This is a genomic window from Kribbella sp. VKM Ac-2571, from assembly GCF_004362255.1.
In the GTDB taxonomy this organism is placed as follows: domain Bacteria; phylum Actinomycetota; class Actinomycetes; order Propionibacteriales; family Kribbellaceae; genus Kribbella; species Kribbella pratensis.
Window position 1 is genome coordinate 107,944 of sequence record NZ_SNWS01000009.1, and the last position, 57,226, is coordinate 165,169.

Sequence of the window (57,226 nt, forward strand, 5' to 3'; positions counted from 1 at the left end):
ATCGACCGCCAGGGTCCATCCGGGCATCGGGAACGACAACGGTCCAGCACTGCCCGGGCCGAAATTCTTCAGGGTCGTCAGCGCTGGGGTCAGCCCGTGATCAGTGAGAAACGTGAGCACTTCGTGGATCGTCCCGACCGCGTCGCGGGGTACGGCGAACTGGTACTGGACCACGCCCCGCCGGCCGAAGGCCGCCGGCCAGGACTCCGCTCGGTCCAGTGGGCACAGGGCGGAACGCAACGCGACGAGTTGCGAATTCGACGATCTGCTGAAATGCCATCGCCCTGCGGAGGCGGCCGCGATCGTCGCCGTCGAGACCACACCGGGCCCGGGCAGTGACCGCCGTTGCCGGGTGCCGCCGACCCGCCGCTGCGGAAACGGCGCCACGGCACCGGGGAGGTCCGAGGTCGACGCACCGTAGAACTCGTCGACGATGCCGCGACCCAGGCTCGGACCCCGCGCATGCGCGTCCAGCCACGCGATCGCGTGTCGCCGCGGATCGAGTTCCTGCCGTACCGCCAGGGCCTGCATCGCCTCGATGGTCCGGTCCAGCGAATGGGTCCGCAGCCGGTTCCGGATCACCCAGCCGGTGTCCACTCGCTGCAGCTGGATCGCCGCCCGCAGGATCACACCGGTCAGTCCCATTCCGCCGATCGTCGCCCAGAACCCGTCGGCATCATGGCCCGCGGACAGTTGCGTGATCGTCCCGTCCGACTTCAGCAGAGCGATCCACAGAACCTGTCTGCCGAACGATCCGGCGCCAGGATGGTTCTTTCCGTGCACATCGCCGGCCACCGCGCCGCCGACGGTGATGCGTTCGGTGCCGGGCACGACCGGGAGCGTCCATCCCACGGGAAGTGTCTGGTCGATGACGCCCTTCAGCAGCGCGCCGGCCTCCACGACGACCACACCGCTGCCCTGATCGAACGACACGATCCGATCGAACGACGTCAGGTCGAGCACGATCCCGTCGCTCGGCAAGGCCGCGTCACCGTAGCTCTTGCCGGCTCCACGCACGGTGATCCGCGGCTCCGCCAGCACCGTGCCGATCAGACCGCCCTCGAAGGCCGGCCGCCGGACCTGGGCGGTGCGCTGGATCGTCCGGCCCCATCCGGACAAAGACTGTGTGCTGGGTTCATCGGGGGTCATGATGCCGACGTTAGGTACTGACCACTGAGAGCGTGCTGAGTCCGGTAGACCGCAAGATGCTGCCTGACCACGTGCTGCCAGGTCATCGCCGGAGCCGTGTCTGCGTTGAACCTCTGGATTCGGTACCGCAACGCGTCGTCGATCAGGAGATTCGCGACGGTCGCCACCATCTCGGAGTCGCCGTTCACGAGAAATCCCTCGACTCCCGGCCGAACGAACTCTCCGACGCCACCGGACGCCATGGCCACGACCGGCAGGCCGGCGCATCGCGCCTCCAGGGCCGCGACACCGAACGACTCGAGCTCCGCCGGCGCAACATAGACGTCCGCCGACGCGTAGAGCTGCTGGATGTCGGGTCGCGTCAGGCGCCCCGGGAGGTCGACCCACTCATCGAGCCCGCGGCGGCGGACCGCGGCGGCCGCTGCCCGTGCCCGAGGCCCGTCGCCCACAACTACGGCGCGGAGGCGAACAGTGGAAGGCACTGCCGCGCGGATCTCCTCCAGGATGCGAAGCAACGCCATCGGCCGCTTGCGGCGCGTCAGCCGCATCGTGCTCACGATGGTCAGCGGATGGTCCGTACGTCGGCTGTGCCGCCACAACACCGGGTCAACCCCGTTGTGCAGTATGCCGATCGGTCGATCGGGCAGCAGTCTTCGCAGTTCGCCCGCAACCGCTTCGCTGACGGCGGTCCAGTGCACGTTGCCGACGTACCGGGCTATGCCTGCTGCCGGCCAGGGCACTGACGCATCGGGTAAGGAGTGCAGGGTCAGGACCGCCCGGTCTGTCAGGCGCGCGGCCTTCCAGGCCAACGGTGACACCAGCGACGAGTGGCAGTGCACGACATCGAAGCTCGGCAATGCCGATCGCAGCCGGTCGACGGCCACAGCGAGCGGTACACCGGCGACCGCCGGCAACCGCAGGACCGGGACATCGCCCGCGGATGCCGGTCCGTCGGTGATCGTGAAGACCGTGACGTGATGGCCGGCGCGGATCAGGTGCCCGGCGAGATCGTGCACCTGGAGCTCGATCCCGCCGAGCCGTGGGAGATAGCAGTCACTGACCAGTGCGATCCTCACCCGGCCACCACCTCGAGCGGCTGCGTCCCGGGGGCCTTCCGGTGCTGCCGCCACGACCAGACGGCGAGCAGGAGCCCGCCGACCGGGATCTCCATCAGATAGGTGAATCCACGGAACAGCAGCAAACTGGCGGCGACGCCGGCTGGATCGCCACCGAGGGCGATCAGGGCGGCCGTCGTTCCGACCTCGACGACGCCGGCGCTGCCAGGCGTGATCGGCACCAAGGTCAGGAGTCGTTCGACCGCCAAGGCCGTGAACAAGACGGGGAGGCCGAGCGGCACGTGCAGAACCCGGAAGCACAGCCACAGGAGGGCCAACTGCAGCGCAAGATACGAGATCATCCCCGCGGTCATCTGTTGCCAGCCGTAGCGCATCACTGTCAGGATCCGGCGTCGCAACTCGGGCAACTGGTCCTTGAGACGAGTACGCCCGAGTGCGCCGGCAGCCTTGTCGAGCGCACCGCCGACGGCCGCGGCCACCCGCTCGTCCGCGAGGATCCAGATGCCGAAAGCCACTGCGACAGGTACTGGCAGAAGCAGGAGACTCGCCGAGCCGAACGCCGGAGCACTGTGCAGAAGCGGAACGAGGCCGAGCGCCAGGGCAATCACACCGAGCTTGGAGACGACGTTCAGCAACGTGGTGACCGCAAGGAACCCGCTGAACTGGCCGGGGCTGAATCCCCAACGGCGAACCATCGCGAAGTTCAGCGCAGTACCCACGGCCCCGCCCAGCGGGAGGACATTCGCCACGGCGCTGCCGGTGAGACTGAGCGTCAGTCCGCGCCGCCTGGTCAAGCCCGGCAACGACGCTGCCAGGACGAACGAGTGCGACCACAGCCCGGCCACCCACACCATCGTCAACAGGGCCAGAGATGCGGGCGAGACTCGAATCAGAACGGCGCCGACCCCGTCCCAAGTGGCGCCAACCGCACGCGGTAGCAAGACCACCAGGGCGACGGTCGCCAACCCACTGATGCCGGAGATCACCAGACGCCGTCGTCGTCTGCGGTCCATCCTCGCTCCTGGCCGCTGCTCGTTGTGACTCATCGGCCCAAGCGTGGATTCCGGGGCCTGAGAGCGTGCTGAGAGCAACTAGGCCGGGTGACGGTGCCCGTGCGATTCTCGAACCATGGCCTTCACTCTCGTGGCCTTTCACGCACACCCGGACGACGAGGCACTGCTGATGGGCGGTTCGCTCGCGCGGCTGGCCGCCGAAGGGCATCGCATCGTCCTGGCGGTGGCCACGGACGGCGAAGCCGGGGCGGCCGCTTCGGGGTACCGCGCGGGTGGCGGGCTGGCGGCTTGCCGAAGGAGCGAGCTCGACCGGTCGGCGGCGTCGCTGGGATGTGCGCGGGTCGTCCGGTTCGGTTTCAAGGACTCCGGGTCGTCCGGGTCACCCGCCGAGGGCGGCTTCAGCACCCTTCCGGTCGCGGAGGCCGCGGCGCCGCTGATCGAGCTCCTGCGCACGGAACGCGCCGACGCACTGACCATTTACGACCCGGCCGGTGGCTATGGGCATCCTGATCATCGGCAGGTGCACGCCGCCGGGACCTACGCGGCGGCCCAGGCGGGTACGTCGCTGGTGCTCGAGGCAACGATTGATCGGCGGCTGATCCGTCGGCTGATCCGGATCGTCGCCGCGATTCCGGCCGGCCTGCAGGTGTCACCGGCCGACTACGATCACGCCTACTCCGCCACGGCGGCGCTCACCCACCGCGTCGACGTACGGGCTCATGTGGACGCGAAACGTCGTGCTTTCGAGGCGCATGCCAGTCAGGCGAGCGCCGACGCGGGGGCGCGCACTCTGGGGTTGCTGCTCAAACTGCCGCGCTGGCTGTTCCGGTTGCTGCTCGGCCACGAGTGGTACGTCGAACACGGCCGGACACCGGGGGCTCCGCTCGACGACGTGTTCGCGACCCTCCGCTGACACCGGCCGGGATGATGGCGAGCAACGCGATCTTGAGACTGCGCCGCGCCAGCGTGCGGAGCAGGTCGACCGGCGCAGCGGTTCTCGTCGTCGCGCTGGCGATGGCGTTGGGCGCCGGCGTACTCCTGCTCCTGCTCCAGAGGGCGCTCATCACGACGGTCTCCGATGCCGCGGACGGACGCGCGGCGGACGTCGCCGGCCAGGTGGCCGAGGAGGGCGTCGACGTACTCGGCATCGATCTGGCCATGTCGACGAGAGCGAGCCAGATCGTCCAAGTTCTCGACAACACCGGCAGGATCGTCGCCGCGTCGTCAGCCCGAGCCGAGACGACGCCCCTGACCCACCTGCGACCGGCCGTCGGCACGGTGGAGCGGGCGGAGGTGGGCGAGATGCCACTGCTCGACGACGATCACGACTATCTGATCGTCGCGCGCGGCGTCGAGTACGGCGGCCAGACGTACACCGTGGTGGTCGCGTCGTCGGTGGAAACTCAGCGGTCCACCGTCGCCACTGTGGCGGAGTACCTGGCGATCGGCTTTCCGGTGCTCCTGTTCGTGGTCGGCGCCGCCGGCTGGATGCTGGCCGGCCGTGCGCTCCGTCCCGTCGAGCGGATCCGGACGCGGGTGCAGGGCATCGAGTCGAGCGACCTGACCGAACGCGTACCGGTGCCACAGACCGACGACGAGATCGCCCGGCTGGCCGCAACCATGAACGAGATGCTCGACCGCTTGCAGGCCGGCCAGGCCACCCAACGCCGGTTTGTCGCGGACGCGAGCCACGAGCTCAGGTCTCCCCTGGCGACACTCACCGCGGGCCTGGAGGTCATCGAGCCCTCGGCGCGTGGTCAGGCGTGGCAGGACCTGTACCGGTCGATGAGAGGCGAGGCCGAGCGGATGCGTCGGCTGATCGAGAACTTGTTGCTGCTCGCGAAAGCCGACGATGCCGCCCTGCCGATGCATCGCCACGAGGTCGACCTCGACGATCTGGTCGACGCGGAGGTCCTCCGGCTCCGCGAAGGCAACATCCGGCTCAAGGTGCTGGCGGACGTGCGCCCGGTGCGCATCCATGGCGACCCGCTGCGGCTGAGTCAGCTGGTCCGCAATCTCGTCGAGAACGCCACCTTCGCCGCGCACAGCGCCGTACGCCTCAGCACGTTCCAGCGTGACGGCCAGGCGATCCTGATGGTCGAGGACGACGGCGACGGCATCCCCGAGGAGGATCGGCTGCGCGTCTTCGAACGCTTTGTCCGCCTTGACGCCAGCCGGGCCCGCTCCAGCGGCGGCTCCGGCCTCGGCCTGTCGATCGTCCAGGAGATCGTCAAGGCCCACAACGGGACGGTGACCCTGGCCGCAGCCGCCACCGGCGGTACCACCGCCACGGTCGTCCTGCCGTTGCCCTCCACTGCGGCTTGAAACCGCACGCCGCCCCGACTCAGTTCCCTCTCAGCAGAGGTGACGGACACTGAACGAGTGCGGGTATTGATTGTCGAGGACGAACTCCCCCTGGCCGAGACGGTGCGGCACGGTCTGACCGCGGACGGGTTCGTCGTCGAGGTGGTCCACAACGGCGAGGACGGCGTCTGGGCCGCGACCGAGCACACCTTCGACGTCATCGTGCTCGACATCATGTTGCCCAAGCTCAACGGGTACAAGGTGCTCGAGCAGATCCGCGAGCGCGGCGTGTGGACGCCGGTGCTGATGCTGACCGCGAAGGACGGCGACTACGACCAGACCGACGCCTTTGACCTCGGCGCAGACGACTATCTGACCAAGCCGTTCAGCTTCATGATTCTCGTCGCCAGGCTGCGCGCCCTCGTCCGGCGCGGTGCACCGGAACGTCCGGTCGTGATGCGCGCAGGAGATCTCGTTCTGGATCCCGTCCGGCAACGGGTCGAGCGCGGCGGGCGGGAGATCACCCTGACCCGTCGCGAGTACGGCCTTCTCGGATACCTGATCCGGCATCGCGGCCAGACAGTGAGCAAGATCGAGATCCTGGAGAACGTCTGGGATCCCGCCTTCGACGGCGACGCGAATGTCGTCGAGGTCTACATCAGGTACCTGCGACTCAAGCTGGACGTCCCGTTCGGCCGTCACGCCATCGAGACCGTCCGGGGCCTCGGCTACCGCCTCGATCCCACCGGTGGCTGATATTTCCGGAAGTCACCAGTTCCTGCCTGGCAGGACGCTCACCCAGGTAGCTGCGGGAAGCAGGCGGCGACGGCGAGGCTGTCCACGAAGTCGTTCATTTCGTGGCCGGAGTGGCCCTTGACCCACTGGAAGGCGACGTCTCCGCGCTGGCTCACCAACTCGACCAGGGGCTCCCACAGGTCTCGGTTGGCGACCGGCTTCTTTGCCGAGGTGAGCCAGCCGCGCTCGAGCCAGCCCGTGTGCCACGCGTCGCGGAAGCAGTTGACGACGTACGTCGAATCCGACACGACCAACAGCGGGCCGTCGTTCGCCCGCACGGCCTCGAGCGCGGCCCGGATCTCCATGCGCTGGTTCGTGGAGACAGCCTCGTGGCCGGAGGCATGCACAGTCTTCGACAGCGCCCAGGCCCAACCTCCCGGCCCAGGATTGCGCGAGCAGGCACCATCGGTGAACACGGTGCGCGCCCCGGCGGGGACGGTCATATCAGCCGGACGAGGACGACGAGTACGAGTAGGAGACATCAGAGCGAAACCCTATCCCCCTGACGCATTCCGGCATACAGCCGCTGCCAGGCCGGTTATCCACAGATTGCGAAGACCGGCCGTTCCGGTGCCCGAAAGTCCATATGTTCTTGGGTAAAGGAGGTGCTCGATGAGCGCTGGCAAGGGCAGAAACGGCCGCCGGAGCGACCGCGGAGGTAGCAAGCGACACTACGGCGTCGACGAGGATCGGCTGCACCCGGTGCTGACGCCGCTGACCATGCGCCAGGCCGACCGCTTGGTCCGTCTGGCCGAGGCTGCGGTCGCGGAACGCGGGTTTTCGATGCGGTACGACGGCGCGGGTGCACTGGTACCGATCCGAGACGACGATGATCCGGTGGGCGCCGCTCCGACCGTCGGACTCGCGAACCTCGCGCGCACCCTCGGCGGGTTGCCACGACAGCTTTGGCGCTCGGCCGTGGCTTCGCATTTCGACCAGATGCTTCCTTCGGGCGAGAGGCCGATGGTCCCCGAAGACCTGGAGAACGAGCTCTACCTTCGGCTGGTCTGCGCGGCCACGATCGAGCGCAGCTGGACCGATCGGGTTCCGGAGTTCGTCCCAGGTGTAGTCACTGCGCCGGCAACCTACAGTGGGCGAGCCGTCGCGATGCATTTCGATGTCGACAGCCTTGGCGTGCCGTGGGAAGAAATCACCCGGATGGGCCTGGCGAACCTGCGCCACCTCAAGGACAACGTCGAGTTGGTGGAAGAGCCCGGCGAGAACGGCGCCCAGGTCGCCATGCTCACCGGAGGCATGTTCACCGCCTCCCGGGCGCTGGTCCTGGACACCGTGCTGCGCGAATCCCTGCGCGTCGAGAATCCCCCGTTCGGCTGCCTCGTGGCCATGCCGGCGCGAGACATGCTGCTCCTACATGTGGTGCGAGATCGGACGGTGATTCCCGCGTTCGGAATGCTCACCGAACTCGCCAACTGCTTCTTCGCGGACTCGCCTGGACCTGTGAGCCCGCACGTCTACTACGTGATTGGCAACGAGTGGGAACAGGTGACTGACTACAGCACCGGCACCGCGCGACTTCACTCCGGCGGCCGCTTCTCAGAAGCCCTCCGCCGCCTCGACGGCGAACCAAGCGGTCTACCGCATGTCAGCTGACGAGGCGGCTTGGAGGGCGGCGGTGGCGGTTACTACGTCGCACCAGGCTTCGCCGACGCTTTTGAAGAGGCGGGGTGCGCCGGGGGTGATGTCGAGGCGGCCGGTGGCGAGTTCGTGAAGGTCGGCTGTGATCGCGTCGGTTTCGGGTACGCCGTCCGCGATGGCGAGGATGATGTCGCCGGCCTGGCTCAGTGCTGAGGCTCGTGACTCGACCACGACGGTGGCGCGGCGGACGAGGTTCGTATCGACCTCGCGGACGGCTGGTTCGTGTGACCCGACGGCGACCACGGTCGCGTCCGGCTGGAGCAGCTCGGAGTCGAACAGCGGCTCGGTCGCCGTCGTACAGCAGGCGACCAGGCCGACGTCCGCGACGTCGTCGGGGACCCCGGGCCGAGCTCGGAGGCCCTGCGCTTCAAGCGAGCCGACGAGTGAGGCGACCGCCTCGGCCCGGCGGCCCACAACGACGACCTGGCCCAGCGGACGGATCGCGTTGATCGCCAGGGCATGGCTCAACGCCTGCGGCCCGGTCCCGAACACCAGCAACGAGTTGGAGTCCGGGGTCGCCAGCCGACGTACGGCGAGCGCCGAGAGACTCGCCGTACGTCGCAATGTGAGCGACTCGGCGTCGATGACGGCGACCGGCCGCAGCGTCGGACCGTCGAAGGCGATGTGGACACCCTGGATCCGGGGCAGGCCGCGGGCGGCGTTGCCGGGGCTGACCGACACGACCTTCACGCCGACCTGCGGGCCGACCTCGCCAGGCATCAGGATGAGCTGGCCGCCGGACACCTCCACGAACGTCCGCGGCGGCGTGTTCCCGGTCCCGGTGATCAGCGCGGCCTCGAGTGCGTCGATCGCCTGCGTCCAGCCGAGCGTGCGCTCGAGAGCCGCTTTGTCGATGAACCTGATGCTGTCCGGCATGGATCTCCTAAACCACGCGTCCGCCCTGGATGACGACCCGTTGCGCGGCCGGATCCCACAGGCATTCGGGCTGCTCCAACGGGTTGCCCGAGACTACGAGAAGGTCCGCGATCGCCCTCGGTCGCACCACGCCGAGGTCCTCCAAGCCCAGCAGGCGGGCGTTCACCGAGGTCGCGCAGCGCAGGGTGTCGAGGATGCCGAGCACCTCGCTCTGCAGCCGCAACCCGTTGAGCTGTTCTTCCTCCAACTCCCCCATCAGGTCGGTGCCGAACCCGACCGGCACCCCTGCGGCGACGGCGAGCTCGATCGCCTGCCGCCCGGCGTCGAGCACCTCACGGTTCTTGGCCCGCGACACCGCAGCCATCCCGAGGTCCACGCCGCGCCGGTCGATCGCGTCGTACGCCGCCAATGTCGGAATCAAGAACGCCCCGTACTCGGCCATTGCCGCAGCGGACGCGCTGTCGAGGAGGTTGCCGTGCTCGATCGACCGTACGCCGTTCCGCACCGAGTGCACGATCGCTTCCGGCGAGTACGAGTGCGCCGCGACGTAACTCCCCCGCCGGGCCGCTTCGGCCGTGACGGCGCGGATCTCGTCCTCGGAGTACTGCGGGATCCGGATCGGGTCCGTCAGCGAGACGACGCCGCCCGACGTCATGATCTTGATCGCGTGCGCGCCCTGCCGGAAACGCTCACGGACGGCGCGACGCAGCGGGTCCACCCCGTCAACGACCTCGGTCGTGTGACTGTGACAAGGACACGTGTCCCAGTGCGCCGGGCGCGCGTCGCCGTGTCCACCGGTCTGGCTCAGCGCCGGTCCGGTGAACAGGTATCGCGGCGCCTCCAGCCGGCCCTCGGCGATCGCCTTCGCCAGCCCGGCCTCGCCACCGGCGACATCGCGGATCGTCGTGAAGCCGCGCCGCAACGCGTTGCGCAACCGGCCGGCCGCGACGATCGCTATGTAGCTCAGCGGGCTCGCTTCGATGTCGACCATGTCGAGACTGATGCCGTACGGATGACAGTGCGCGTCGATCAGCCCAGGCAGCACGGTGCCGCCCTCGGCGTCGACGACAACGGCGTCGTCCCCGAGGTCCGCGGTGTCCCCGACCGCGACGATCCGTCCGTCCCGGACAGCAACTGGCCCGTCGACGAGCTCAGCGCTCTCACCGTCGAAGACCGTCACATTGGTCACGATGAGCGTGTCTTGCCCGGACCTGCCGTCATTGACGAGCACGTCGTCCTCCTTGAACTGGTTCGTTGGTTTCGGTGAGCAGTGGTGCCATTGTGAGGGCGAGGTGGAGAGTGAGGCGGTCCTCGCCGCGGTGCAGGTCGAAGCCGGTGATGGTCTCAATGCGGCGGAGCCGGTAGTACGCCGTCTGGCGGTGGATGGCGAGCTCCGTGGCCAGCTCCTGGATGTTGCCGGCCCGGTCCAGGAAGACCTGCGCAGTCCGAACCAGCTCACCGCCAGCGTCGAGCAGCCGCTGCGCCCGCGGATCGAGTACGGCGTCCACCAGGGCCGACCGCGGACCGCAGGAGATCAACCGGTGTACGCCGAGTTGTGACCAATGAGCGACTGTGCCGAGACGCGGCACAGCTCCCAGGATCTTGGTGGCGCGCATGGCCTGTTCATGGCTGGTCCGCGCGTGAGCGAGGCCGCGCTGCGGCTCGCCGACACCGACAAGCAGCCGCGCCGCGGCCTGGTCGCCCAAGCGTTGGGCGTGCAACTGCCGAAGGCGGTCGATCGCCTGATCGATCAAGGACATCCGCTCGTTCGCCAGGTCGACAAGCAAAGTCGTGAAGCCCTCCCCCGAAGTGGCGAGCACATGGCGCGGCAGCGACCAGAGATTCAGCGGCACGACCTCACGCGAGGGCTGTTCGGCATGGACAACCACGACGTACGCCGCCCGCTGGACGAGCCCCCTGCTGTCGAGCTCCTCGACCGCCCGCGCCGACACCGCGTCGTCAGGTGCCAGCAGGTTGGCGAGTAGCAGCGACGCGTCACGACTGCCGCGGGCCCGCTGCGCGAGCAGAGCACCCGCGTCGCGCGCGATCGCGGCGGTCGCCTCGAGCTGCTCCGGCGTACCCAGTCCGCCTTCGGGATCGAGCAGCCAGAAGTATCCGTAGGTCACGCCGTTCCATCGCACCGGCAGGCACAGCCGCGGGAGGATGCCGAGGCTCGGCTCGGACGGCGTACGGACCGGTCCGGTCGCGGTGGCGATGCCGAACTGCTCGAACCAGCTCCGGACGTCGGCGGTCGAACGCCGCCGCAGGATCGACCCGGCCCGGACCGCGTCGATCTCGTCGGCCTGCGTGTTGAACGCGATCAGGTTGAAGTCGCGGTCCTCGAGCACTGCCGGCGTACCGAACGCGTCCGAGATCGCGCCGACCAGGTCATCGAGGTCCATCCGACCAGCTTAGACATCTGTATGACGATCTGCCGCAGAGCATCTGCCAACTGCATAACGCCCGCCGAGCGTGATGGTCCTTACAGTGCACTCACATCCTGACCAGGAGGAGTCCGCCGTGCTTGGTACCGCTCTGCTCGCCGCATCCCGCAGTCGTCGTGTCCGGGCCGCCGTCACCAAGTCCCCGGTGACGCGCAAGGTCGTCAGGCGGTTCATCGCGGGCGACGACGTCAACGCCGCCGTCGACACCACCCGTCGGCTGACCTCCGGCGGCTTCGCCGTGACCCTCGACCACCTCGGCGAGGACACGCTCGATCGAGCCCAGGCCGAGGCCACCAGGGACGCGTACCTCACGCTGATCGAACTGCTGGCGGACCAGGGGCTCGCGTCCAGGTCCGAGGCTTCGCTCAAACTTTCCGCGATGGGTCAGGCGCTGCCCGGCGAGGGGGAGGCGCTGGCCGCCGACAACGCACACGCGATCTGCGCCGCCGCCTCCGAGGCCGGGATGACCGTCACGCTCGACATGGAGGACCACACCACGGTCGACTCCACGCTCGGCATCCTGGCCGAGCTCCGCAAGGACCACCCGTCGGTCGGCGTCGCGCTGCAGGCGATGCTGTACCGCACCGAGGCCGACTGCCGCGACCTCGCCACCACCGGGTCGCGGGTCCGCCTGGTCAAGGGCGCGTACGCCGAGCCGAAGTCCGTCGCGCACCCCGCGAAGAGCGACGTCGACCGCGCGTACGCCCGCTGCCTCGGCATCCTGATGGGCGGACTCGGCTACCCGATGATCGCCAGTCACGACCCGCGCATGATCTCCATCGCCCAGGCACTCGCCACGCAGCACGGCAAGGGTCAGGACGACTTCGAGTTCCAGATGCTCTACGGCATCCGGCCGAGCGCGCAGGAGCAGCTCCGCTCGCAGGGGTCCCGGGTGCGCATCTACGTGCCGTACGGCGACGACTGGTACGGATACTTCATGCGCCGCCTCGCCGAACGCCCCGCCAACGTCGGCTTTCTGCTCCGCTCGCTGGTCACCAAGTAGCGCGGATGTCGTATTTCGTGGTGCGCTGATCGTCATACACCTGAGGGCGGACAGCCGAGTTCGCCGAGGAGGTGGCACCACAGTGCTGGAAGACGACACCAAACGGGCGGCACAGCGCGCGCTCGTGGACCGGATCCTGACGGGCGACGGCAGGGCATCCGCCGAGCAGCGCGCGCGTGCGTTCAACGCCGAAGGCCTCGTCCCGCCGCTGAGCACGCTGATCAGCAAGATCACCCGTACGCCGGTACGCGTCAGCCAGGCTGACCTGGCCGTAGCGGGATACACCGAGGACGAGGTGTTCGAGTTGGTGGTCTGCGCGGCCGTCGGGCACTCGACCCGCTTGTACGAAGCCGGGCTGGCGGCGCTGGCCGAGGCGGTCTCCGAGGAGGCGCCCGGTCATGCATCTTGACATCCTCAACCACGGCTACCGGCCCGGGACGAAGCTGATGTTCGCGCTCGTCCGGCTGTTCTCCGGGCAGCCGCTTCCGGACGCCGCCAAGCTGACCTTCTACCGGTCCGACTTCTACGGCAACCCGGCCAAGGAGTTCACCCACGAGGCACTGCGCGGGCCGTCCGACTGGTCCGTCGGCGACCGTGAGCTGATGGCGGCCTACGTCTCCAAGCTGAACCAGTCCGCGTTCTGCGTCGGCGCCCACACGGCGACCGCGAGCCTCGCCTACCAGGACGGTCCGCGGGTGGCGGCGATCCTCGACGACCTGGAATCGGCGCCCATCGATGAGCCGCTCCAGGCAACACTGCGCATGCTCGGCAAGCTGATCCGCGACGGACGCGTCGACGCCGACGACCTGCGCGAAGTCCTGGCCGCCGGTGCGTCGCCCCAGCAGGTCAAGGACGCGCTCGCGGTGTGCGCCGCGTTCAACACGACCAGCCGCCTCGCCGACGCCTTCGGCTTCGAGCTCCTCACCCCGAAAGGCTATGAAGCCGGAGCCAAATACCTCCTCAAACGCGGCTACCGGTAGTTAGTGCGTCGGTGATTCGCCGGCGAGCTGCGTAGTAGTGGTCCGGGTCGAGTACCGGGCGGTCGAAGCGGAGGGTTCGGTCGGGGTCGATGAGGTCGAGGGCGGCCGCGTTGCCGTGGGCCGCGCGGACGGCCTGGAGCGCGCGGTGGTCCCACATCGCCTGCGCGAAAACGCGGTGCCGAAGCGACGGCCACGGCGTGCCGTCCGGGCCGGGGTAGACGGCAAAGGGATCGCCGGACGGGAACGCGCCGCCGGCCGAGGTGTCCGCAAACGGATCCACGCGCCGGATCGAGTGCCACGTGTACCAGAAGTTGAATCCCCAGTGCAGGAACCCGTCCACGCCGGACGCGAACAGCTGGTGCCCGATCGCACGGTTCCGCGCCGAAGGCATCCCGATGAACCGGTTGGCGACGTCGCGATCCTGGCTGACGCAGTAGTACACCCACATGCGTTCCGGTCGCTCGGCCAGGAACGGCTCCACATGGTCGGTCGCGACGACAGGAACCTCTACGGCACCCGACGTGTAGAAGGAGTGCTCGCTCAGGGCGTCGACGACCGTCCAGCCCTTCAGGAGATCGGCGACGACGGCCTTCGCGGCGAGGTAGCTCGCCAGCCCGTCCTCCCCCGACGGCTCGTCCGAGATGTGAAAGACGACGTACTCACGATCCCACTCGTCGTCGAGCACAGCCTGCAGCGCCGGCAGCAGCGCCTCCATCAACTCCCGGTACCGTACGTCGGTCGCCGGCACGTCCCACCCGAAGACGCGCTCCTCGCCCACCACGATGCCAGGCGTGGTCTTCGCGCCCCACTGGGTGAACAGATGCGCGACCTCGACCCCGGTGATCCCGGTACGCCGACATACGTCGAGCCACCGCCGCAGCCGATCGAACCCGAACTCGTACCCGTCGCTGGTCGCGGTGATGTCGATCAGCTGCACAACAGTGCGATACGTACCGACCGCGGTGTCGAGCGGCGGTGTCCACACCGGTGCCAGCAAGGACGTCGCACCCATCTCGACCGCGGACGCCATGAAGCGCTCCACGATGGCCCAGTGCTCTTCGCTGAACACCTCGACGCCGTAGTGGTCCGCGAGCGAATCGAGGTGCATCCAGTGTCCCGACACGATGTCGAGCGGCGGCAACTCGATCCCCGTGATCTCGACGGCGACCGGAGCGCGATGCAACTCGGAGCCGTCGGGCGCGCTCACCACGACAGTGAGTTGGTGTACGCCGGCCCGCGCCGGATCGGTCGTGACGACGTCGAACCACACTGCACTCCAACTGCCGAACCGCACCGGTGCCTCACCGTTCGGCACCGGACGCAGCACGTCCGGGTACAGGCCGGGCTCGTCGAACTCGTAACCGTCGTCATGCCCCGGGAGGGCGACGAAAGCGCAAGGCACGAGGTCCACGCTCGACATGGCGACCAGGTCGGCCGCCGTACCCTCGACCCGCACCTGCAGCGGCCGCGGGTCGCGGAACGTCGGCTCGAGCGGAGGGCGGTAGGCGAGCTGGAACGATGCCCGCTCACCGAGGAAGGCCTGAAACCGGGTTTCGGCCGACACCGGGCGCGGATCCCGCACCGGGTGCACCTTCGCGAGCGCGTCGCAGAGCACGAACTCCCACTGGGCGGTCACTCCGGACCACTCCTTCCGACAGAACGGCATACACCATCCATGCGTATTAGTGGTCTCTATGATGCAGATCCGCGCACCAATGCACAACACTCGTCCCGCAGCCCGCTCACTCCGGGGCCGGGGTCAACGCGCGGGCCGAGTAGTCGTGCAGGACGAGCGCCGTGGTCACCGGGCCGAAGCGGGCGAGGCTGTCGATGATGGTCTCGAGGCGTCGCGCGTCGGAGCAATGAACGTCGCACAGCAGGCAGTCCTCGCCGGTGACCCGACGGATCGCGGTGATGTCAGGAGTCCGCGAGGCCAGCGCGAGCGCCTGTTCGAGTTGCGCGTGCGACGTGCGCAGCCTGATGTGGGCGGTGATGCCGAGCCCGAGCTTGGCAGGGTCGACAATCGCCCGGTACCCCGTGATCACGCCGGTCTTCTCGAGTCGCTGGACCCGCGCGCTCGCGGCCTGGGGCGACCACGCCGTACGGATCGTTCCGGCGTCTTGGAGCGAGCCCGAGCTGGACGACTGGGTCGCCGCGGTCCAGCGTGCGTACGACGATGCTCGCAGCCGTAACGATGACGTGGTGCTGGTGGCGCACAGCCTCGGCTGCTGGGCCGCAGCCGCATGGTTCGCCGCGGGCGGCTCTGCCACAGCTGCGCTGCTGGTGGCACCCCCGGACACTCAGCACCCCACGTTCCCGAGCGAACGCGCAGGCACGTTCCAGTCCGTTGCGGCACAACCACTTCCCTGCCCGTCGCTGCTGGTAGCCAGCACGGATGACCCGTACTGCAGCGCGGAACGCGCGACCAACTTCGCCGACGCCTGGAAGGCCGATTGTCATCTGGTGGAGCACGCCGGCCATCTCAACTCCGCCAGCAACCTCGGCGACTGGCCGCTCGGCCGCCAACTGCTCGACGACCTACTCACGCCCGCTTGATGGGAATAGCCGGTGGGTACCCTGGGGGCGACGTGCGACGGAAGGCTGGCTGATGAGCTCGGAGCCGCAGACGTATGAGCGTGATGACGAGAGCTCCGGTGAGCGCCTCGACCGGCACTGGAACGAGCTGCTGCAAGAACTGCGGCTCGTGCAGACCGGGACGCAGATCCTGTTCGCGTTCTTGCTGGGGATCGCGTTCCAGAATCAGTTCCACGCGGCGGACGGCTTCACGCACGCGGTGTACGCCTGCACGCTGATCGCCGCGGCGCTGGCGGTCGCGTTGTTCCTGGCGCCGGTCGCGCTGCACCGGCTGCTGTACCGCCACGGTTTGCGCGACCGCCTGGTCACCGCCGCGGACCGCCTGACACGCGGCGGCCTTGCGCTTCTGATCGTGTCGATGTGCGGCGGCATCTTGATCGCCATCGACGTCGTCCTCCCCCGCGCCGCCGCGATCGCCACGGTCGTCGGCGTACTGCTCTGGTTCGTGGCGTTGTGGCTCGCGCTCCCGGCGTACATCAGGCACAAGGGCGCGGACGGCCGAACCTGATCGTCCCCGCGCCGAGGACGGCGCGGGGACGCGGTTGATCACGTGAAGATGCTGACTCCACCTGGTCCGACCAGGAGGCCGAGCACGATCAGCGCGGCACCCCAGATCATCTGGCCACGGAACAGCGACACGATCCCCGATATCACGAGGATCACGGCGATGATCCACAGAACGAATTCCATGGTCCTCTCCCTTTCCAGGGCCGGGCTAGACCCGGCAGGTTGAATCCCCGTGTGACACCGTCCGGTGCCCGCGCGGATCTCCCGCAAACCCCGGCGCCTGGAGGCCGCCTAGCCGCTGATTCGGTAGAAGCGGCGGGCGGATACCGAGTAGATCTGTTCGCGGTCGCTGTCCGAGAGGTGCGAGAGGGCGTCGGACAGGCCTTTGAAGACTCGGTCGTATCCGCCCGCCGCGGTCGAGATCGGCCAGTCGCCGCCGTACATGAGTCGCTCCGGCCCGAACACCTCCAGGGCGCGGTCGAGGAAGGGTTGCAGCGAGTCCCGGGTCCAGCTCTCGGGGTAGAGACCGGAGACTTTCGCGTACACCCGCGGGTTCTCGGCGGCGGTCTTGATGAGGCTCCACCACGGCTCACGTGCGGCCTCGCCGATCGGTGGTTTGGCGAGGTGGTCGATGACGATCCGGAGTTCGGGGTGCCGTTCCGACAGTGTCGGGACGTGTTCGAGATGCCGAGGCAGTACGGCGACGTAGTCGAACGTCACGTCCGCCTGCTCGAGTACGCCGAGCCCCTCGTCGACATCGGGGCGCAGGATCCAGTCCGGGTCCGGAAGGTCGTGAATCAGGTTGCGGATCCCGACCACGCGAGGATCCTTCCGCAACTGCGCGAGGCGCTCCGCAGCGACACCAGGTTGATCGAGCGGAACGTACGCGACGATCGCCGCGACCTCCGGATGCTGATCGGCCACCTCGAGCATCAGGTCGGTGTCGCCGTCGTGATCGTCGGACTGCACGAGCACGGTCGCGTCGACACCGTTGCGCACCAGCTGCGGCTTGAGCTCCTCGAAGGTGAACGTGCGATTCCACTGCGGTACGTCCGGGCCGAGCCAGCGGTACGGCGAGCGCTCCAGATCCCACACGTGCTGATGCGCGTCGATGATCATGCCGGACCTCGCTTGTCGACCAGGTAGAGATGGGTGAGGACGAGAACGGTCTCCGCGCGCTGGTTCGTCACGCTGACCTGCTCGTGGACATAACCATGCGTCTGCGGCGTCCGCTTGTGGTCGGACTTCCCGGTGATGGCCGCGGTGACTGTGATCGTGTCGCCGATGAAGACCGGCTTGATGAAGCGGATCTTGTCGTAGCCGTAAGACATCGACCGCGGATTGATGTCGCCCGCGGTCATCCCGACGGCGACGGAAAGGATGAGCGTGCCGTGCGCGATCCGCTGCCCGGCCGGCTGCGTCGCCATCCACTCGGCGTCGAGGTGATGCGGGAAGAAGTCACCCGTCTGACCGGCGTGCAGCACGATGTCGGTCTCGGTGATCGTCCGCCCGACGGTCGTGCGGCTCTCACCGATCTCGTACTCCTCGAACCACCGCTCCGCGACCTTCATCGCTCTCCCAACAGCCGCTCGGCCAACGCGTTCGCGCGCCGTACCAACTCGGCATCGGTCAGCTCACCGCGGAGAGTCGCCGTGACCCACGGCGAGACGACGTCCTGGAACTCCATGTAGCCCGCCGTCCGCGGACGCACCCACGCGCCTTCGAGGGTCTGCCGGGTCCCGCGGAAGAAGTCCCACGAGTCCTCGTTCAGACGATCGTCATCCCACGAGGACGCGTACCCGGGCTGGCCGCCGGCGTCGTAGTACACCCCACTTTGGACCGTCGGCGAGGCCAGCCAAACGGCGTACGCGCGGGCCGCGTCGAGTTCCCGGGTGTACGCCGAGACCGCGATGCCGGCTCCCCCGAGCTGCGACCCGGCGACACCACGCGGCCCGGCGGGAATGTCGACGTACTTCAGCCGATGCGTGCGGAAACCCCGACGTGAGTAGTTCGTGTAGCCGTACGCCAACGGCACGTAGGCCCATTGCCCGTCCCCCGCCAGGGCCTCGGCGACCTCGATCGGGTTGGCTGCGAGGCACCACTCGGGGACCCGCTCCGCGAGGCGGTGCATCAGGTCGAGTACGGCACCCGCATCGTCGTCGGCGAGAAAGCGGCCCGGCTCGGCTGCGACCGGCGTACCGCGGTTGGCGGCGAGGGTGCACAGGCTCGAATACGCGTCGATAGGCTTCGCGGGCCAGAGGACTTTGCCTTCGCGGGCCAGCTCGAGTACGTCCTCCCAGTCCGTCGGCGGCGTGGGCAGCAGGTCAGGACGATGTACGGCGACCTGCGCAGCGGAGTCGGTTGCGAGTCCGTACTGGTGGCCGTCGTGGGCGTACGACGCGTGGTTGTTGCCCACGGCATCGTTCGCTAGCGCTGCTAGCTCTTCGTCGTGACCGGCTCCATCCAGCGGTGCCAGCAGTCCCTCGGCCGCCGCCAGCGGCACGTGCGGATGGTCGATGACGAGCAGGTCGTACTTGGCCGCGAGACCTGCGATCGGCTCGTCGGCGAAGGCCTGGAGCGACCGGTACTCCCACTGCACGTCGACACCAGTACGACGGGCGTACTCCTTCGCCGCCGCGACCTGGCAGTCGTACCCGCGCGGATGTTCCCAGGTCATGCCCCGCAACGTCGTCATGCGATCTCCTGTTCGACGGGATTGTGCTCGCCCAGCCGAGGTGCCGGCCGCGAGTTGGTCAACAGCTCGCCGTCGATTCTGATCGGGCTCCGCGTGGTGGTCAGCTCGAGACCGTCGCGGTGCAGCTCCTGCGTCATCGCGATCGCCCGGAAGCCGTCGTGCGCCACCAGTTCGTCCAGAGTGAGAACAGGCGCGCACCACACGTCCTCGGCATCGAGAACAGCCAGCCATTCATCGCGAGTCCGGGTGTTGAGCCTGGCCGACAGCAGGTCCTCGATCTCCTCCTGTCGGTCCCACCACGACTGCGGATCGGTCATCGCGGCGACCTCGGGCAGGTCGAGCAGCCGGCCGATGGTCGGGACCGGGTTCATCGCGATCGCGAGATACCCGTCGCTGGTCGGATAGATCCCGTACGGCGCCGGCAGGAACGCGTGCGCCGAGCGGCTGCCCTTCCGCTGTACGGCGATCGACGGGTCGTTCAACAGTGTCGTGAGGAGCTCGAACTCGAGGTCGAGCAGCGCCTCCAGCAGACTGGTCTGCGCGTGTCCGCCTCGACCGGTGCGGAACCGCCGTACCAGCAGCGCCGTGATGCCCTGGGCGAGATGACAGCTGGCGAGATGATCGGCCACGGCCAGTCCGACCGGCACCGGCGGATCGTCGCGGGAACCGTTCAGCCAGGGCAGTCCGGCGATCGACTGGGCGAGCAGATCCTGCCCGGGCCGGTCCTTGAACGGACCCGTGTCGCCGTACCCGCTGACACTGCCGTAGATGATGCCGGGGTTGATCCGGCGCACGGTTTGGTAGTCGAGGCCGAGTCGTTCCATCACGCCGGGACGAAAGTTCGAGACCACCACATCGGCCGTCGCGACCAAGTCCCGGACCCTGGTCAGGTCTGCCGGGTTCTTCAGGTCGGCGACGATGCTCTCCTTGTTCCGGTTCATCGCGTGGAACGACATGCTGTCGCCCTCGCTCATCCGGCCGGCGAAGGCGAGTTGCCGGCCGGCGTCGCCGCTGCCGGGGCGCTCGATCTTGATCACCCGCGCGCCCAGATCGGCCAGCCGCAACGCCGCCACCGGCCCGGCCAGGAACTGGCTGAAGTCGAGGACGGTGACCCCGGACAGGGGAAGTTCGGTCACCACTCGGTTCCCATCGTTGTTCCTCTCTGATCGATCAGGCGTCGTAGTGCGGCGGTTCGCCGCCGTTTGCGGCAGATGTGTAGGCCGCCTCGACCACCGCCATCGTGCGGAAGACGTCCTCCACCGACGTGGGCAGCGAAGGGATCGAGCCCTCCAGGTAGCGCTGGACCACGCCCATCGAGCCGATGAACGCGTCGGGGAACCACGAGCCCTCGAACGGCACGGGCCGCCAGCCCTCCTCCAGGCGATCGTCGGTGACGAGCTCGAGCCGGTCCTCACCACCGCGCGGGTAGTCGAGCAACAGCCCGAGCTGCACGCGTACGGCGCCCTTCGTGCCCTCCCACTTGATGTAGCTCTCCTCGTACCGTTCACCGAAGTGGTGATCGTGATTCGTCGACACCACGACCCGCACCGGGCGGTCGCCGTACGTCAGGGCGATGTCGGAGCGGCTGTTGGCGTGGGTCTTCTCCGGGTGCCGGACGGTGACCGCGGACACCCCTGTCGGATCGCCCAGGAACGAGCGGATCAGGTCGAGGTAGTGGACGCTGTGCATGTTGATCTCGAGCCGGTCGAGCTCGAGGACGTACGGGAACATCTCCCACGGCGTACGGACCGAAACCCGGACCTCGAAGTCGTAGAGCTCGCCAATGATGCCGTCGGCAATCAGCTTCCGCGCGACCGCGACGTACGGCGCGAACCGCAGCTGGGTGTTGACCGCGGCGACGAGACCCTTGCGGCGACACACTTCGCGGGTGCGGATGCCCTCGGCGAGCTGATTGCCCAAGGGTTTCTGGAGCAGTACGGCGGCTCCGTCGGGCAGCTGCTCGAGGACGTCGACGTGCGCCTCGGGCGGGAGGGCGACGTCGTACACCGCGTTGTCCGGTGCGGCTGCGACGGCGGCAGCGACATCGTCGTACGCCTCCGGTATGCCGTACTTGTCCTTGAGGGCCTGTGCGCGGTCGAGCTGGAGGTCGGTGATGCTCGCGACGGGGAAACCGGCCTTGCTGTACGCGGGCAGGTGGGCGTCGCGGACGATGCCGCCGGCGCCGACGATCACGATCGGACGCGCGGTGGTCGGCGGGGTGAGCGTGTAGCCGGGGTGCAGAGAGAACTCCGGAAGGCCGGTCATCAGCCTTTCACCGCCCCGACGGTCTCGCCGCGGATGAGGAACCGCTGGGCGCCGAGGAAGACCGCGAGCAACGGCAGCATCGAGATGAACGTCGCCAGCGCCAGTTGCGGCATGTACAGCTTGACGTCCAGGCCGGCCGCGACGGTCGGGTTGAACAGCGGGCTCGCGCCGATCAGCTGCTGCAGCCCGATCGACACGGTCTGGTTCCTCTGGTTCGACGACAGCAGGGCCAACGGCAGGAAGAAGTTCGTCCAGTTCGCGACGAAGGCGAAGAACGCGACGAGTACGACGACCTGCTTGGAGATCCGCAGCCCGATCCACCAGAACACCGACACCTCCCCCAGGCCGTCCAGGCGGGCCGCCTCGACGAGTTCCTTCGGCATCGTGGTGAGGTAGTGGATGTAGGACAGGTACACGCCGAACGGGAAGAATCCCATGATCAGCGCCACCGGCCACAGCTGGCCGACCGCACCGACCGCGTTCACCTCGAGGAACAGCGGGATCACCAGCACGGTGTTCGGCATCACCATCGTGACCAAGGTGATCAGGAGCACCGCCCGGCGGGCACGGAACCGCAGCCGTGCCATCGCGTAGCCGGCCGGGAGCGCCGCGACGACGGCGAGGATCGCTCCCCCGGCCGCCACGACCAGCGAGTTCGTCAGCCAGCGGGTGAACAGGCCGCCGTCCGGGCCGAAGCCGTTGACCTGCGACCAGCTGTACCGGAGGTTGCTCCAGGCAATGTCCCCGAGGCCGAGGAACCCGCCGCTTCCGGCCTCGACGCCGTCGTTGGAGCGGAACGCCATCGCGACGAACCCGGCGATCGGCAACAGGAAGATCGCGGCGACGAACAGCATCGACACGACCCTGGCCAGCCTGCCGGGGCTCCAGCTCTCAATGCCAGTCACTTAGTTGTCCTCCTTGCCGAAGAGCCCGCTGCGGAACACGATCAGCAGTCCGATGCCGAGCGTGATCACGAGCAGGATCAGCGACATCGCCGCCGCGGCCGGGAAGCTGTAGTTGCTGAAGGCGAACGCGTACCCGAGCTGCGTCGGCGTCCACTGGTCGGGCAGCGCGTTGCTCGCCACCTGATCGAGGAGCTGCGGCTCGAGGAACAGCTGGAACCCGTACGCGAGGTTCATCAAGGCGGCGTACCCGATCCACGGCCGGATGATCGGGAGCTTGACGTGCCACGCGAGCTGCCATGCGCTCGCGCCGTCCAGGGCGGCCGCCTCGAAGATGTCCTCGGAGATGCCGTTCAGTCCGCCGTTGACCACGACGATCCAGGAGCCGACGCCTTGGAAGAACATCATCGCGGTGAGGATGAACGGCAGCTGCCCGGGTGCCGCGACCGCCTGTTTGATCGTGTCGACACCGATCGCGTGCCAGAAGCCCTCGATCGGCGACTGTCCGGGGTTCAGCAGGTACACCCACAGGACGAAGTTGGCGATACCGGCCAGCGCGCCGGGGATGTAGTAGACGAACCGCATCGCCGAACCGAACCGGCCCGGGCTGGCGTGGATCAGCAGTGCGAGGCCGACGATGCCGACCATCATGATGGGCAGCCAGATCACCAGCGTCGCGAGCACGTTCTGGAACGTGTCGATGAACCGGTAGTCGGTGAACACCGTCCTGAAGCTCGCGACGCCGCCGAACCCGGTGCTCGGGTCCAGCGGTGTCGGCGGCTTCTCCAGCGCGGTCTTGATCGCGTACCCCACCGGCACGATGCCGCCGATGAGCAACAGGACGACGTACGGCGACAACAGGATCCAGGCGCCGCGCGTCTCACTCGGCCGGGACGCCTTCGCCCGGGATCGCTGGGGCTTCGGCACCGGCACACTGCTACTGCGCTTGTCGACCGTCGCGGTCGTCATGCGGAACTCCTGCTCTGCTGGACTGCTTACTTGCCTGCTTACTTGGCGGTGTAGCCCATGGCCTTCGCCTGCTTGAGAAGTTCGTCGTTGAACCCGGTCCAGGCCTGGTCAACGCTCTTGCCCGAGGCCAGGCCGGCCGCCATCGTCTCGGTCCACACGCTGCCCGTGTTGTAGAGCAGGTACGAGTGCTCCGGCTGGACGTACGCGTTGGCGCCCTTCATCGCGGCGAAGGTCCCCGCGTTGTCGGCGAAGTACTTCTGCTCGGACTGCTTCGCGATCCACGCATCCTGGACCGGCCCGTACGCCGGAAGACCGGTGGACAGCTCGACCTGCCACTTGGGGTCGGTGGCAACGAACTTCGCGAAGGTGAGCGTGTTCTCGAGCTGCTTGCCGGTGATGTGCCGCGAGAAGCCCCACAGTCCGCCGCCCTCGTTGCCGGTGGCCGGCTTGTCCTCGCCCTTCCAGGTCAACGGCGCGACGCCCGTCATCTGACCGGCGGGGATCTTCCAGGACTGACGGAACAGGTAGTCGCCCCACCAGGCGGCGCCAGGGCTCATGACCAGGTCCTTGCCGACCTTGGCGGCATCCGCGTCGAAGATCCCGACGGTCGAAACCGCCTTCGCCTGAACGAGTTTCGCGAGCAACTCCTTGGCTCGCACGCACTTCTGGTCGGTCAGGTCGAGGTGGACCTCGGTCTCGGACATGCGGGCGTTCGTCGGGCAGCCGGAGGCCCACAGGTACCGGTCGGGTGCATAGGCATCGCCGGTGAAGCCGCTGAGCTTGCCCGGATGCTCCTTCGCTATGCGCACCGCGAGGTCGCCGTACTCCTCCCAGGTCTTGGGGACCTGGTACCCGTTCTGGGTGAAGAACGCCTTGTTGTACCAGAAGATGTCGGGCGCGGCGTCGTTGCGCAGACAGCGGATCTTGCCGTCGATCTTGCACGGCGCGATCACGGCGTCCTCGTACCCCTTGATCACGTCCGGGACGAGGTCGGTGAGGTCTGCCGTGAAGTTGACCTGTGCACCCGCCGCCCAGGCGATGTCGTCGTTGGACGGGAAGAAGATCGCGTCCGGCCACCCCTTGCCGGCCTGGTTGAACTGCGCGAACTGCTGCTGCAGCGACTTGCCGCCGACCGTCCCGTCGATCTGGTTCAGCGTCACCTTGATCTCGGGATGCGCCTTCTGAAACGCCTTGGCAGCAGGCACTCGCGGAGGATCCACCCAGACCGTGATCGCCCCGCCGGAGTCGGTCTGCTTGACATCCGCGCCCGCCCCACCGCCCGACGAACCACACGCAGCCAGCAAGCCCATCGCACACGCAGCAGCCGCAACTGCCGCAGTGCGCACTGCCCGGGGACGTACTCCGGGTGACTTCATGAAAGAACTCCATCTGCTCAAACGTTAGAGCAGAAACGCTAAACCGCAGACCCCAAAGTGGTCAATCGTTTGCGCACGGACTTTTGCACACGTTTGCATAAGTCCGCGGGCACGCTGGAACTGACGGCGGTCAGGCGTTGCGGGGTGGGGCGGTGGACTCGCGGATGACCAGTTCCGGGGGTGGGTCGGTGATGACCTCGTCGGAGGTTTCGCCGGTCTCGATGCGGCGGATGACACTGCGTACGGCGGCGCGCCCAACCGTGTAGAACTGCATCTTCACCGCAGTCAGCGGCGGCCAAGTATTCTCGGCGGTCCAGGAGTCGTGGACGGTGACGACGGAGAGGTCTTCCGGGACGCGGATCCCTGCCTTGCGCGCCTCCCCCAGCAGGCCGACGGCGGCGTTGACGTTCGCCACCACGATGCCGGTCGGCTTCGGGTCGAGCGCCATCAACCGGTGCAGCGCCGTACGGCCGTTGTCGACGGTGTAGCCGATCCTGGTCTCGTACTCCTTCGGCACCCGCAGGCCGGCCGTGGCGAGCGCCAGCTTGTACCCAGTACGCCGGCGTTTCGCGGTGAACGACCGGGGAAGCCCGTTGGCGAACGCGATCCGCTCGTGCCCGAGCTCGAGCAGATGCTGCGTCGCGATCAACGTGCCGTGATGGTCGTCGAGGGTGACCGAGCCGACGTGACCTGGGTACGAGGAGTTCACGAGCACGATCGGCGCCTGTGTGGTGATCAGGTCGCGCAGCCCCGCGGGTTGCACCGCGTCGCCGACCTGGAGCGCCATACCGTCGACCCGGCCTTCGCCGATCAGGCGCGCGATGACCTCGCCACCTGGTCGTACGTCGTCCGAGCGGCCGAGCAGAACCGTGTACCCGCGCTCGGTGGCCTCATCCTCGGCGCCGTGCATGAGTTCGGTGAACAGCGCGTTGGTGATGTCGGGGACGACCAGACCGACGACCTGCGTACGCGCGGACTTGAGCGCGCGGCCCGCGAAGTTGGGGCGGTAGTTCAGCTCCCGCGCCGCGTCGACGATCCGCTCGCGAGTCGCCGCACTCACCCGCGAGTCCGGCGCATCACTGAGCACCCGGGACACAGCAGAAATCGAGACGCCGGCACGCGCGGCGACGTCTCCCAGGGTGGCCATGCCGCCCACCCTACTGACGCCCCCGGCCAGAGCGCTCGGCGAGTGGGTCGGCGCCGTCGCGTAGCCGACCCTGGGCTCCAAGACGTGGTGCGGCTCGTTGATTGTGGAGTACGGCGCCGTCGATGCGGATCGGGCTCCGCGTGGTCGTCAACCGGAGCGACTCACCGCCTGGTTCGGCCGGCGGACGCTCCACTGTCTGGGTCATCTCGATCGCCGCGAACTCCGGCGACGCGATCAGCTCGTCGAGCGTTCGCAACGGCGCACACTCGATCCCAGCCGCACCAAGAACCTCGAGCCAGTACGCAGTACGACCCGCCAAGAGCCGCTCCGCAACCCAGCTCTCGCTCCCTGCACGCCCATCCGCCGGTCCACCGCTCGCCCGAGCACCCGTACCCGCATCAGCTGCGGGAACGGAGACGGAGTTGTTGGTGAGGGCTCGCATTAGGTTGCTGAGGGAGCTTGGGGCGATGGCTAGGTAACCGTCGGCTGTTCGGTGGAGGGAGTGTGGAGTGACGGTGGGGTCGAGTGCCGACGAGGTGCGTGGGTTGTTGAGGTGGTCGGTGAGGACGGTGGACTGTAGGTCGAGCATGCCTTCGAGGAGGCTTGTCTCGATCAGTCCACCGTGGCCGGTGCGTAGCTTGCGGACAAGCAGGGCCGTCACGCCCTCGGCGAGGTGACAGCTCAACAGGTGGTCGGCCAGCGAGAGACCCACTGTGACAGGGCGATCGCCCCCGTTCACCCACGTGAGACCCGAGACGGATTGCGCGAGCAGGTCCTGGCCCGGGCGGCTCGCCCACGGTCCGTCGGCGCCGTACCCGGACGCGGCCGCGTACACGAGTCCTGGATTCAGCGCCCGCGCTGACTCGTAGTCCAGGCCAAGTCGCTCCATCACGCCTGGCCGGAAGTTGTGGATCAGGACGTCGGCGCGCGCGACGAGGCTCTTGACCTGCTCGAGCTCGCCGGGGTCCTTGAGGTCGGCAACGACCGCCTCCTTGTTCCGGTTCATGGCATGGAACGAGACTGTGTCCTCGTCCGCCCACCGGCCCGCGAATGCGAGCGTCCGACCGATCTCGCCGGTCACCGGCCGCTCGATCTTGATCACCCGCGCCCCGAGATCAGCCAGCCGCAGCGCAGCAACCGGACCCGCCAGGAACTGGCTGAAGTCCAGCACCACAACTCCCGCCAACGGAAGCTCCGCCGCCTGCATCCATCCCCCCGCTCGCACGTCACCGAACTGCTCAATCGTTTGCGCAACAATAGGCCAGCCACCACCCCAGGAGCAACCAATGTCAGCTGTGAAGCGGGAGAAGAATGCGGTGGGACGAGCGGATCGCGCCCCGGCGCCCGCGGTCCCGCCTGGTGAACGGGGCCGATGGCAACGAACCCACCGAGACGTAAGGTCCCGAGCATGGACCGTCAGTTGATCGCGCCGACCGTGCAGCTTCACGAGCGTTGGCTGAAGGCGCACGCGGAATGGGGTGAAGGGCTCCACGAGGACGGGTTCGGGCTCGCGGCCTCCGACGAGGTCGAGTCACCCGAAGGATTCGCAGCCTGGATCGCCCGCCTCACGGCCGAGTCGGACCGCGGCACACTGCGCTGGATCCTCGCGGACGGGCAGATGCTCGGGCTCGCGCGCGACCGGGGCATGGAGCGGGTGATGGTCGTCTGTCTTGCCGGCAATGCCGCGTCCGCGCGGACGATCGAGCACAACGGCGGGGTGCTCGCCGAGGTACGGCGTACTGGCGACCACCCGGTGCATCAGTACTGGATAGATCTCGGGGGTAAGTAGGCGGGCACGCTGCGTTGTTTGTTGGCGACACACGGTGTAGGGCGTCGGGAAAGGGCTAGCTTTCGGGTGGGGTTTCGGGCGTAGGGTCTGCACAGGGATGTTTCGTTCGAGGGGGGACAGACTGTGAGCGAGAGCACTACCGAGTACCCCGACAACATCGATGCCGCGGTGCTGAAGATCGCCGGCGTCGTGGTGCTGGGCGCGATCATGTCGATTCTCGACATCACCGTGGTGAACGTCGCGCTGCCGACCTTCCAGGACGAGTTCGGCACGCCCGAGAGTCCGATCGCGTATTCGCACGTCGCCTGGACGGTGACGGCGTACACGCTCGCGCTGGCGACCGTGATCCCGCTGACCGGCTGGGCCGCCGACCGGTTCGGCACCAAGCGGCTGTACATGATGGCGATCTTCCTGTTCACCGCCGGGTCCGCGCTGTGTGCGACCGCGACGAGCATCGACATGCTGATCGGCTTCCGGGTCCTGCAGGGCCTCGGCGGCGGCATGCTGATGCCGCTCGGTATGACGATCATGACGCGAGCGGCCGGCCCGCACCGGATGGGCCGGCTGATGGCCATCCTCGGCGTACCGATGCTGCTCGGACCGATCCTCGGCCCGATCCTGGGCGGCTGGCTGATCCAGGTGGCGAGCTGGCACTGGATCTTCCTGATCAACGTGCCGCTCGGCGTGATCGCGCTCGTCTACGCCTGGTTCGCGCTGGCCAAGGACACGGCGCACCGCACCGAGTCGCTCGACCTCCTCGGCGTCGCACTGATGTCGCCGGGCCTGGCGTTGTTCCTGTTCGGCGTCTCGTCACTGCCCGCCGAGGGCGGTGACTTCGGAGCGCCGCGGGTCTGGGTCTCGATCCTGATCGGCGTCGCACTGATGGGGACGTTCGTCTGGCACTCGTTCCGGCCGCGGCACCCGCTGCTCGATCTCCGGCTGTTCCGCGACCGCAACCTCACGATCTCGATCATCACTATGTTCCTGTTCGCGGCCGCGTTCTTCGGCGGGCTGCTGCTGGTGCCGACGTACTTCCAGCAGATCCGCGGCGAGTCCACGCTGCACGCCGGCCTCCTGGTCGCGCCGCAGGGGCTCGGCGCGATGGTGACGATGCCGATCGCGGGCCGGCTGGTCGACAAGGTACCGGTGGGCCGGATCGTGCCCTTCGGAATCGCGGCGATCGTGATCGGCATGTTCGGGCTGACCCAGATCACCGCGACCACGCCGTACATCGCGATCATCGCGATGCTGGTCGTGATGGGCTTCGGGATGGGCGGCACGATGATGCCGCTGTTCACGACGGCGCTGCGGACGCTCTCCGGGCCCCAGGTCGCGCGCGGCTCGACACTGCTCAACATCAGCCAGCAGATCGCGTCGTCGGTCGGTGTCGCGACGATGTCGGTGATCCTCACCAACCAGCTCAACGACTCGCCGATCATCCCCGGCACGCAGCAGATCCCGGGGCTCGGCGAGGGCCTGCGCGAGACCCAGGCGGCGATCATCTCCAACACGCGCCCGGAGAGCCTCGCCGCGCTGCATCTGGACCCGGCGGCTATCGGGCGCGGGCTGGTGGACGCCGCGAGCTCGTTCTCGCACACGTACTGGGTGGCATGGTCGCTGGTCCTCCTCACCTTGGTGCCGGCGCTGATGCTGCCCCGCAAACGCGAGGTGACGCACCTCGTCGACGAGACGGTGATCGACTGACCGGCAAGGAGATCGCGCGGATTGTCGGAGTGCTTGGGTAGTGTCCTGGCGTGGACATTGGGGAGCGCATCCAGGAACTTGCCGATCGCATCGTCGTACTGCGTGACGCCTACTACCGCGGCACGCCGACAGTCGCCGACGCGGAGTACGACGCGATCGAGGACGAGCTGCGGACGCTCGTCGAGGCCAACCCGGAGCTCACCCCCGACCCGAACCCGTTGGAGCAGGTCGGCGCGCCGGCGGTCCTCCACGCACCGATCCGGCACTCGCGCCCGATGCTGTCGCTGGAGAAGGCGACCCGCCCGGAGCAGGTGGAGGCCTTCTTCGGCCGCTTCCCCGGCCAGTCGGTGGTCGTCATGCCGAAGCTGGACGGCCTGTCGCTGGCGCTCGTCTACGAGAACGGTCGCCTCGCCCGCGCGATCACCCGTGGGGACGGGACGACCGGCGACGACGTGACGCCGCTCGTGCGTGCCCTGGCGGACGGCGTCCCCGACCGTCTCGACGTACCGGACCGGGTCGAGGTCCGCGGTGAGGCCGTCATGTTGCGTTCCACGTTCGCCGCCTACAACGCCGCGCACCCGGACAAGCCGCTCATCAACCCGCGCAACGCCGCTGCCGGGACGCTGCGCGCCAAGGATCCCGCCACCGTCGCCGAGCGGCGCCTGCAGTTCCTGGCTTTCGATCTGCTCAGCGACCAGGCCGAGGCTGATCTCGAGCGCGCGCTACAGACGATGGGCTTCACGGTCGCCGACATGCGGCACTGCGACAACGCCGCCGCGGCGCAGGCGGTGATCTCCACGATCGAGCAGCAACGCAACGACCTGGATTACGACCTCGACGGCGCCGTACTGCGGCTTGCCGATCGGGACGCTTTCGCTGCCGCCGGCACGCGGTCGAGCTCGCCGCGTGGTGCGCTGGCGTTCAAGTTCGCCGCCGAGGAGAAGACCACGGTGCTCGCCGACGTGGTCTGGGACGTCGGCAAGACCGGCAAGATCGCCCCGGTCGCCTGGCTCGAGCCCGTGTTCGTCGGCGGTACGACGGTCACTCGCGCGACCCTCGCGAACCAGGAGGTGATCAAGGCCCGCGGCATCAAGATCGGCGACACGGTCCTGGTACGCCGGGCCGGTGATGTGATCCCGTTCGTGGCCGGCGTACTCGATGCGTCGAAGCGCACCGGACAGGAACGCGACATCGTGCCGCCGAGCAAGTGCCCGTCCTGCGAGCAACCGCTGACCGAGCAGGGCAACAGCCGTGAACTGTTCTGCACCAATGTCGCATGCCCGGCCCAGACCGTACGGCGGCTGATCCACTGGGCGTCCCGCGCCGCGGCCGACATCGACGCGATCGGCGGAGTCTGGATCGAGCGCCTGGCCGAGGCGGGGATCCTGGAGAACCCGTCGGACTTCTACAAGCTGACGGCCGAGGGACTGCTCGAGTTCGACCGCATCGGCGAGGTCTCGGCCGCCAGGATGATCGAATCGATCAACGCGAGCCGGCAGGTCGGTCTGCGCCGTGCACTGATCGGCCTCGCGATCCCGATGGCGTCCGAAGGGACTGCGGCCAGGTTGTGCCGGGCCGGCTTCACCTCGCTGGAAGCTGTCGCCGACGCGGGCGAGGACGGTCTGGTCGCCGTCGAGGACATCGGCCCGAAGGTCGCCGCCTCACTGATCGAACACCTGACCCGCCTCAGGCCCGAGCTCGAGCGATTGCGGGCAGCCGGCGTCTCGCTCGACGTACGCGAGGAAGACCTCCCGCCGGTCGTGGCGGCCGGCGCACCGCTGGCCGGGAAGACAGTCGTCGTCACCGGCTCCATCAGCGACCCCCGTTCCGGAGAGAAGGTCGCGAGGCCGGCCTTCCAACGCCTGTGCGAGAAGGCCGGCGCGACCATCGCGTCGTCGGTCTCGGCCAGCACGGACCTGCTCATCACCGGGGCCGATGTCGGCGCGTCCAAACTGACCAAGGCCGAGAAGCTCGGCGTCGCGGTCGTCGACCAGTCCGAGATCTGGCAGCAACTCCGATCGGCCGGACTGAAATGATCGAGCGCGACCTGCAACTGGCCGACGGCCGCGCGCTGCACAGTTACGACGCCGGAGGCGACGGCTTCCCGGTGCTGTGGAACCACGGGACGCCGAACGTCGGCGCGCCGCCGGAGCCGCTGTTCGCCGCGGCCGATCGGCTGGGACTGCGCTGGGTGTCGTTCGATCGGCCGGGGTACGGCGGGTCGACGGTGCAACGCGGGCGGACAGTCGCCTCGGTCGCCGGGGATGCGGCCGCGGTGGCGGACTCGCTCGGGATCGAGCAGTTCGCGGTCGCGGGGTACTCCGGTGGCGGAACGTTCGCGCTAGGCACCGCAGCTGCGCTTGGCGAACGTGTCCGCGCGGTCGTCACGCTGGCGGCGATCGCGCCGTACGGCGTCGACGGTCTGGCCTGGTACGACGGGATGGTGCCGTCCTCGATCGCGGCACTGGGCACCGCGGCCGCCGGGGCCGACGTGCGCGAGGCGCTGCACAACTCGGGGTTCGACTACGACGCGGGATTCACGGCCGAGGACCTGGCGATGTTCGACGGTCCATGGGGATGGCTGGGGAAGGTCGCCGGTCCGGGGCTCGACGCCGGTCCGTACGGGCAGATCGACGACGACGCGTCCTACACCCGTCCGTGGGGTTGCGGGGTCGAAGCGATCACGGCGCCGGTCCTGCTGTTGCACGGTACGGCGGACCGCATCATCCCGGTGGACCACGGCCGCCGGCTGGCCGCGCACTGCCCGACCGCGACGCTGCGGGTGTGCGAAGGCGCGAGTCACTTCACGATCGTCGAGCACGCCGAGTCGGGCCTCGACTGGCTCGCGGAGGTCCTCGGATGAGCACCGGCAAGGACGGCGAGCTGACGGGGTTCCAGGAGCAGGCGCCGTACGACGAATCCATCGACCTCCGCACCGACTTCGTGATGGTCTACGGGCTCAACGACACGACACCGCAGCGGATCGCGCGCTGGCGTGCGGCCGGATATCGCGTGCACCTGATGACCGGGATCTCCTGGGGTACCTATCAGGACTATCTCGACGGGCGATGGGACGGCTCCCGCCATTGGGACGACGCGCAGACGGCGGGTGACGGGTCGCCGATCCTGCACGGTGAGAGCACCGACATCCCGTACATGGTCCCGACGTTCACCTTCACCGAGTACCTGGTGCAGAAGCTCCGCCCGATCATCGAGCTCGGTGTCGAAGGCATCCATCTCGAGGAGCCTGAGTTCTGGGCGCGCGCCGGCTACTCGGAGTCGTTCAAGCGCGAGTGGCAGGCGTTCTTCAAGGAGCCGTGGCAGGCTCCGCACAGCACTCCCGAGGCGCATTTCCGCTCCGGGCAGCTCAAGCAGCACCTGCTCTCCCGCAGCCTCGACCGCGTCACCTCGGTGCTCCGCGACGAGGCTCTGCAGCAAGGTCGGCAGGTGCGCTTCTACGTGCCGACGCACAGCCTCCTGAACTACACGCAGTGGCAGATCATCAGCCCCGAATCGCGTCTGCGGACACTGCCGTCGATCGACGGCGCGATCGCGCAGGTGTGGACCGGCACGTCCCGGACGCCGAACGTGTACGCCGGGAAGGTCGCCGAGCGCACCTTCGAGACGGCGTACCTGGAATACGGCATCGCGCAGGACCTCACCCGCGGCACGGACCGGCGGATGTGGTTCCTGCACGACCCGATCGAGGACCACCCGGACCGCACCTGGGAGGACTACCTGGCCAACTGGCAGCGCACGCTCATCGCATCGCTGCTGCACCCGGGCGTCGCGCGCTACGAGGTGGCACCGTGGCCGAACCGCATCTTCAACCGCCCGTACCTGCGCGAAGGATCCACCGAACGGGAACTCATCCCTCCGGACACCGCCACCAGCTACCTGATCGCGATGAACAGCCTGCGCGACCTCGACCAGCCCGACGTGCGGTGGGCTCACGAAGGCCCACGGATCGGGATCGCGCTCTCGGACACCGCCATGTTCCAGCGCTGGTCGCCCGGTGGGGAGAGTGGACACTACGACGGCCTGCAGGACGCCCTGGCGCTAGAGGGCCGCGAGCAACTGCACTTCTCCGACTTCTACGGCTTGGCGCTGCCGCCGCTGTACGACGGGCAGCGGGTCTGTCCGGTTCAACTCGAGAACGTCATCGACACGCCCGATGCGCTGGACGATGTCGACGTACTCGTCCTCAGCTACGAGTTCCAGAAACCCCTTGCCCCGGGCATCCATTACGCCCTGGCCGGGTGGGTCAATCGCGGCGGGAGTCTGCTGTACGTCGGCGACGACGCGGACCCGTACCACGAGATCCGCTCCTGGTGGACCGGCCGGTACGAAACCTGCGCGGACCATCTGGCCGAGGCTCTTGGGGCCGACCGGAAGCAGGACGGCGTACAGGCGGTCGGTCAGGGTCGGGTGCGGTTTCTTCCGTCTCGTCCGGCCGACTTCACCGAGTCACCTGAGCGCGCCGCCGAGCTGGTCGCGGCGATCCGGGAGCTGGCCGGTCGCCCCTGGGAGTCGACCAACTGGTTGTCGGTGCAGCGCGGTCCATATCTCGTCGGCGCCGTACTGGAGGAGAGCGGCGGCTCACATGTTGTCGAGGGCACCTATCTCGATCTGCTCGATCCGCGGCTGGGCATCGTCCGGCATCGCTCGTTGGGCCCGGGCGAGTTGACGTGGCTCCGCGACCTCACCTACGACGAGGAGCCCCTACTCGGGTCGGCCGGCCGAGTCGTGGACTGGCAGCAAGATCAGACCAGGATCGCCTTCTCCTGCGAGGCACCACTTGGCGTGCAGGTCACAACAGCTCTACGCGTGCCGAGCGAGCCATCCTCCGTCGACGGCGCCGAGCTCCGGTACGACCCGGAGCTCGGCGTCGCGTGGCTGCACCATCCCGGCGTGCCTGCCGGGACCCACATCGAAATCAGCTTCTGATCGTGTCACATGGTGTGGCGTAGGACGACTGTTGCGTGGGTGGTGCCGTGGGGTAGGTGGATGGTGCCGGCGGATTCGTTGACGGTTGCGCCCTTTGCTGCGACGTACGCGATGTTGTTGCGGAGGGCCGGGAGTTCGAGGCTGTAGCCGGTAGGGGTTGTGGTGTTGCCCGTGAGTTGGAGGGTCACGGTCTTGCCCGCTGTGGTGAGCTGGTAGCCGAGGCGGCCGCCGTTCGTGACCGGGTAGCTGTTGAGACCGATCTTCTGCCGGGTGCGGATCCACTCGTTCGGGACACCGCGCCCGATGATCACCGTGCCGTCGGACTTCTCCGCGATCAGCGAGTCGAACAGGACCTTCGTCGCGGTCGACTGACCCCACATGTGCTGGTTCGAACCGCCACCGCCACGCGCGTGGTCGATGTTCCACGGCGAGTCGGCGCTCGGGTAGTCGACGCCTTCCCACCAGCCGAACGGCCCGCTCATCGTCTTGTCGATCATGTACTGGTACGACTTGATCCCCAGATCGCGGTATTCCTCGCCCCGCAACGCGGCGCTCCCGTAGCCGGCGTTGTACGCGCTCGAGAAGTACCCGTGCGGGTACCCGCCGAAGTTGTAGATCGTGTCCGAGATGTCCTTGCGCCGCTCGAACCCGTGCGTGTACGTGTCGTCGATCTTGTCGAACATCGTCCCGCTCTGCGCGGCGCCGAACAGGTACCCGTCCCAGGCCCAGCGCCCGAACAGGAACATCGAGGCCCAGTTCGCGTCCCGCGGATCCTTGCGCGGACCGGTCTCGTTCGGTTCGACCATCGAGATCGGGATGTAGTCCAGGCCGTACTGCTTCATCGTCTGCTCGATACGGGCGGTCGCGACCTTCAGCAGGTCGTCGTACTCCGCCTTCGCCCACGCCGCCTCCGCGGTCTCTCCGAGTGCCGTGGCGAGATAGCGGTACGTCGTGAGCCCGGTCAGTGCGGACCAGTTGTCGATCGTCCAGTACCCGTGGGAGTCGATCGCGTCGGTCTGCTTGATGATCCCGGTGCCGCCGTCGATCCGCTCGGTCTCGATCGTGTGCGTGTTCTTCTTGATCGTCTCGAACCGGCTGCGGATGAACTCCTTGTCGCCGGTGCGCTGCAGGTACAGGGCGTACGGCCAGCTGTACTTCCACTTCGCGTCGTCGTACTGCAGTTGTGCCGGCAGCGTCGACAGGTAGTCGCGCGCGTAGGTGAAGTCGCCGATCGTCAGCAGGGTCGACACGATGCCGATCGTGTCGTGGTCGAACATCTCGTCGTACCCGTTCTCGCCGACGTGCAGTTCCTTCGCGCCGTTGATGTCGTCACGGATGATCAGCGTATAGATGTAACCGGCCTTGTAGGCGTTGATCAGCCGCTTGTCCGGCAGGTCGGTGATGTTCGCGATTGCCGACAGCCGGTTGTTCCAGTACTGGCGCATGTGGCCGTAGTGCTGGTCGAACCCGCCGAGCTGTTGCAGCTGGACCGCGGTCGGCCAGTCGTACGTGCCACCGAACCGATCGGCAGCCACTGCATAGTCGCGTACGACGGTCTGCCCGGCGCCGATTGTGGTGGCTGCTTGGTTCAGGGGCGTCAGCAGGTTCGAAACCCGCGGCAGCCGGGCCGGTGCGGACGTGGTGTTGGTGACCGTCGTCCGCGAGTACGCGACCTCGAACCGGTTGCCGCCGACAACGACCAGGTCGGCGAAGTTCTCGATCTTGATCGCGAGCCCGTCCTTCGCGTACTCGCTGACGAACGCCGGCAGGTACCCCTCGGCGTTCGACCACTTCATCTTGCCCGGCACGTTCGGCACCCCGAACGTGATCATCGCGTCCCCCCGGCTGCGCAGCCGGTAACTGCCGTCGATGAAGGCGATCGGCGCGTTCAGATCACCCTCCCAACCAAAGGACGACGTCAGTCCCGGGTTGGTCACAAAGCTGTACTGCGCGTTCGCCGCAGACGACTGCGCCTCGTCGAAGGCGGCCTTGAGGAAGGTGTACGCCAGTCTCAGCTCGTCCTGCTGCGCGCCGCCGTCCGCGAGAGTCGCCGTCGCGGCCGTGATCTCGTTGTCCAGTTGACGTTGCGCGGACGCGCTGGCGGCGTACACGTCTGCCGACGCCGCCTCGTCGAGCGTGTTCTGGATCAGCTGCCGGTAGTTGCTTGCCACTGCTACTCCCGCCAACGTGACGTTGCCGGAGGCATGCGTCTTGCGGGTCAGCTGCGCGCTGATCCGGGCGGAGTCACCGGGTCCGAGGTTCAGCTCGAAGAGCCGGGTGACCGACGGATCGGTGCTGACCAGATCTGTGTTCACGAAGGCCAGCGTTCCGTTGACGTAGACCGAGATCTTCGCCGAGGCACGCCATACGCCGGAAACGAAGCGCAGCGTACGACGATCCGCTGCCGCCGGGACCGTGAGGTCGTACCCGTACGGATCGGTGAGGTCGACGTCGGTGTTCGCGCCGTCGGCGAAGAAGATCCCGCCGTGACGGGTGGCCGGCTGAGACGCGGTCGGCGTGCCGTTCGTCCACGAATAGCTCACCGGGTTGTCGTTCTGCGCGCCGATTGCGCCGCCCGCCTGCCGGTTCGCGACTGCGAGCCGCGGCGTCGAATCCGGTACGCCGGCGCGACGGTTGACCGTCGATCCGTCCAGGTGCATCCAATCGTCGACTCCCTCGGCCGTCAGGTTCATCGCGACCGGTGCCGCGGTCGCCGTCAGACCGGACGACAACGTCGAGAGCGCCGCAGCCGACAGCGAGAGGTTGCCGGCCGCCTGGAGTTTGCTCGCGAATCTGCCCGTCACGACGACGCCCTCGCCCGCGCGGATCGTCACGGTGTAGCGCTTGGCGGCCGCCGTACCACTCGCGTTGATCTGCGTGGTGTACGCCGTACCGCTGCCGTCAACCGCCGCGACCGTGACGGCTCCGGTGGCCTGCCAGATCCCACCCACGAACACCAGGCGTCGTGGCGAGTCCGCGGCCGGGACGGTGATCCGATAACCGGCATCGTGAGCCGTCGTGTCGCCAACGGTCGTCGTGTCGTAGTTGAACACACCTCCGGTGGTGATCCCCGAGGCCGCTGCGACCCCCGTGGCCGCTCCGTCCGACCACCCGAACGAGATCGGGCTGTCGTCGAGCGTGGTGCGGCCGCCGTCGGGATTCAGGTCGTCGACCGCGATCGCCTGCGGTACACCGGCCTTGCGGTCGATCCCCGTACCGGTGACGTGGACCCAGTCCAGGTCGCCGTACGACGTCAGATCCATCGCACCGCCGACTCCGCGACCGCTCGGGAGGTTCTCGACGTTCACGACGAACGGATCGGCGGGCGGCGCGGCCGCGGGTGCGGCCGGGGCGGAGATCACTGCGGTGACCACGAGCGCTGCGGCGCCTAGCACCGCTAGCAGTCTGGTTCCGTGCCTCATCTTGGGTCCCTTCAGGAGGTACGCGTGCGTGGTCCGGGCAGGCTCGATCCGCGGACGACGAGTTCAGGTTCGAGCAGGACGTGTTGCGGCTGGCGGGGATCGCCGGCCATCAGGTTGTCGATGGCGTGGATCAGTTGCCGGCCGACCTCGTCGATCGGCTGGCGCAAGGTGGTCAGTCCGGGACTCACCAGGGCTGCGGTCGGCGAGTCGTCGTACCCGGTGATCGCGACGTCGACTCCGGGCCGCAGGCCTCTTTCGTGGAGCGCCCGCATGACACCGAGCGCGAGCGTGTCGGACGCACAGACCAGCGCAGTCGCGGGACGCGAGGCATCGAGCATGCGGTGTGCGGCCTGGCAGCCGGCTTCGAGAGAGTCCACGACCGCGGCCTGCAGATCGGTCTCGAGTTCCCGCTCGCGGCAGGCGTCGAGCCAGCCTTCGCGACGGTCCTGACCGAGCTCGGACTCCGCGAGCCAGCCGATGTGGCCGATCCTGGTGTGCCCTTGCGCCGCCACGTGGTCGGTCGCGGCACGAGTGCCGGCGCGGCCGTCGACGTCGACCCACGCGAGGCTGTCGTCGCCGTCCCAGGAACGGCCGAACGAGGCGAACGGCACACCCCAGGAACGCAGCGCGGCGACCCGGTCGTCGTTGCGATGCGTCTCGGCCAGCACGAACGCATCGATCGAGGTCTTCTTCAGCAGGTCCCGGTACGCCTTGATCTCGCCGGCCGGGCCGTCCTCGGCATGACACAGGATCAGGTGGTATCCGGCCTCGACGGCGGCTGCGTTCAGCACGTACAGGAAATCGTCCATGAGGAGCGACGCCTTGTCCGGGCGGGACGGGCGCATCTTGAAGGCGATCAGCGACGAACTCCGATTGCGCAGCGCGCGAGCGCTCAGATTCGGCTCGTAGCCCAGCTCCTCGACCACGGCCAGGATCCGCTCCCGGGTCTCGGGCGCGAGCCGATCGGGATTGTTGAGCGCATTCGACACCGACTGCGCCGACACCCCCGCCCGCTGCGCCACCTGCGCCAGCGTCACATGCCCATGCGGAACAGGCCCCCGACTCGTGTGCTGCGGCACCGCTCGCCTCCCGCCAGATATTAACGTTAAAAACAGTCCCTGCAAGCTACTGAGTCATCCCATACGCCGTCAAGACCTGAACCCCAGTCACAACTTTTAACGCTAATCCCACCCCAATCCCACCCGGTTTGACCGAGGACCCACGCTCGGACGTTGAGCGATAGGCCATTCAGAACCTGGAAGGCACCAGCGAACGACTCCCCCGGTGAGCCAGACCGTGCTGCGGCGGCCAGCCGGTGCGGGCGTTGCCCGCGCAGCACACGACGCCGCGGGTGGCGGAGCAGCCGGGCGAACAGGCGGGCCGGAGCTGGTGGACCCCGGCTGACCGCGGGCGGCCATCCGGTCCAGAGGGCTCGCGCCGCGGCGAGCGCTGGGGCGGTTGGTCGGTGTGCCGTGGCGGTTTTGGCGGCGGTGTAGATCCCGGGCGGGCTGCCGTTCGGCGAGCGGTAGGTGTGCGGTAGGTGTGCGGTAGGCGTGCCGGCATGCCTGGAAGTGTCCGTGGGCCGGTGTAGGACGGTGACGGATGACGGCGTTTACCGAGGAGGACACCATGCGTTGGGCCGAGATCGAATCCCGTGAGCCGCGTCTGGTCGAGTTGGGGCACCGACGGCTGCTAAATCCGGGAGTTGTCCTCGTCGCCACGATCCGGCGCGACGGCACGCCGCGGCTGAGCCCGGTCGAGCCGTATGTGATGGACGGTGATCTCTGGCTGTCCATGATGTGGGGGTCGACCAAGGCACGTGACCTGCTGCGCGACCCGCGGATCCTCGTACACAGTGTGATCACGAACCGCGATGGCGGCGAGGGCGAGTACAAGGTGCGCGGCCGCGCCGAGACGACTGACGACGCCGCGATTCAGCGTCGGTACGCGGACGGGGTGGCAGACGCCCTCGGCTGGCGTCCCGTGCCCGGGCGGTTCCATCTGTTCGCGGTCGATGTCACTGACATCACCGTCATCCGTTACGACGATGCCACGGGTGATCAATTTGTCGCCCGTTGGCCGGACGGGCGTGAGTTTGTCCGACGCGGGACTTCGGCGACTTCGGTAGGCGAGCCCGAGACCTACCAGGATCTCCTGCGGCCGTCACCGGCGTGACGCGGCACCATCGCAGTCTGGTGGAGGATGCCGCCATCTGCCGATGGCGCCCGGCTGCTGATGGTGAAGGCGGACGGGTCCGTACTAAGCGTCGGATGCGTCGGGTCACATGCGGGATCTTCTCGAGTCGACACAACCCGGGATGATCGAGCAGTCGACGTTCCACCTCCGGTAACCGCCACGCCCCGAACTCGGACCACGGGATCTGCCGCCACCAAGCGACCGCCGCCGTCAGGCCGCCCTGCACCACTCGGCTGATCAGGAACTACGGCTGGAGTACTAGGCGGTGGCTGCCGTACGTTGCGCCTCATCGGCGGGCACTCGACCTCGACGCGGCAAGGCCTCATGGATCGACTCGGTGGGTGCCGGTTGGGTCGACGTGGAAGGTGAAGCCGTGGGGTGTGGTCCATTCGAGTGTCTTGTGGTCGATGCGGTGGACGGTCCAGCCGCGGGCGTGGGTTTTCACCCGGTGGCCGAAGCGGCTGAGCGGTGCAAGGTTTGTGGTGCTGGTTTGTTTGGTGGGTCCGTGGGGGTCGTAGGGCTCGATGTGGTCGAGGTCGATGGTGTTGGTGGTTTCGCGGGTGCCGTAGGGGAAGACTTCGACGGGGTGGATGAGTTTGACGCGTTCGCGGATGCGGGTGGGAATTTCGTAGGCGTCGACGCCCACCGCGTCGTTCAGGTCGATGACCGGCTTCACTGTGTACGGGCCGTAGCCGATGAGTTCGGTCAGTTGGGCGGCGAGCAGCGGCCCGATGGTTTCGGCCCGCAGTACACCGCTACCGGTGGCCAACGTGTGATCGGTCAGATGCACGATCACCTCGGTCTGCCCCGGACGCACCTGCCCCACGCGTGCCCGTCCCGCCCGCACCGGCACCTGCACCGGACGCACCTGTCCCTTGGCCCCGCCGCCCGGTGGTGCCGGCACGCCCGGTCGCGTCAACTCATCTGAGCTGCCTGGGTCATCCGGGCTACCCGGGTCGCGGGGACTGCCCGGATCGCGCGGACTGCCCGGGTCGCGGGGACTGTCTGGGTCAGGTGAGCTGCCCGGCTGGGCAGGAGCGCCTGGGTTGCGGGGGCTATCCGGATGGGCTGTGGCGCCCGGGTCAGGCTTGTCGTTCTGGGCCTTGGGGTTGGCGGGATGGGTGCAGTAGGTCGGGTTGATGTACGCGTCTTGCTTGATTTGGGCGAGTCGGGCGCGGAGTACCCGCAGGGCGGCAGGGTCCATTGCCGAGCCCTGGTCGGGTTCGGTTCGTGGGTGGGCGGGACTGGATGGTGTTCGCCGGTCGTACGGGTCGGTTGGTGGGTCGGGGTCGTAGGGCGCTGCGGCTTCCAGCCACGGATCGTCCGGCGGACCCAGAGGCTCCACCAACTCACGCGCTCCTTGCAGTTCAACCGAGTCCGGCCATTCGAGCGGCGCCTGCCGGCCGACCGAGGCGGGCAACTCAACCGGGTCGAGTGACTTCAGCGAGTCTGCTGACTTCAGCGGGTCCGCTGCCTTAAGCAGGTCTGCTGGCTTGAGCAGGTCTGCTGGCTTATGTGGGTCCGCTGGCTTGAGCAGGTCTGCTGGCTTGAGCAGGTCTGCTGGCTTGAGCAGGTCTGCTGGCTTGACCGGGTCCGGCAGGCGTCGGGAGCCGGGAAGCGGCAGGCCGCGGGGGCTGGCGTGCGTCACATCCCCGCCGTGTTCGCTAATCGGCGCCATCTCATCGCCCGGCACCACGGCATCGCCCGGCAGCACCACGTCGTCCAGCGGTGTCGCGTCGTTCGGCATCCCGTCGTTCTGCACCACAGGGTCGTTCCGCACCACTGGGTCATGCGGCGTCACTGGGTCCTGCACCGCCGCGTTGTCCTGCACCGCCGCGTTGTCCTGCACCACGGCATCGTGCGGCACCACGGCGTCGCGCGATGCCGCCGCGTCATTCGGCACTGTCCCGTCGTTCGGGACCGTTGCGTCGCTCGGTGCGGCTGGGTTGTTCGGTGCGGGTGGGTTGTGGGGTTGGTTGTTGGTGGCTGGCCGGGGTTGCGGGGAGGCGGCAGTGGTTGCCGGGTGGACTGGCGGGGGCGGGTTGGGTTGGTGGCGGGCTTGTTCGAGGAGTTCTTGGGTGAAGGCGGGGTCGGAGAGGATGTCGATGGCGTCGGCGCGGCGGTGCTGGACGGGGCGCATGTCGCCGAACTTTTTCAGTGCTTGGGCGATGTCGGTGATGGTGGCGTTGCAGCGGTTGACGGCTGCGGCGGGGGCTTTGATGTAGAGGGTTTTGTTGCCGTGGCCGTCGCTGCGGCCGACGTAGACGCCGCGGTCGTCGGCGGCCTCGGCGGCGTCGGCGGCGGCTCGGGCGGGGTCGGCGTGGTTGCGGGCGGCGCGGACGATCTTTTCCAGCCGGTACGGGGAGAGGGTGTCGATGATCGCGGCGACCTTGCGGTCGACGTATTCCGCGGCGGCGTGGTCGAGGCTCATGCAGGCCCGGGCGATTTGGCGGGCTTTCCAGGGGGTGGCTTCGCCGGCCTGGATGCGGGTCCAGGTGCGGGGGAAGCGGTGGCGTAGGGCGAGGGCGTCGGCGAGCAGGTCGCGGCCGACGCCGGGTGAGACCCCGAGGACGACGGCGAACTCGGCGATCGCGAACTCGGCGATTTCTGGGCAGCCGTCACCGCCGAGGATCACGGCGCGTTCGCGGCCGTCGTAGGCGCGGCGGGTGGGGCGGGGCTCGCAGGTCGAGGGGTGGAAGCGGTCGGCGTAGATCTGGGCGCATTCCAGCAGCCGCGCGTCGGCCCGGCTGGCGATGGCGCGGCAGTCGGCGGCCTGCTCTAGCAGGTCGCGGGTGGCGAGCGACTCCAGATCTTCCTCGAACATGCGTTCGATTCTACGCTGGATGAAGCGGGCCGGGCAAGTTGACGGCGACCCGGTTTTCCCTTATCCACAAGGGGAAACGTCACATGACCGACGCAGCACGAAACGTGTAGACGGGGGCGGGTCGGTTCATGGCGGGCAGGCGGGTCATGGAGCGGTTCGATCCAGCCAACGAGGTTCTGCGGGACCGCAATGGGCGGGCACGTGTGGATGGGGTGCGTGTGTAGCCGCGGCTGGGCACATGCGGTGGGTTAAGGCCGGGCGGCGCCGTGCGGGACGCGGGACGGGAACGGCGCGTGGGTCAAGCATGCGGGGCGGTGCGGTGGGCGGCGCGATGGGCGGTGCAGTGGACGGAACGGGGGCGGGACGGACGGCGGGACGGAGGGCGGGACGTGCGCATGGTGTGCGTGTGGGCCTGGCGGTCGATGCGGAGGCGGGCGGGTCCGGGCGGTGTTAGCTGGGGCTGTTACTCCTTTGAAGGCCTACTGTCGTGGGATGAGTGAGCTTGTGGTGGAGGCGCCGGTTGTTGGTGTGACTGTTTATCCGGATCGGGCGCGGGTTACGCGGCGTGGGCGGATCACGGTGCCGGGTGGGGATCAGGTCGTGTACGTCGAACCGCTGCCGCTGTTGCTGGAAGAGGATTCCGTGCGGGTGTCGGGGCGAGGGCCGGCCACCGTACTCGGGGTGGACGTGGCGACGCGGCATCATCCGCAGGCTCCGGACGAGACGGTCGCCGAGCTCGAGCGGGTCCAGCGTGCGGCGCAGGACGAGGTCGCGGCCCTCACCGACGCGGACGACGTACAGGTGCAGCTCGAGACCTTCCTGGCGCAGCTGGCGAAGCGGGCCGGCGGCAGTTTTGCACGCACGCTCGCCTCGGGCGACCCGGGGGCGGAGCTCGGTGAGTTCACCGAGTCGCTGGCGGGCCGGTTGTCCGCCGTACGGGCGAAGCGCCGGGAGCTGACTGTGCAACGCCGCGAAGTCGAGGAGCGTCTCGCTGCGGTGGGCCGTCGGCTTGCTGCACTCACGGAGAAGCGCGCGCCCGACCGGCGTACTGCAGCTGTCGCGTTGGCACTGGAGTCCGAGGCGGAGGTCGAGATCGAACTCTCGTACGTCGTGCCCGCGGCGGGGTGGACCAGCTCGTACGACGTACGTCTCAAGGGCGATCGGCTGACGTTGAACTGGTACGGGCTGATCACGCAGCGAACAGGCGAGGACTGGCCCGAGTGCGACCTCACGTTGTCGACGGCCCGGCCGACCGTGACCGCGAAGGTGCCGGAGCTCGACGCCTGGTTCCTCGACCGCGCGCGCCCGCCGATGCCGCACGCACCAGCCGCCCGCCCACTGGCTCGCGGGGCAGGTCAACACGCGGATTTCATCGAGCAATCCGCCCAGTTCGTCGATCTGGACGCGACTGTCGAACAGGGCGTCACAGCCGCGACCTACACGCCGCCGCGACCCGTCGCCGTACCATCTGACGCCGCCACCCACCGCGCGACGATCGCCGCGATCGACCTCGACGCCGACCTGGACTACATCACAGCGCCCGTGCGATCCACCGACGTACATCTGCGGGCCACCGTCGTGAACTCATCTGCCCACACGCTCCCCGCCGGCAAGGCCGCGGTCTTCCACGAAGCGGACTTCGTCGGCTCTGCCGCGTTGCCGTCGTGGGCGCCCGGGGAGGACGTCGAGCTCGCTCTCGGCGTAGACGACCGCATTCGCGTCGAGCGGAAGCTGGTACGGCGGGACGCGACGAAGGCGACGCTCGGGTCGACGCGTCGTCGGCAGGTCGAGTACGAGACGAAGATCGAGAACCACGCGCCGCGCACCGCCCGGATCACGGTGCTCGACCAGTTCCCGGTCTCCCGCGACCACGAGATCACCGTGAAGCGACTGACCGCCGATCCCGAACCGACGGAAACCACCGACCTAGGCGTCATCACCTGGAAACTCGACCTCGCCCCCGAGACCGAAACCACCGTCAAACTCGCGTTCCGAGTGGACTCCGCCAAATCCGTGGACCTCACCGGCTGGCGAGAATGATCAGGTGATTTCGAGGTTGGCCATCATGCCCATGTCTTCGTGTTCGGCGTTGTGGCAGTGGAAGAGGTAGCGCCCGCGATAGCCGTCGAAGCGGGTAATGATTTCGACGGACTCCCCCGGCCGCACCGACACCGTGTCTTTCAGGCCGGCATCGTGCGGCAAGGGAGCACGTCCGCCGCGTGACAACACCTGGAAGCCGACGAGGTGCAGGTGTACGGGATGGTGGACATCGGCGACCAACCGCCAGATCTCCGCGTCGCCGAGCCGAGTGGTGACGTCCGTGCGATCCGGCGCGAACGGCTGCCCGCCGATCAGCCAGCCGTGCCCGTCCCCCATCTGCCCGGCACGGAACGAGAAGTCCCGCACCCGCACAGCCTCCGATCGTTGCCAAACCGGCAGATCCTCGGACAGCACCTCAGGAATCCGGCTGTCATCAGCGGCCTTCCGTACGACGCTGAACGCCATCACGTCCCGCGTGCGCCCGGATCCCATCCGGTTGACGATCCGCACCCGGCTCCCGACGGGCACCCGGCCGAAGTCGAGAATCACGTCGTACCGCTCAGCCGGCGCGATCGGCAGGTTGCGATGAATGACGGGTGCACGGAGCAGCCCCTGATCGGCACCGATCTGCACGAGGTCGAGGCGGCGGCCGTCGTCGAGGACCGCTTCGAGGTCGTAGTGCCGCGCGTTCGACGCATTGAGAATCCGCAATCGGTAGCGCGCACCGTCGACCTCATGCATCGGCCAAGGCGCCCCGTTCACCATGATCACATCACCCAGAACCCCAGCAATATAAGGCTCCTGGACACCCGGATGCATCTGCAACGTCGGATCGATCGATGGATAGGCCAACGATCCGTCAGCAGCGAACGCCCGGTCCGCGATCATCAGCGGCAGCTCGCGCACCCCCGACGGCAGCCCGAGCGACTCCTCCGAGGAGTCCCGGACGATGTGCATCCCGGCCAGCCCGCGCCAGATCGCCGGCGCGGTGAAGTCCATTCGGTGATCGTGGTACCAGAGCATCGTCGCCCGTTGATCCAAGGGGAACGTGTACGTCCGCGTGACCTCACTCGTCACGGCCCGCGGATCGTGCATCCCGTGCCCCAGATGCCCCCACCCGGCGGGCAGTACGAGATCGGTCGGATACCCGTCCGACTCCGCCGGCGTGCGCCCACCATGAAGATGTACGACGGTAGGCACCGGCAACTCGTTGCGGTGGGCAACCGTGACTGCATACCCTCGACGTGACTCGATCGTCGGTCCCGGGAACGTCCCGCCGTACGTCCACAACCGCGTCGGCACACCGGGCAGGATCTCCGCTGTGACTTCTCGCTGCACGATCTCGATCTCAGGACCCGACAACACGGGCGGAAGAGGTAACGGCACCAGAAACGCCGGCGGCAGCGGTACGGCGCTACGCAACACGGCACCCGTCGACGCCGGTCGTCGCGACAGTGCCGCAGCACTCGACAGCCCGCCCAATGCCACCACCCCGAGCGCTCCCCCGATCCCCAGCGCCTGACGCCGACTCATCCGGTCACGCATGCTCGACCTCCCGCCGTAGGACGGGCTGCCGCCAGATCGCGATGAACAACACGACGACAGCCGTAACCGTGATCACTCCCAGCGGCAGGTGCAACCACAAGGCGCCGCCCTGCCCCGCGAAGTACTGCACCGTCTCGGCCACCACCACGCCCAGCGACGCGACGAACGTCCAGACCTGCCGCAGCCGTACCCACACCACCACCGCGGCGATCACCTGCAGATACCCAAGAGACGTGACGACGTCCGCGCCCACCGCATGCATCCGCAGCCCGTCGAAGTCACCACTCAGATAGACCCCGGCAAAGACCGGCTGACCGAATACCGCTACCAGGTGCGCACTGACGACGCCCCGCAACACCCACCCACTGACCATGCCAGCGACACTATGATTCGAACGTTATGAGAGTCCAAGACCAATATCGCTATCTCGTTATGACGGAAGAGTCATGATGGACCTGACCACGCTCCGCCAGTTCGTCGTCGTCGCCCGTCTCGAGCATCTCAGCCGCGCGGCCGAGGAACTCCACGTCGCGCAACCCTCGCTGAGCCGCACGATCGCGCGCCTGGAAAGCGAACTCGGTACGCCGCTGTTCGACCGCGCCGCACGCCTCCGCCTGAACCCGGCAGGCGTTCTGTTCCGCGGGTACGTCGAACGCGCGCTCGGCGAACTCGACGCGGGCCGGCGAGCCGTCGCCGAGGCGACCGTGCAGGGTTCGGGCAGTGTGCGGCTCGCCGCCGAGACGTTCCTCGCCCTCACCGAATCGGTCGCCGGCTTCAAACGCGACCACCCGGCCGTCGAGATCGAGCTCCAGCAGATGTCGGCCGACGAAATGCCGCGACGGCTGCGCGCCCAGGACATCGACCTCTGCGTCGCGTCCCAGCCGGTGCCGAGCGCCGGCCTGGAATCGGCCGTCCTGCTCGACGAAGCCGTTCGGGTGGTGACGCCACTCGACCATCCGCTGGCGAGCCGTACGTCGGTGACAGTCGAGGATCTCGTCGACGAGCCGTTCGTCATCGCCCGCAAGGGCCACTGGCAACGCCGGCTTCTCGACCGGTTGTTCGCCGACACCGGCGTCACACCGCGGATCGTCTGCGAGAGCGACGAGGCCGCGGCCATCCAGGAACTGATCCGCGCGGGTCTCGGCATCGGCTTCAACCCGGACTTCGCCCGCCGCTCGATCCCCAGCTACCCCGTCGCCGCCATCCCGGTCGACCACCCCGAGTGCCGCCGTACTCTCTCCCTGCTCTGGAGCGCCGACGCCAACCTGACCACTGCCGCCCAACTGATGCGCACAGCAATCACCACCTGGAACTGGTCAGACTGAGCTGGAAGCTACGGAGTGGATAGGTGGTGACACGGTGGGCAACCTTGTGTAACCTTTTCGTGATGTTCACCGCGTAGCTGACTGAGAACGGGGCTTAGGAAGCGCATGGCCATCAACACCTTCGCACCAGGCGGTGCGTAACCGAGACATGTCCATACACACCGCCGCATCTGTCGCAGTTTCCGACGATCTCGACGACGAGGAAGAACTGATCCGGCTCGCGCAAGCGGGTGACGCAGCGGCCTTCGGCCGGCTCTACGATCGGTACCTGCCGTCGATCTACCGCTACACCTACAGCAAGACCTCGTCCCGCAGTGCGGCCGAGGATCTGACCAGCGAGACGTTCCTGCGGGCGTTCCGCGCGATCGCCCGCCGGCCGCGGGCGCACCTGAACTTCGCGGCCTGGCTGGTCACCATCGCCCGGAACGTGGTGATCGACCATCACCGCTCAGGCTGGAGCCGGCTCGCGATCGTCACCGACGAGGTCGACCCGCAGGTCGACGAGGCCATGGGACCCGAGCAGGCCGCACTGGCGTCCGTGAGCGAGGCGTCGCTGCGCGGCGCCCTCTCGCAACTGCCGGACGACCAGCGCGAGTGCCTGCTCCTGCGGTTCTTCGCGGGGCTGTCGATCAGCGAGACCGCCGCCGCGATGGATCGGACCGACGGCGCCGTCAAACAACTCCAGTTCCGCGCGACGAACCGGCTGCGCCGGATCATCCGGTGACCGGTTCGTGAAGGCACGCGAACACGCGACGGAGTCCTTGCGCCGCATCCTACGTTCCGGTAGGAAAGGCCGGGTGCCATCCGGCTCACGACCGCCCGTCGGACGGGTTCGTTCAGCACCGGGCGGTCGACAACTCATATCTCACGGGGAGATAGCGCATGAGCAATCCTTACGACGAGCAGGACAACGACAGCCAGTTCGGCGAGCAGGGCGGCCGGGAGGATTCCGGCAACAGCTACGGATCCGGTGACGGCTCCACCAGCGGCGGCAACGACTTCGGGCAGGATTCCAGCGGAGGGGAATCCGGCAACGAATCGGGCAGCGACTACGGCCAGCGCGAGGAGTCCGGCAACGAGCGTTCGTCGGAGGTCGGCTACGGCTCCTCGGACGACGGCGACAGCGACGGCAACAGCACCTACGGAAACTGAACGGGGATCACGCACATGGGCGTATTCGACAACATCAAGGACGCGGCCGAGGGCCTGAAGGACAAGGCGGCCGACCTGGTCGACGGTCACGGTGACAAGGTCGCCGACGGCCTGGACAAGGCCGGCGACTTCGTCGACGAGAAGACCGGCGGCCAGTACGGCGACAAGATCGACCAGGGCGTCGGCGTGGCGAAGGACCAGCTCGACGGGCTGGACGGCCAGAACGACGACATCCCTGACAGCCAGGGCTGATCGGACGCCTGCACACCGAGGCGGTCATGGGACTTCCCACGGCCGCCTCAGGAATTTCAAGCGCTGAAGGCCTGCACGGTCAGCGCCGCAAACCGCCGCGACGCAGCCGGCCGCCGAGCCGGCGTCGACGCCTGCAGTCCCCGGTGCGCGGTCAGCATGATGATGAGATCACTCAACTCGAAGTCCCGCCGCAGCTGACCCCGAGCCTTCGCCCTCCGCGCCAGAGTGGCCACGGACTTCAGCGTGAGCTCGCGACTCGCCGAACTGTCGACCGCGTCGGGGTACGTCGCCAGGAACGCGTCCGTGAACCCTCGATTGCGGACATGCAGGTCGCAGATCCGCTCGATCACCAGACAGAACCCCTGCCACGGATCCGTTGCCGCAAGCCCCTCTTCGACGATCTCCTCGCAGGCACGGACCTGCTCGGCGAAGGCCGCGGTCGCCAGCGCCTGCTTGGTCGGATAGCGGCGGTACAACGTCGCGGGACCGACGCCCGCGTGCCGGGCGATCTCGCGCATCGACACGGCCAGTCCCTCGCTCGCGAACAGCGTCCGGGCCGAGGCCAGGATCCGCTCGCGGTTGTCCTCCGCGTCGGCGCGTAGTTTCTGAGGCAATCGATCCTTCACGCCTCTCACTCTAGCCAACCGGACGGGTGCGTCCACTTAGGCTGGGAACAGGTCGAGAGGAGACAGCAAGTGAAGGCAGTGGAAATCAAGGCGTTCGGCGGTCCCGAGGGGCTGAGCGTCGTCGACGTACCGGCGCCGGAGCCGGGCCGAGGTGAGGTACTGGTCGCGGTCGAGGCGATCGGCGTCGGAGGTGTCGATGCGCTGATTCGCAGCGGTTCCCTTTCCGCGTGGGGATTCCGCGAAGGCCTCATACCGGGTTCGGAGGTTGCGGGGACGGTAGTTGCCGTCGGCCACGACACGGACCGTTCGTGGATCGGTCAGCGCGTTTGGGCGTTCACCGGTCTTGGTGGCGGGTACGCCGAGCAGGCGATCGCTGCGGTCGAGGACGTCGTACCCTTGCCGACCGGCCTGTCCGCCGCGGGCTCGGTCACGCTCGGGAGCTCCGGCATCGTGGCGCACTTCGGCTTGCAGCACGCGCACTTCAGCCCGGGCGAGTCCGTTCTGGTGCGGGGCGCTGCCGGAAGCATCGGCATCCTCGCAGTCCACCTCGCCGCGCAGGGCGGTGCATCAGCGGTCGCGGTCACGACCTCGTCAGCGGCACGCGGTGAACTGTTGCGCGCGGTCGGCGCGACGCATGTTCTGGATCGGTCCGGTGCCGGCGATACCACCGCTCCCCCGGCGTACGACGTGATCATCGACGTCGTCGCCGGCCCGCAGTTGCCGGTGTTCCTCGACAAGTTGCGACCGAACGGGCGGCTCGTCGCGGTCGGAGCGATCGCCGGCCCAGCACCGGCCGATCTTGGTACGGCGTTGATGGCCAACTTCCGCAAGTCGTTGTCCTTCGCAACCTTCAGCGCGGACACGGTGTCGCCCGCAGAACGCCGTACTGTCAGAACCGAACAGTTCGCCGCCGCGGCGCACGGTCGGCTGCCGCTGGTGATCCACGAGCAGTTGCCGTTGGACGACGCCGTACTGGCGCACCAGAAGATGGAGGACGGCGAGGTCTTCGGGCGGATCGTCCTGAAGCCGGTCTAGTCCTCGGGCTCGTCGACGGTGGCCAGAGCGATCAGGTTCTCGGCGACCTGGGCGCAGCGTTCCTCGGCGCGGCCGCGGGCCGTGCCGGTGTAGCGCAGACGGGCGGTGGCGGTGAGCGGTTCGGAGCGGACCTCGATCAGCGAACCGCCCGGGCGTGGCTGCACCTTGACCGCTACCTGGACCCAGCCGCCCAGTCCACTGCGCAGTCGTACGACGAGTTCGCTGTCAGGTCGCCAACGCTCGACGACCGCAACGAGCAACTGCCGGTTGTGGGCGTGCCGGGCGCGCGGTTCGCGACCGTCGTCCCGCAGGATGACGCTGCCCACCTGCGGCCAGTTGAGGCCCGGGCGAAGCTCGGGCGGTACGGCGACCATCCACTCCGCGAAGGTTGTCGCGTCACGAATCACCGACATGACGGCATCGACGTCAACGGCACCGAACCGCCATGCCATCACCATCGAATCCGCTTCCCTGTCGGCGACACGTCCTCACGCCCGTGTCTACCAGGAAGCCCGGCCGACCGAGCCCTCCAAGCGTTGTCGGGGACATCACATGAACGGCTGCCGGCGGGGAGATTCTGCGCCACCCCGACCGGCAACTTTTCGGCGGCGGGCGGACTCCAATGCGGTACGACGGAGGCTGGGGTGCCTCCGCGTGAATGGGGAGGACGATCCAGATGTTTCGTAAGACCGTAGGCCTGGCCTCGGCCGGCGTGCTCGCGTTGGGCCTCGGGGCGGCCATGGTGCCGTCGGCCCAGGCTGCCCAGACTGCCCAATCCACAGCGGGCAGCACGACCGCAACTACCGCGGCGTGCGCGTTGCGGCTCGGGTCGGTCACGTCGACCGGCGCGTTCACCAGCCGGATGGTCAACGCCACCGCACCGATCACCGTCGGCGGGGTCCGTGGGACGGCCGGGGTGTTCGGTGCGAACCAGGTCCAGCACATCAGCACGTTCACCGGGACGCCGCTCGGCAGCGGCGAGTCGCGGTCCGGTCTCACCGTCATGGGCGGCGCGCTGTACTCCAGCTCGTTCGTCGTCGACGGCCAGAGCCAGCTGGACCCGCACTACCCGCACAACAATCTCCGGATCGGCGGCGGCTGGTCCAACTACCGCTGGATCGAGCAGTCGATCCTGCGTCCGGCGAACGCCGGCGACCCGGCTCGCACACTGCTGTACGGCCAGCGCACCGACGGCGTCACGCAGCGCTGGATCTCCGACGGCAGCGGCTGGCGCATCACCTCCGGCGTCGGCGGTCTGAGCACGGTCAAGGGCATCGCGCTCATCGGCCGCACCGCGACCTCGGAGACGTTCCTCGCAAACACCAGGTCCGGCGCACTCGTCACCGTCACCTGGCCGACGAAGTACCTGGCCGCGCCGACCAGCAGGGTGGTCCGCGGCACGACCTGGCAGGGCTTCGAGCAGCTGATCGCGACCAACTGCGGCGCGAGCGGCACGCTGCTGCTCGGCATCGACAAGGAGACCAAGTCCGGTTACCTGTACGCCGTTGGTCACGCCAACGGCACTGGCACCGCCATCAAGAGTCTGGGCAAGGTCCCGCTGACCTTCTCCGACCCGCAGTACTTCCGCATCGCTCCGAAGTACGACGTCCTCAACGGCGGCTGATCAACTTTTCGGGACGCCGTCCTCCGGCGCGAACGCCTGGAGGACGGCGTCCCTTCGTGCGATCCTTCGTGGGTGGCTAGCGTGACGGCCCCGGGCGGGCTCCTCGTGGGATGGTTGCGGCGCCGAGATCCTGGCCTGGCCGCTACTCGGCGGGCGGCGCGGACAGCGTTGATCATGCCGTCGTTGTTCGCGTTCTGCGCTCAGGTCCTGCATGCGCCGATCGTGGCGACGTTCGCAGCCTTCGGTGCGTTCGCGATGCTGCTCCTGGTCGACTTCTCCGGCACGGCGGTTCAGCGGCTGCGGGCACAGGTGGCGCTCGCAGTGGCGTGGCTGGTGCTCGTCTCGCTGGGGACACTCGCGGGACAGTCGGTGTGGACCGCGGTCGCGGCCACGGTGGTCGTAGCGTTCGTCGTGCTGTTCTCGGGCGTGGTCAGCTCCGTCCTCGCAGGTGCGGGTACGTCGTTGCTGCTCGCATTCATCCTCTCCGTGTCGACGCCCGCCCCGCCGGCGCTCCTGCCGCAACGGCTCGCCGGCGTGTCCATCGCCGCCTGTGCAGCGATCCTCGCGGTCTGGCTGCTCTGGCCGCGAGCCTCCGTCGATCCGCTGGTCACGCCCGCAGCACAAGTCTGCCGAGCTGCCGCGAAGCAATTGCGGGCCGACGCCGAGCACTTCTCGGCCGGGTCCAACCTGCAGACCTGCCGCGTGGTGGCTGAGGCGACCACAAATGCGACCGCGGCACTCCGCAGTACCTTCACTGCGACGCCGTACCGGCCAACCGGCCTGTCGACAGGATCCCGGGCCTTGGTCAGGCTCGTCGACGAGCTGACCTGGCTGAGCACGATTCTCGACGAGTCGTCCCCTGCCACGCTGCCGGAGTCGGCGCGGGATCCCGAGTCCTCCGCGGTCCGGCTGGCGGCCGCGACCGTCCTGGACCTCTGCGCGCAGGTGCTGGAGGACCCACGTCTCGGCACCGCCGACCTGCGCGCCGCGGCTGACGAGTTGCGCCGTGCCGTCAGCGCACTCGAGGCGAGCGCGGTCGGCAGGCTGCCGGCGAATGACGTCGCCGACCCGGACCTGCACCTGTTCTTCGGCAGCCTCCACGTCTCCTTCCGGGCGCAGGAGATCTCGTTCGGAGTCCTGCAGGTCGCGCAGAACGTGGAGACCTACCGGGCAGCCGACCGACGCAGCTGGCCGGATCGCCTCCTCGGCCGCGAACCGGGTTCGTTGACCGCGCCTCTCGCGAGCGCCGTGGAACGAGCCGCCGCGCACGTCGAGCCGCATTCGGTGTGGCTGCACAACAGCATCCGCGGTGCGGTCGGCCTGGCGATCGCGGTCGCCTTGGCGGACGTGACCGGCGTCCAGCACGCGTTCTGGGTCATCCTCGGCGCCCTGTCGGTCCTGCGGTCCAACGCGCTCAACACCGGGCAGAACGCGTTCCGGGCACTCGCCGGCACGGTCGTGGGCTCGATCGTCGGCGCCGGTCTGCTCCAGTTGATCGGGAACAACACCACCGTGCTGTGGATCCTCCTGCCGGTCGCGGTGCTGATCGCGGGGATCGTGCCGGCCGCGATCTCGTTCGCCACCGGACAGGCCGCGTTCACCGTCACCCTCGTGATCCTGTTCAACATCGCGCAGCCGGAAGGCTGGTCGCTCATCCTCTTCCGCATCGAGGACATCGCGCTCGGCTGCGCCGTGAGCCTGGTCGTCGGCCTGTTCTTCTGGCCGCGCGGTGCGACGTCCGCCGTCGACAAGGCGCTCTCCGAGGCGTACGCCGACAGCGCCCAGTACCTCGTCAACGCGGTGGACTACGCCGTCGCATGCTGCAACCCAGGGACGGTCCCCGGATCTCCCCGGGACGCGCGCCGGGCCGCCGCCTCGGCCCGGCGGCTGGACGACGCCTTCCGCACCTACCTCGCCGAACGCGGCATGAAATCTGCTCCACTCAGCGAGATGACCACGCTGGTCACCGGCGTTGTCGGGGTCCGGTTGGCGGCTGACGCAGTACTCGAGCTCTGGGAACGTTTCGCGGACGACGAGCTGCCACCAGCTGATCGGATGGCCGCGCACGATGAGCTCCTGGTGCTCGCTGAACGGGTACGCCAGTGGTACGCCGGCCTCGCGGACGCGTTGGAAGAGCGCGGACAGGTGCCAGAGCCGCTCGCAGCCGACCTCACGACGAAGGGGCGACTGATCGAGGCAGTACGTCGGGACCTCCACGACGAGAACGGCAGGGCGACACCGACCGCCGTCCGCATCCTGTGGACCAGCGACCACTTGGAAGTCCTCCGCCGTCTCCAACCCAGCCTCGCGACCGCCGCCGGCCGCACTACCTGAACCGGACCACTGAGGCGGCCGCCGGACGGCGACCGTTATGCTGTCCGGAGTTGGAGGCATGTCTGTGGAGCACCACCCCGTCGAACCCTTGCCCAGGGGACCGGTCGACTCTGACGTCGACCTGCGGATCGACGGCCGGGCGCAGCGTGCACACGACCCGGTGATCCTCGGCGCCATCGCCGCCGGCGGTGCGATCGGCGCCGCCGCGAGGTACCTGGTCGGGCTCGGCTGGCCGACTCCCCCGGGCGGTTTCCCCGTGAGCACGCTGATCATCAACGTGGTCGGCTGCGGCCTGATCGGGATCCTGATGGTGCTGGTCACCGACGTTCTCACCCGGCAACGGCTCCTGCGGCCGTTTCTCGGCACCGGCGTGCTCGGCGGGTTCACCACGTTCTCGACGTACGCCGTCGACATCCAGCAGCTCGTCACCGGGCGGAACGCCGGGATCGCGTTGCTCTACCTCGCCACGACCGTTGTCGGCGCGTTGCTCGCGGTCCGGGCGACGGTGAGCGCGACGCGCGCGCTGATCACCTGGAGATCGCGATGACCCGGCTGTTGCTGGTGATCGCCGGCGGCTTGGTCGGAGCACCGCTGCGGTACGTCGCCGACCGCGCCGTTCAGGCCCGGCACGACTCACTGTTCCCGTGGGGCACGTTCAGCGTGAACGTCGTGGGATCGCTGATCCTGGGTTTCCTGGCCGGCGCCTCCTCGGCTCTCCCCCACGGCGTGCAGCTCCTCGTCGGCACCGGGTTCTGCGGCGCGCTCACGACGTACTCGACATTCTCGTACGAGACGATCCGCCTGTACGAGGACCGGGCGCGGTTCCTCGCGGTCGCAAACGTCACCGCGAGCATCGTGGCCGGCCTGGGCAGCGTGTTCCTCGGAGCAGCCGTCAGCCAGGCGATCTGGGGCTGACAACCCGGTCAGCGATCGCGGGTCGCGATCCCCGGATAGTCCAGCACCAGACCTGAAGCGTCGAATGTCAGCTCACACTCGAAGTCGAACGTCGCGGACTCGTAGTGGAACACGTGCCCGTGCTTGTCGGAGCTCGTGAGCGTGTAGCGCTGCTCGAGTCTCATGACGGTCAGATCTTCGGCCTGTACGAAGGCAGCCGGCACGTCGACCGCAGTACCGGGAACGAACGGGAGCCGATGGACCGGGAGCGTGTTCGTGACCGCCGAGGACTCGAAGTCCACGTCCCGGCAGCCGTCGAGATCAGGCCGAGCCACACCGTTCACGGTCCAGCGATCATCCGGGGAACGTGTCAACACAACCTCGAGATCGCCGGAGACCGTCGAGTTCACCGCGTGTACGGACTCGGTTACCCAGTCGGCGTCGACGGTGATGCCGTACCCGACGTACCAGGTCGCCCCGCCCTCGCGAGCCGCCGTACGACCACGCAACCGGCCAGCACCGGCGAACAGCACCTCAAATCCGACGCGTACTCCCCGATGCGTCCACGAGGTCGCGGTGGGCAGTGGGCTGAGCAACATGTTCAGACCCTAGCCGGACGTGATGGACTGGTCCTCGTGACGGACGAACAGGTGCAGCTGGCATCGGAGTACCCAGAGTGATGCTGGACCGGTCCGAGTCCGCGTTGGGCATTGTTCTTCGGTCGCGGTTCTACCGGTCGGCGTTTCTGTCGTTGCTGGTGGCTGGGATCGGGCTGTCAGCGGCGACTCCGCAGCTGACGCTCTTCCTCGTGCGGGAGCTCCACACACCGCTCCCCGTCGCCGGGCTGTACTACGTCACGAACCTGGCCGCGCCGCTCGCCGGGTTCCTGGTCGGGCGTTGGTCGGACCGGACCCAGGACCGGCTCCTGTGGTTCCGGATCTGCTCGGTGATCGGCGCGGCCGGCTGGCTCGCGATGGCGGGGGCGACTGCGGTCTGGATGCCGTTCGTGATCAGCGCGCTGGCGTTGAGCGTGGCCGGCGGCTCGATGGCGCAGCTGTTCGCGGCCTGCCGTGACGAGCTCAGCCGGCATCCGACCCGGGCCGAGAACCGGGTTGTCGCGACCGTCCGGATGGCATTCACCACGGGCTGGATCCTCGGTCCGGTGTTCGGCAGCTGGTTCGGCGGCGTGTTCGGGCTCCGTGCGTTGCTGGTGGCAACGGCTGCCTGCGTGTTCGCCCAGATGATCCCGCTCGGCCAGCAACGTGTCGAGCGGTACGACGCTCCACGCGATCGGACGCCCGACGAGCGCCGCAGGATCGACCAGATGGCGCCGTTGCTGATCTTCACCGCGGTCTGCGTGCTCGCGATGACCGGCGACACGATCAAGTTCGGCTACCTCCCGATCTACATGGCCGAGCAGCTCCACGTGTCCGACGCGGTGCGTGGCGCCGTGATCGGCATCCAGCCGCTCCTCGAGCTGCTGCTGCTCCCGGCGGTCGCGCGGATCGCCGACCGGTTCGGCGCGATCCGGGCGATGACGGCCGGTGCCGTACTCGGGCTGGCCGGCAACCTCGCCTACGCGCTCAGTACCTCGGTCGTCGGCCTGTTCGTCGGCCAGGCCCTGACTGCCGGGTTGTGGGCGTGCGTCGGCGCCCTCGGGGTCTCGATCGCCCAGCGGCTCTACCCCGAAGGAGTCGGGACCGCGTCCGGGATCTTCCTGAGCGCGATCCCCCTCGGCTCGGCGATCGGCGGAACGATCGGCGGC

Annotated in this window: 54 protein-coding genes (2 of these 54 running past the window's edge); 26 read left to right on the plus strand and 28 right to left on the minus strand. The window is 68.2% G+C overall.

What is annotated here, in order from left to right; all coding sequences use genetic code 11:
• The 3 genes in view from EV651_RS20925 to EV651_RS20935 are tightly spaced (each overlapping or abutting the next) and all read right to left on the minus strand, a layout consistent with a single transcriptional unit that may run on beyond the window.
• Window positions 1–1,149, minus strand: the 5' portion of a protein-coding gene (locus EV651_RS20925) for an FAD-binding oxidoreductase (RefSeq protein ID WP_133786899.1). It extends 225 nt beyond the left edge of the window; only the first 1,149 of its 1,374 coding nucleotides appear in the window; the start codon lies at window positions 1,147–1,149; its stop codon lies beyond the left edge, outside the window.
• On the minus strand, window positions 1,146–2,225 hold the full coding sequence (locus EV651_RS20930) for a glycosyltransferase family 4 protein (protein ID WP_166658686.1): 1,080 nt from the start codon (window positions 2,223–2,225) through the stop codon (window positions 1,146–1,148). Before EV651_RS20930 ends, EV651_RS20925 begins: the two co-directional genes overlap by 4 nt.
• Complete coding sequence (locus tag EV651_RS20935; RefSeq protein ID WP_133786901.1) at window positions 2,222–3,271, minus strand: lysylphosphatidylglycerol synthase transmembrane domain-containing protein; 1,050 nt, start codon at window positions 3,269–3,271, stop codon at window positions 2,222–2,224. Before EV651_RS20935 ends, EV651_RS20930 begins: the two co-directional genes overlap by 4 nt.
• Before the next feature lie 82 nt (window positions 3,272–3,353).
• Here EV651_RS20935 and EV651_RS20940 point away from each other — a divergent pair, with 82 nt between their 5' ends.
• The 3 genes from EV651_RS20940 to EV651_RS20950 are packed head-to-tail and all read left to right on the plus strand — an operon-like array spanning window position 3,354 to window position 6,298.
• The gene (locus EV651_RS20940; protein ID WP_133786902.1) at window positions 3,354–4,151 is read left to right on the plus strand and encodes a PIG-L deacetylase family protein; all 798 of its coding nucleotides are present in this window, start codon (window positions 3,354–3,356) and stop codon (window positions 4,149–4,151) included.
• 11 nt (window positions 4,152–4,162) lie between these two features.
• A complete protein-coding gene (locus EV651_RS20945; protein WP_133786903.1) occupies window positions 4,163–5,563 on the plus strand; it encodes an ATP-binding protein in 1,401 nt (466 codons plus the stop codon).
• A 57-nt stretch (window positions 5,564–5,620) separates the two neighbouring features.
• Entirely contained in the window at window positions 5,621–6,298 is a 678-nt protein-coding gene (locus EV651_RS20950; RefSeq protein ID WP_133786904.1) for a response regulator transcription factor, read from the plus strand.
• A gap of 38 nt (window positions 6,299–6,336) precedes the next feature.
• Here EV651_RS20950 and EV651_RS20955 read toward each other — a convergent pair whose 3' ends face one another.
• Window positions 6,337–6,819 (minus strand): ribonuclease H, encoded by a 483-nt coding sequence (locus EV651_RS20955; RefSeq protein WP_370353061.1) that lies wholly within the window; start codon window positions 6,817–6,819, stop codon window positions 6,337–6,339.
• A gap of 220 nt (window positions 6,820–7,039) precedes the next feature.
• Between EV651_RS20955 and EV651_RS20960 the strand changes: the two genes are divergently transcribed.
• Complete coding sequence (locus EV651_RS20960) at window positions 7,040–7,948, plus strand: hypothetical protein (protein WP_133786906.1); 909 nt, start codon at window positions 7,040–7,042, stop codon at window positions 7,946–7,948.
• Here the strand turns inward: EV651_RS20960 and EV651_RS20965 are convergent.
• Genes EV651_RS20965 through EV651_RS20975 form a run of 3 tightly spaced genes read right to left on the minus strand, consistent with a single transcriptional unit; the run spans window position 7,931 to window position 11,271 of the window.
• Window positions 7,931–8,869: an ornithine cyclodeaminase family protein gene (locus EV651_RS20965; RefSeq protein ID WP_133786907.1), complete on the minus strand. Its 939-nt coding sequence runs from the start codon at window positions 8,867–8,869 to the stop codon at window positions 7,931–7,933. The genes EV651_RS20960 and EV651_RS20965 overlap by 18 nt on opposite strands.
• Window positions 8,870–8,876: 7 nt before the next feature.
• On the minus strand, window positions 8,877–10,100 hold the full coding sequence (locus EV651_RS20970; protein WP_133786908.1) for an amidohydrolase family protein: 1,224 nt from the start codon (window positions 10,098–10,100) through the stop codon (window positions 8,877–8,879).
• Entirely contained in the window at window positions 10,087–11,271 is a 1,185-nt protein-coding gene (locus tag EV651_RS20975; RefSeq protein WP_133786909.1) for a CdaR family transcriptional regulator, read from the minus strand. The genes EV651_RS20970 and EV651_RS20975 overlap by 14 nt, the downstream gene beginning before the upstream one ends.
• 118 nt (window positions 11,272–11,389) lie before the next feature.
• Between EV651_RS20975 and EV651_RS20980 the strand changes: the two genes are divergently transcribed.
• From EV651_RS20980 to EV651_RS20990, 3 genes are all read left to right on the plus strand, one after another.
• On the plus strand, window positions 11,390–12,316 hold the full coding sequence (locus EV651_RS20980) for a proline dehydrogenase family protein (RefSeq protein WP_133786910.1): 927 nt from the start codon (window positions 11,390–11,392) through the stop codon (window positions 12,314–12,316).
• Between the two features lie 82 nt (window positions 12,317–12,398).
• Complete coding sequence (locus EV651_RS20985) at window positions 12,399–12,725, plus strand: hypothetical protein (RefSeq protein WP_133786911.1); 327 nt, start codon at window positions 12,399–12,401, stop codon at window positions 12,723–12,725.
• A complete protein-coding gene (locus EV651_RS20990) occupies window positions 12,715–13,296 on the plus strand; it encodes a carboxymuconolactone decarboxylase family protein (RefSeq protein WP_133786912.1) in 582 nt (193 codons plus the stop codon). The genes EV651_RS20985 and EV651_RS20990 overlap by 11 nt, the downstream gene beginning before the upstream one ends.
• On the opposite strand, the gene EV651_RS20995 is transcribed toward EV651_RS20990, so the two are convergent.
• A complete protein-coding gene (locus tag EV651_RS20995) occupies window positions 13,277–14,962 on the minus strand; it encodes a DUF4091 domain-containing protein (protein WP_133786913.1) in 1,686 nt (561 codons plus the stop codon). The genes EV651_RS20990 and EV651_RS20995 overlap by 20 nt on opposite strands.
• 76 nt (window positions 14,963–15,038) lie before the next feature.
• On the minus strand, window positions 15,039–15,341 hold the full coding sequence (locus EV651_RS21000; RefSeq protein WP_202870433.1) for an Lrp/AsnC family transcriptional regulator: 303 nt from the start codon (window positions 15,339–15,341) through the stop codon (window positions 15,039–15,041).
• On the opposite strand from EV651_RS21000, the gene EV651_RS21005 reads away from it, so the two are divergent.
• Together EV651_RS21005 and EV651_RS21010 are read left to right on the plus strand one after the other, a co-directional pair.
• The gene (locus EV651_RS21005; protein WP_202870434.1) at window positions 15,334–15,852 is read left to right on the plus strand and encodes an alpha/beta hydrolase; all 519 of its coding nucleotides are present in this window, start codon (window positions 15,334–15,336) and stop codon (window positions 15,850–15,852) included. The genes EV651_RS21000 and EV651_RS21005 overlap by 8 nt on opposite strands.
• 52 nt (window positions 15,853–15,904) lie before the next feature.
• Window positions 15,905–16,399, plus strand: a complete 495-nt coding sequence (locus tag EV651_RS21010; RefSeq protein ID WP_133786914.1) for a DUF6328 family protein — start codon at window positions 15,905–15,907, stop codon at window positions 16,397–16,399.
• A 38-nt stretch (window positions 16,400–16,437) separates the two neighbouring features.
• Here EV651_RS21010 and EV651_RS41460 read toward each other — a convergent pair whose 3' ends face one another.
• The 11 genes from EV651_RS41460 to EV651_RS21060 form a co-directional block, all read right to left on the minus strand.
• A complete protein-coding gene (locus EV651_RS41460; RefSeq protein ID WP_166658687.1) occupies window positions 16,438–16,581 on the minus strand; it encodes a GPGG-motif small membrane protein in 144 nt (47 codons plus the stop codon).
• 108 nt (window positions 16,582–16,689) lie between these two features.
• Window positions 16,690–17,517: an amidohydrolase gene (locus EV651_RS21015; protein WP_133786915.1), complete on the minus strand. Its 828-nt coding sequence runs from the start codon at window positions 17,515–17,517 to the stop codon at window positions 16,690–16,692.
• Window positions 17,514–17,969, minus strand: a complete 456-nt coding sequence (locus tag EV651_RS21020) for a MaoC/PaaZ C-terminal domain-containing protein (protein WP_133786916.1) — start codon at window positions 17,967–17,969, stop codon at window positions 17,514–17,516. The genes EV651_RS21015 and EV651_RS21020 overlap by 4 nt, the downstream gene beginning before the upstream one ends.
• Window positions 17,966–19,093, minus strand: coding sequence for an extracellular solute-binding protein (locus EV651_RS21025; protein WP_133786917.1), 1,128 nt, complete (start codon window positions 19,091–19,093; stop codon window positions 17,966–17,968). The genes EV651_RS21020 and EV651_RS21025 overlap by 4 nt, the downstream gene beginning before the upstream one ends.
• Window positions 19,090–20,229, minus strand: a complete 1,140-nt coding sequence (locus tag EV651_RS21030; protein WP_238157093.1) for a CaiB/BaiF CoA-transferase family protein — start codon at window positions 20,227–20,229, stop codon at window positions 19,090–19,092. Before EV651_RS21030 ends, EV651_RS21025 begins: the two co-directional genes overlap by 4 nt.
• Window positions 20,230–20,263: 34 nt before the next feature.
• Window positions 20,264–21,358, minus strand: coding sequence for a Gfo/Idh/MocA family protein (locus EV651_RS21035; RefSeq protein ID WP_133786919.1), 1,095 nt, complete (start codon window positions 21,356–21,358; stop codon window positions 20,264–20,266).
• Window positions 21,358–22,263 (minus strand): carbohydrate ABC transporter permease, encoded by a 906-nt coding sequence (locus EV651_RS21040; protein WP_202870435.1) that lies wholly within the window; start codon window positions 22,261–22,263, stop codon window positions 21,358–21,360. Before EV651_RS21040 ends, EV651_RS21035 begins: the two co-directional genes overlap by 1 nt.
• Entirely contained in the window at window positions 22,264–23,229 is a 966-nt protein-coding gene (locus EV651_RS21045; RefSeq protein WP_133786920.1) for a carbohydrate ABC transporter permease, read from the minus strand.
• 38 nt (window positions 23,230–23,267) lie between these two features.
• Entirely contained in the window at window positions 23,268–24,605 is a 1,338-nt protein-coding gene (locus EV651_RS21050; protein ID WP_133786921.1) for an ABC transporter substrate-binding protein, read from the minus strand.
• Window positions 24,606–24,735: 130 nt separating this feature from the next.
• Entirely contained in the window at window positions 24,736–25,752 is a 1,017-nt protein-coding gene (locus tag EV651_RS21055; protein WP_133786922.1) for a LacI family DNA-binding transcriptional regulator, read from the minus strand.
• A gap of 10 nt (window positions 25,753–25,762) precedes the next feature.
• Window positions 25,763–26,938, minus strand: coding sequence for a CaiB/BaiF CoA-transferase family protein (locus EV651_RS21060; protein ID WP_238157094.1), 1,176 nt, complete (start codon window positions 26,936–26,938; stop codon window positions 25,763–25,765).
• Window positions 26,939–27,160: 222 nt separating this feature from the next.
• Here EV651_RS21060 and EV651_RS21065 point away from each other — a divergent pair, with 222 nt between their 5' ends.
• The 5 genes from EV651_RS21065 (at window position 27,161) to EV651_RS21085 (ending at window position 34,192) form a co-directional block, all read left to right on the plus strand.
• Window positions 27,161–27,541 carry a GNAT family N-acetyltransferase gene (locus tag EV651_RS21065; RefSeq protein WP_133786924.1) on the plus strand — a complete coding sequence of 127 codons (381 nt, stop codon included), beginning with the start codon at window positions 27,161–27,163 and terminating at the stop codon, window positions 27,539–27,541.
• Window positions 27,542–27,664: 123 nt separating this feature from the next.
• On the plus strand, window positions 27,665–29,245 hold the full coding sequence (locus EV651_RS21070) for a DHA2 family efflux MFS transporter permease subunit (RefSeq protein WP_133786925.1): 1,581 nt from the start codon (window positions 27,665–27,667) through the stop codon (window positions 29,243–29,245).
• A 50-nt stretch (window positions 29,246–29,295) separates the two neighbouring features.
• Window positions 29,296–31,281: an NAD-dependent DNA ligase LigA gene (gene ligA / locus EV651_RS21075; protein WP_133786926.1), complete on the plus strand. Its 1,986-nt coding sequence runs from the start codon at window positions 29,296–29,298 to the stop codon at window positions 31,279–31,281.
• Window positions 31,278–32,108 carry an alpha/beta fold hydrolase gene (locus EV651_RS21080; RefSeq protein WP_133786927.1) on the plus strand — a complete coding sequence of 277 codons (831 nt, stop codon included), beginning with the start codon at window positions 31,278–31,280 and terminating at the stop codon, window positions 32,106–32,108. Before ligA ends, EV651_RS21080 begins: the two co-directional genes overlap by 4 nt.
• Window positions 32,105–34,192, plus strand: a complete 2,088-nt coding sequence (locus tag EV651_RS21085) for a hypothetical protein (RefSeq protein WP_133786928.1) — start codon at window positions 32,105–32,107, stop codon at window positions 34,190–34,192. Before EV651_RS21080 ends, EV651_RS21085 begins: the two co-directional genes overlap by 4 nt.
• Before the next feature lie 5 nt (window positions 34,193–34,197).
• Here the strand turns inward: EV651_RS21085 and EV651_RS21090 are convergent, their stop codons facing one another.
• Window positions 34,198–37,614, minus strand: coding sequence for a sugar-binding protein (locus tag EV651_RS21090; protein WP_133786929.1), 3,417 nt, complete (start codon window positions 37,612–37,614; stop codon window positions 34,198–34,200).
• Window positions 37,615–37,625: 11 nt separating this feature from the next.
• A complete protein-coding gene (locus tag EV651_RS21095; RefSeq protein WP_166658688.1) occupies window positions 37,626–38,636 on the minus strand; it encodes a LacI family DNA-binding transcriptional regulator in 1,011 nt (336 codons plus the stop codon).
• A gap of 607 nt (window positions 38,637–39,243) precedes the next feature.
• Between EV651_RS21095 and EV651_RS21100 the strand changes: the two genes are divergently transcribed.
• On the plus strand, window positions 39,244–39,789 hold the full coding sequence (locus tag EV651_RS21100) for a pyridoxamine 5'-phosphate oxidase family protein (protein ID WP_166658689.1): 546 nt from the start codon (window positions 39,244–39,246) through the stop codon (window positions 39,787–39,789).
• Window positions 39,790–40,132: 343 nt separating this feature from the next.
• On the opposite strand, the gene EV651_RS21105 is transcribed toward EV651_RS21100, so the two are convergent.
• Window positions 40,133–42,634 (minus strand): DUF222 domain-containing protein, encoded by a 2,502-nt coding sequence (locus EV651_RS21105; RefSeq protein ID WP_133786932.1) that lies wholly within the window; start codon window positions 42,632–42,634, stop codon window positions 40,133–40,135.
• A 492-nt stretch (window positions 42,635–43,126) separates the two neighbouring features.
• Here EV651_RS21105 and EV651_RS21110 point away from each other — a divergent pair, with 492 nt between their 5' ends.
• Window positions 43,127–44,674: a mucoidy inhibitor MuiA family protein gene (locus EV651_RS21110; protein WP_133786933.1), complete on the plus strand. Its 1,548-nt coding sequence runs from the start codon at window positions 43,127–43,129 to the stop codon at window positions 44,672–44,674.
• Here the strand turns inward: EV651_RS21110 and EV651_RS21115 are convergent, their stop codons facing one another.
• Together EV651_RS21115 and EV651_RS21120 are read right to left on the minus strand one after the other, a co-directional pair.
• A complete protein-coding gene (locus EV651_RS21115; RefSeq protein WP_133786934.1) occupies window positions 44,675–46,219 on the minus strand; it encodes a multicopper oxidase family protein in 1,545 nt (514 codons plus the stop codon).
• Entirely contained in the window at window positions 46,212–46,592 is a 381-nt protein-coding gene (locus tag EV651_RS21120) for a hypothetical protein (RefSeq protein WP_133786935.1), read from the minus strand. Before EV651_RS21120 ends, EV651_RS21115 begins: the two co-directional genes overlap by 8 nt.
• Window positions 46,593–46,665: 73 nt before the next feature.
• On the opposite strand from EV651_RS21120, the gene EV651_RS21125 reads away from it, so the two are divergent.
• The 4 genes from EV651_RS21125 (at window position 46,666) to EV651_RS21140 (ending at window position 48,948) form a co-directional block, all read left to right on the plus strand.
• Window positions 46,666–47,544: a LysR family transcriptional regulator gene (locus EV651_RS21125; RefSeq protein WP_202870436.1), complete on the plus strand. Its 879-nt coding sequence runs from the start codon at window positions 46,666–46,668 to the stop codon at window positions 47,542–47,544.
• Between the two features lie 148 nt (window positions 47,545–47,692).
• Window positions 47,693–48,268: a sigma-70 family RNA polymerase sigma factor gene (locus tag EV651_RS21130; RefSeq protein WP_133786936.1), complete on the plus strand. Its 576-nt coding sequence runs from the start codon at window positions 47,693–47,695 to the stop codon at window positions 48,266–48,268.
• A 158-nt stretch (window positions 48,269–48,426) separates the two neighbouring features.
• A complete protein-coding gene (locus EV651_RS21135) occupies window positions 48,427–48,696 on the plus strand; it encodes a hypothetical protein (RefSeq protein WP_133786937.1) in 270 nt (89 codons plus the stop codon).
• A 15-nt stretch (window positions 48,697–48,711) separates the two neighbouring features.
• Window positions 48,712–48,948 carry an antitoxin gene (locus EV651_RS21140; RefSeq protein ID WP_133786938.1) on the plus strand — a complete coding sequence of 79 codons (237 nt, stop codon included), beginning with the start codon at window positions 48,712–48,714 and terminating at the stop codon, window positions 48,946–48,948.
• Window positions 48,949–49,004: 56 nt separating this feature from the next.
• On the opposite strand, the gene EV651_RS21145 is transcribed toward EV651_RS21140, so the two are convergent.
• Window positions 49,005–49,574: a TetR/AcrR family transcriptional regulator gene (locus tag EV651_RS21145; protein WP_133786939.1), complete on the minus strand. Its 570-nt coding sequence runs from the start codon at window positions 49,572–49,574 to the stop codon at window positions 49,005–49,007.
• Between the two features lie 69 nt (window positions 49,575–49,643).
• Between EV651_RS21145 and EV651_RS21150 the strand changes: the two genes are divergently transcribed.
• On the plus strand, window positions 49,644–50,609 hold the full coding sequence (locus EV651_RS21150) for a zinc-binding dehydrogenase (RefSeq protein WP_133786940.1): 966 nt from the start codon (window positions 49,644–49,646) through the stop codon (window positions 50,607–50,609).
• Here EV651_RS21150 and EV651_RS21155 read toward each other — a convergent pair.
• Window positions 50,606–51,022, minus strand: a complete 417-nt coding sequence (locus EV651_RS21155) for a hypothetical protein (RefSeq protein WP_133786941.1) — start codon at window positions 51,020–51,022, stop codon at window positions 50,606–50,608. The two genes, EV651_RS21150 and EV651_RS21155, sit on opposite strands and share 4 nt — an antisense overlap.
• Before the next feature lie 263 nt (window positions 51,023–51,285).
• On the opposite strand from EV651_RS21155, the gene EV651_RS21160 reads away from it, so the two are divergent.
• From EV651_RS21160 to crcB, 4 genes are all read left to right on the plus strand, one after another.
• Window positions 51,286–52,233: a hypothetical protein gene (locus tag EV651_RS21160; protein WP_133786942.1), complete on the plus strand. Its 948-nt coding sequence runs from the start codon at window positions 51,286–51,288 to the stop codon at window positions 52,231–52,233.
• Between the two features lie 72 nt (window positions 52,234–52,305).
• A complete protein-coding gene (locus EV651_RS21165) occupies window positions 52,306–54,567 on the plus strand; it encodes an FUSC family protein (protein ID WP_202870437.1) in 2,262 nt (753 codons plus the stop codon).
• Window positions 54,568–54,625: 58 nt separating this feature from the next.
• Window positions 54,626–55,114, plus strand: coding sequence for a CrcB family protein (locus tag EV651_RS21170; protein ID WP_202870438.1), 489 nt, complete (start codon window positions 54,626–54,628; stop codon window positions 55,112–55,114).
• The gene (gene crcB / locus EV651_RS21175) at window positions 55,111–55,482 is read left to right on the plus strand and encodes a fluoride efflux transporter CrcB (protein WP_133786943.1); all 372 of its coding nucleotides are present in this window, start codon (window positions 55,111–55,113) and stop codon (window positions 55,480–55,482) included. Before EV651_RS21170 ends, crcB begins: the two co-directional genes overlap by 4 nt.
• An 8-nt stretch (window positions 55,483–55,490) precedes the next feature.
• Here the strand turns inward: crcB and EV651_RS21180 are convergent, their stop codons facing one another.
• Window positions 55,491–56,060, minus strand: a complete 570-nt coding sequence (locus EV651_RS21180; protein WP_133786944.1) for a putative glycolipid-binding domain-containing protein — start codon at window positions 56,058–56,060, stop codon at window positions 55,491–55,493.
• 80 nt (window positions 56,061–56,140) lie between these two features.
• Here EV651_RS21180 and EV651_RS21185 point away from each other — a divergent pair, with 80 nt between their 5' ends.
• Window positions 56,141–57,226 carry the 5' portion of an MFS transporter gene (locus EV651_RS21185; protein ID WP_133786945.1) on the plus strand. The gene runs 108 nt beyond the window's last position, so the window shows 1,086 of its 1,194 coding nt (coding positions 1–1,086); the start codon lies at window positions 56,141–56,143; its stop codon lies off the right edge, out of view.

Bases quoted from the DNA above. Each gene is read 5' to 3' on its own strand.
- EV651_RS20935 (WP_133786901.1), bottom strand. From the start codon at position 3,271: ATGAGTCACAACGAGCAGCGGCCAGGAGCGAGGATGGACCGCAGACGA.
- EV651_RS20940 (WP_133786902.1), top strand. From the start codon at position 3,354: ATGGCCTTCACTCTCGTGGCCTTTCACGCACACCCGGACGACGAGGCA.
- EV651_RS20945 (WP_133786903.1), top strand. From the start codon at position 4,163: ATGATGGCGAGCAACGCGATCTTGAGACTGCGCCGCGCCAGCGTGCGG.
- EV651_RS20955 (WP_370353061.1), bottom strand. From the start codon at position 6,819: ATGTCTCCTACTCGTACTCGTCGTCCTCGTCCGGCTGATATGACCGTC.
- EV651_RS20965 (WP_133786907.1), bottom strand. From the start codon at position 8,869: ATGCCGGACAGCATCAGGTTCATCGACAAAGCGGCTCTCGAGCGCACG.
- EV651_RS20975 (WP_133786909.1), bottom strand. From the start codon at position 11,271: ATGGACCTCGATGACCTGGTCGGCGCGATCTCGGACGCGTTCGGTACG.
- EV651_RS20990 (WP_133786912.1), top strand. From the start codon at position 12,715: ATGCATCTTGACATCCTCAACCACGGCTACCGGCCCGGGACGAAGCTG.
- EV651_RS20995 (WP_133786913.1), bottom strand. From the start codon at position 14,962: ATGCCGTTCTGTCGGAAGGAGTGGTCCGGAGTGACCGCCCAGTGGGAG.
- EV651_RS21010 (WP_133786914.1), top strand. From the start codon at position 15,905: ATGAGCTCGGAGCCGCAGACGTATGAGCGTGATGACGAGAGCTCCGGT.
- EV651_RS41460 (WP_166658687.1), bottom strand. From the start codon at position 16,581: ATGGAATTCGTTCTGTGGATCATCGCCGTGATCCTCGTGATATCGGGG.
- EV651_RS21015 (WP_133786915.1), bottom strand. From the start codon at position 17,517: ATGATCATCGACGCGCATCAGCACGTGTGGGATCTGGAGCGCTCGCCG.
- EV651_RS21020 (WP_133786916.1), bottom strand. From the start codon at position 17,969: ATGAAGGTCGCGGAGCGGTGGTTCGAGGAGTACGAGATCGGTGAGAGC.
- EV651_RS21025 (WP_133786917.1), bottom strand. From the start codon at position 19,093: ATGACGACGTTGCGGGGCATGACCTGGGAACATCCGCGCGGGTACGAC.
- EV651_RS21035 (WP_133786919.1), bottom strand. From the start codon at position 21,358: ATGACCGGCCTTCCGGAGTTCTCTCTGCACCCCGGCTACACGCTCACC.
- EV651_RS21045 (WP_133786920.1), bottom strand. From the start codon at position 23,229: ATGACGACCGCGACGGTCGACAAGCGCAGTAGCAGTGTGCCGGTGCCG.
- EV651_RS21050 (WP_133786921.1), bottom strand. From the start codon at position 24,605: ATGAAGTCACCCGGAGTACGTCCCCGGGCAGTGCGCACTGCGGCAGTT.
- EV651_RS21055 (WP_133786922.1), bottom strand. From the start codon at position 25,752: ATGGCCACCCTGGGAGACGTCGCCGCGCGTGCCGGCGTCTCGATTTCT.
- EV651_RS21065 (WP_133786924.1), top strand. From the start codon at position 27,161: ATGGACCGTCAGTTGATCGCGCCGACCGTGCAGCTTCACGAGCGTTGG.
- EV651_RS21080 (WP_133786927.1), top strand. From the start codon at position 31,278: ATGATCGAGCGCGACCTGCAACTGGCCGACGGCCGCGCGCTGCACAGT.
- EV651_RS21085 (WP_133786928.1), top strand. From the start codon at position 32,105: ATGAGCACCGGCAAGGACGGCGAGCTGACGGGGTTCCAGGAGCAGGCG.
- EV651_RS21090 (WP_133786929.1), bottom strand. From the start codon at position 37,614: ATGAGGCACGGAACCAGACTGCTAGCGGTGCTAGGCGCCGCAGCGCTC.
- EV651_RS21100 (WP_166658689.1), top strand. From the start codon at position 39,244: ATGCGTTGGGCCGAGATCGAATCCCGTGAGCCGCGTCTGGTCGAGTTG.
- EV651_RS21105 (WP_133786932.1), bottom strand. From the start codon at position 42,634: ATGTTCGAGGAAGATCTGGAGTCGCTCGCCACCCGCGACCTGCTAGAG.
- EV651_RS21110 (WP_133786933.1), top strand. From the start codon at position 43,127: ATGAGTGAGCTTGTGGTGGAGGCGCCGGTTGTTGGTGTGACTGTTTAT.
- EV651_RS21115 (WP_133786934.1), bottom strand. From the start codon at position 46,219: ATGCGTGACCGGATGAGTCGGCGTCAGGCGCTGGGGATCGGGGGAGCG.
- EV651_RS21120 (WP_133786935.1), bottom strand. From the start codon at position 46,592: ATGGTCAGTGGGTGGGTGTTGCGGGGCGTCGTCAGTGCGCACCTGGTA.
- EV651_RS21125 (WP_202870436.1), top strand. From the start codon at position 46,666: ATGATGGACCTGACCACGCTCCGCCAGTTCGTCGTCGTCGCCCGTCTC.
- EV651_RS21130 (WP_133786936.1), top strand. From the start codon at position 47,693: ATGTCCATACACACCGCCGCATCTGTCGCAGTTTCCGACGATCTCGAC.
- EV651_RS21135 (WP_133786937.1), top strand. From the start codon at position 48,427: ATGAGCAATCCTTACGACGAGCAGGACAACGACAGCCAGTTCGGCGAG.
- EV651_RS21140 (WP_133786938.1), top strand. From the start codon at position 48,712: ATGGGCGTATTCGACAACATCAAGGACGCGGCCGAGGGCCTGAAGGAC.
- EV651_RS21155 (WP_133786941.1), bottom strand. From the start codon at position 51,022: ATGTCGGTGATTCGTGACGCGACAACCTTCGCGGAGTGGATGGTCGCC.
- EV651_RS21160 (WP_133786942.1), top strand. From the start codon at position 51,286: ATGTTTCGTAAGACCGTAGGCCTGGCCTCGGCCGGCGTGCTCGCGTTG.
- EV651_RS21170 (WP_202870438.1), top strand. From the start codon at position 54,626: ATGTCTGTGGAGCACCACCCCGTCGAACCCTTGCCCAGGGGACCGGTC.
- crcB (WP_133786943.1), top strand. From the start codon at position 55,111: ATGACCCGGCTGTTGCTGGTGATCGCCGGCGGCTTGGTCGGAGCACCG.
- EV651_RS21180 (WP_133786944.1), bottom strand. From the start codon at position 56,060: ATGTTGCTCAGCCCACTGCCCACCGCGACCTCGTGGACGCATCGGGGA.